A 52,972-nucleotide genomic window follows, 5' to 3' on the forward strand; every position below is an offset into this window, starting at 1 on the left:
GGCTCGGGCGGCGGCAGCCAGACCATGCTGCTCACCGCCCTCGATGACCGCATCAAGGTGAGCGTGCCCGTCGTCATGCTCTCGACCTACCACAGCGGGGGCTGCCCCTGCGAAAGCGGCATGCCGGTGCACCTCTGCGGGGGCGGCACCAACAACGCCGAGCTGGCCGCCATGGCTGCCCCGCGCCCCCTGCTGGCCGTCACCGACGGTGGCGACTGGACCGCCCAGACGCCCGAAGTAGCCATGCCTTACCTCAAAACCGTCTATGGCTACTATGGCAAGCCGGACCTCGTGCAGAATGCCCACTTCCCCAAGGAAGGCCACGACTACGGCGCTTCCAAGCGCCAAGCCATGTACGCGTTCATGGCCAAACATCTGGGCCTGAACCTGCGCATGGCCGAGGACTCCGCGGGCCAGCTGGACGAGTCGAAAGTGACCGTTGAAAAGCAGGAGCAGCAGCTGGTGTTCGGCCCAAAAGGGGAGGGGTTGCCGGCTGGTGCCCTGCACAGCTTCGAAGCCCTGCAGGCGCTGTTTAATCAGACTGCTTCGCAAGGGCAAGCGAAGCAATAGAGCCCAAGGTCTTAGAAACAATTGCAAGAGCAAAAGGCGGTCATGCTGAGCTTGTCGAAGCATCTCTACCGCTGACATCAAATACCAAACTCAACGAAGCGGTAGAGATGCTTCGACCAGCAGACGCCAGATCAAGCATGACGCGCATAGTCCGCAATAGTCTCTTCTTTATCCTTGGGGCGCTGGCTTTGCCCGCCCGCGCCGCCGACATCTGGGTGGCGCCCACCGGCTCCGACCGCAACCCCGGCACTGCCGACAAGCCGCTGGCCACGCTGACCACGGCCCTGCGCCAGGCCCGCGACCTGCGCCGCCTGCACGATGCCTCGGTGCAAAACGGCGTCCACATCTGGGTAAAAGGCGGGGAATATCGGCTGACCGAACCCTGGCTGTTCCGCCCCGAAGATGCCGGCACCGCCGTGAGCCCGACCATCATCGAAGCTGCGCCGGGGGAGCAGCCGGTGCTCAGCGGCGGCGTGTCGGTAACGGGTTGGAAAAAGGCCGCTGCCACGGTACCAGGTCTGCCGAAAGCTGCCCAGGGACAGGTGTGGGTGGCCGATGCACCGCTGCTGGCCGGTCGTAGTTTTGATTTCCGGCAGCTGTGGGTGAACGGCCGCAAAGCCATTCGCGCCCGCACCGCTACCGACGACAACCTGCCCCGCCTGCTGCGCTGGGACACGGACAAGCGCGAAGCGTGGATTCCGGCCGCGGCCCTGAGCGGCGTGACGCGGGCCGGGCAGCTGGAAATGGTGCTGCACCAGATGTGGGCCGTGAACGTGCTGCGCGTCAAATCGGTGACGGTGCGGGGCACGGAGGCGCGGGTGACCTTCCAGGAGCCCGAAAGCCGGGTGCAGTTTGAGCACCCCTGGCCCCGGCCCATCATCAACGGCAAAAACGGCAGCTCGGCCTTTTACCTCGCCAATGCCCCGGAGCTGCTCGACGAGCCCGGCGAGTGGTACTACGACCAGCAGCGCCGGCAGGTGCTCTACTGGCCGCGCCCCGGCGAAACCATGAGCACGGCCCAGGTAACGGTGCCCGCCCTGGAAACCCTGGTGCAGGTGGCCGGCTCCCTCGACGCGCCGGTGAGCCACCTGCAGTTCAAGGGCCTGACCTTCGCTTACACCACCTGGCTGCGGCCCTCCGAGCAGGGCCACGTGCCCCTGCAGGCCGGCATGTATCTGCTCGACGGCTACTCCCTGGCTAAGCCGGGTACGCCCGACAAAGCCGGCCTCGAAAACCAGGCCTGGATTGGCCGCCCGCCCGGCGCCGTGCAGCTCAGCGGGGCCGACCACACCCGCTTCGAGCGCTGCCGCTTCGAGCACCTGGGTGCCTCCGGGCTCGACTACCTGCAGGGTACCCACGACGACGCCATTGTCGGCTGCGTGTTCCGTGACGTGGCCATCAACGGCCTGCAGCTGGGCAAGTTTTCCGACCCCGGCATCGAAACCCACCTGCCCTACAACCCCAAGGACGAGCGGGAAATCTGCACGGGCGAGCTGGTGGAAAATAACCTCTTCACCGACTGCGGCAACGAGGACTGGGGCGCCTGCGGCATCACCGCCGGCTACGTGCGCCAGACCACCATCCGCCACAACGAAATCAGCCGGGTGCCCTACACCGGCATCAGCCTGGGCTGGGGCTGGACCAAAACCGCCAACGTCATGCGCGACAACCGCGTGACCCAGAACTACATTCACCACTACGCCCAGCACACCTACGACGTGGCCGGCGTGTACACCCTCTCGGCCCAGCCCGGCACCGTTGTGAGCGAAAACCGCGTCGATGAAATTGGCCGCGCCGCCTACGTGCACGACCCCGACCACTGGTTTTACCTCTACCTCGACGAAGGCTCCTCGGGCATCACGGTGCAGGACAACTGGTGCCCAGCCGAGAAGTTCCTGGCCAATGCCAACGGCCCGAACAACGTCTGGAAAAACAACGGCCCAATGGTGTCGGACGCCATCAAGCACGCCGCCGGGCTGGAGGCTGCTTTCCGCGACCTGCGCGGCGCGGCGCCGAAAGCGGAGCAGAAAACGGGCAAGACTCAATAGCCAAAAAAGAGCAAAAAGAACGTCATGCCCCATCTGGCGTCCGCTTGCCGAAGCATCTCTACCGCTTGGGCTGAACGACTCAGAAGTCTCGCATGCGAAATGAAAGAATACACGCTACATCCCTCAATCAGCCAGCTGACTGCAACGAAGCGGTAGAGATGCTTCGACAAGCTCAGTATGACGGCTGATTTGCAGTCATCAACTCCCCTGATGCCCCACGCTACCCTGAAACGCTTTACTGCTGCCGCCGCAACCGCGCTGGCGCTGTTTGCCACTGAAACCGCCCAGGCCCAGCAGGCCGCCAAGGCCACCTGGATCTGGTACCCCGGCGACTACGAAATCTGGCTCAGCAACCAGATGCAGAACCGCCGCACCGAGCGCGGCTCCTTCTTCCCGCCTTTCTGGCGCCTCGACAGCCACTACCCGCTCATCGACTTCCACCAGGACTTCGACCTGAAAGAAGCCGAGGACGTGGAGCTGCGCGCCGAGGGCCAGTACAACGTCAAGCTCGACGGCAAGCTCATCACTGGCTACCCCACGCGCCTGACGGTGCCGGCCGGCAAGCACCGGCTCAACATCAAGGTGTACAACCAGCAGCACGTGCCGGCGGTGTTTGTGCAGGGCAAAACCATCGGGACCGATGGCAAGTGGCTGGTGACCTACGAGGACAAGGAGTGGATTGACGCCTCGGGCAAGGTCTCGGACCAGTCGGGTACCAGCTGGCTGACGGCCGGTAGCTGGAATTTCGATGAGGCGCAGAAGCTGCCCTCGGCTTTCAAGCTCAAGACCGAGCCGCGCCGGGCCGCCAAGGTCACGCGCAACGCCGATGGCAGTATGCTGGTGGATTTTGGGCGCGAAACGTTCGGCTACGTGCGCCTGCACGGCCTGCAAGGGCAGGGGCCGACGACCTTGTACTTCGGTGAATCGAAGGAGGAGGCGCTGAGCGTGGAGGGCTGCGAGACGCTGGAGCGGATGGAGGTGAACCAGCCGCAAAAGGCCGACAAGCTCACGACGCTCACCAAGGCCTTCCGCTACGTGAACATCCGGCCGGAAAAGGGCGTGACCCTGGATTCGGTGTCGATGCTCTACGAGTACGCGCCGCTGACGGAGCGGGGCCGCTTCCGGTGCTCGGATGAGCAGCTGAACAAGATCTGGGACGTGGCCGCCTACACCATGCAGCTGACGAGCCGGGAGTTTTTCATCGACGGCATCAAGCGGGACCGGTGGGTGTGGTCGGGCGACGCCTACCAGAGCTACCTGATGAACTACTACCTGTACTTCGACACGCCAACGGTGAACCGCACCACCTTCGCCCTGCGCGGCAAGGACCCGGTGACCAGCCACGTGAACACCATCATGGACTACACCTTCTACTGGTTTATCGGCATCTACGACGCCTACCAGTACTCGGGCGACAAAACCGTGGTGCAGCAGCTCTACCCGCGCATGCAAAGCCTGATGGACTACTGCCTGAGCCGCCGCAACCAGGACGGCTACATGGAAGGCCTGGCCGGCGACTGGGTATTCATCGACTGGGCCGACGGGCTGAGCAAGAAGGGCGAAGTCAGCTTCGAGCAGCTGCTTTTGTGCCGCAGTCTGGAAAGCATGGCCCTGTGCGCCAATCTGGTGAACGACCAGGCCGGCGCCCGGAAGTACCAGCAGCTGGCGGCTGATCTGAAAGCCAAAATCTTCGCCACCTACTGGAACCCCGCGAAGGGCGCCCTGGTGCACAGCCGCGTGAACGGCCAGCCCACCGATAACGTGACGCGCTACGCCAACATGTTCAGCATCTTCTTCGGCTACCTCTCCCCGGCGCAGCAGCAGCAGGTGAAGCAGTCGGTGCTGCTGAACCCGCAGGTGCCCAAAATCACCACGCCCTACATGCGCTTCTACGAGCTGGAAGCCCTCTGCGCCCTGGGCGAACAGCCCTACGTGCTCAAGGAAATGAAGAGCTACTGGGGCGGCATGCTCAACGAAGGTGCTACCGCCTTCTGGGAAGAATACGACCCCACCAAGAAAGGCACCGAACACCTCTCGATGTACGGCCGGCCCTTCGGCAAAAGCCTCTGCCACGCCTGGGGCGCCAGCCCGATTTACCTGCTGGGCAAGTACTACCTCGGCGTCAAGCCTCTCTCGGCCGGCTACGCCACCTACGAAGTGGTGCCCACCCTCGGCGGCCTGCAGTGGATGGAGGGCTCGGTGCCCACGCCCCAGGGCGACATTGCCGTACGCGCCACTCCCAAGGAGCTGAAAGTGAAAGGCACCACCGGCACCGGTACCCTGCGCTTCAAAAGCAAATCGAAACCGAAGTGCAAAGGCGCCAACATCGAGGCCAAAGGCAACGGCAACTACGAGCTGCAACTGCAGCCCGGCCGCGAGTACGTGGTGACTTACCAAGCCGTGTAACGCCTCACCCCCGGCGTCCTCCTCGAAGAGGGCGAGCCGGCCGATTCTGTTTCCGCTTCTTCCGCGGGCTAAAAGCATCCGAGTCATGAAGAACGTTTTGCTGTTGTGGCTGCTGCCCCTGCTAGCCCCCGCCCAGGCCCGCGGCCCCATGTCCATCGTGGAGCTGACCGACTACGACAACCGTCTGCAACCGGCCAAGCTGCAGGCCCTCGGCCAACGCTACGCCGACGTGGATTTGCGCCGCTGGCAGGACGCCAACCACCTGACGCACTTGGTAGCGTACGCCCCCAAAGCCCGCGTCCAGGAGCTGCTGCCGGCGCTGAAGCAGGCCTACCCGACAGCCCGCATAAAAGAATACGCCGCGCCTTTCTACCGCTTCGAGCGCAGCCGCTGCGCCGATAAGACGACGGCTAAGCAGTGGGACAACATCATCCTCACCGCCAGCCTGGTGGCCGACACGGCGAAGCAACACGAGTACCTGCGCTACCACGCCACGCAGTTTCAAGAGTGGCCCGAGGTGTCCAACGGCTTCTGCAACGCCAGCTTTCAGCAGTTGCTGGTGTTTCGCCGGGGCCGGGAGCTGATGCTGGTCATCAGCATTCCGAAGGGCCAGAGCCTGGACGCCCTGAATCCCAAAACCACCGAAAACAACCCGCGCGTGGACGAGTGGAACCAGCGCATGCGCCAGTACCAGGAGGGCCGCAACGGCGCCAAGCCCGGCGAAGTCTGGGTATTCCTGCAGCCCCTGCCGCCGCTGCCGCCGCTGCCGGCCAAGCCGAAACAGCCAGTTAAGAAAGGCTAACTCTCACTGACAACTACCAACTGACAACGCACAATCAATGTTGAAAATAGCCATTCTGGGCCTGGGCGAGGGGAGAAGCACCATGTCGGCCGCCCTGCAAAGCGAGAAGCTGGAGCTGCGCGCCATCTGCGACCGAAACGAAGAGCTGTGCCGCCACCGCGTGGCCGAGTTTCAGTTCCAGGGCCGCGTGACGCCGAACTACCAGGACCTGCTCGACGACCCGGAAATCGACATCATTGCCATCTACACCCCCGACCACCTGCACGCCCAGCACGTGGGCCAGGCCCTGCGGGCCGGCAAGCACGTGGTCTGCACCAAGCCCTTCATCGACGACCTCAGCCAGGCCAAGGAGCTGCTGGCGCTGGTGGAAGAAACAGGCAAAAAGGTGTTCGTGGGCCAAAGCTCCCGCTTTTTCGAGCCCATGAAGCGCCAGCGGGCCGACTACGAAGCCGGCCTCATCGGCGAGCTGATAACGGTGGAAAGCTACTACCACGCCGACCACCGCTGGTTCTTGGCCAAGGGCTGGTCCCTGCAGGAGTCGTTCAAATGGCTCTACGGCGGCCTCAGCCACCCCGTCGACTTTATCCGCTGGTATTTGCCCAACATCGAGGAAGTTATGGGCTACGGTATGCTCAGCTCGAATGGCAAGGAAGGCGGCCTCAAGCACCAGGACACCATGCACTTCATCTTCCGCGCCACCGACGGCCGCGTGGCCCGCGTGAGCGGCTGCTACACCGGCCCGGTGCAGCCCGTCACCCGCGACTCGGAAATGAGCTGCGTGCTGCGCGGCACCGAGGGCGCCAGCCAGGGCGACTACATGGACCTGCGCTACGCCATTACCGACCGCACCGGCGAGGAACGTATCGTGACCTGGGAGCATAAGCTCAAGCACTACTTCCGCTTCGAGGGCAAAAGCCACCACGCCGGCGAGTACCAGAACTACCTCGAATACTTCGCCGACTCCATCACCGAAAACTTCACCGCCTACCCCGACGTGCGCGAAGGCATCGGCACCATCGCCCTGCTGCAGGCCATGGACCGCTCCCTGCAAACCGGCCGCCCCGTGAAGGTGCAGGAGCTGCTCGACGAGCACGGACTAGCGCTGTAATCCTGCTTGAACTGCCAAACCCGTCATGTCGAGCTTGTCGAGGCATCTCGCGCGCTGACGTTGAACGGTCAAATCAGAACGTCATGCTGAGCCAGAGCGAAGCATCTCTACCGCTTCGTTGAACCATTGCGAACGAAGCGGTAGAGATGCTTCGACTGCGCTCAGCATGACATTACTATCCGGCGGGATGTTTCGAACCCCGCTTGATGCGCGACAGGACGCGCTGATAATCCGCTCAACTTCCCTCCCCGAACTAACTCCACCCGCCCCGCATGGGAAACAATCTACTCGGCCACCTCAGCCTCTGGGACTACGCCATCGTGGCGGCTTACGTCGTCATCCTCGTGGGCATCGGCTACCGGGCCAGCGCCTCGAAAAAGGAGCAGACCGAGGATTCACAGTTTCTGGCCAGCAAGTCGCTGGGTTGGGCCAGCATCGGCTTTAATATGTGGGGCACCAACGTGGGGCCGTCCATGCTGCTGGCCTTTGCCTCCATCGGCTACAGCACCGGCATCGTGGCGGTGAACTTCGAGTGGTACGCCTTCGTGTTCCTGTTTTTGCTGGCCACGGTGTTTGCCCCGCGCTACCTCGCGGCCCGCGTCAGCACCATGCCGGGCTTCATGGGCCAGCAGTACGGCGGCTCGACGCAGAACATCCTGGCCTGGTACGCGCTGATCAAAATTCTGATTTCCTGGCTGTCGTTGGGCCTCTTCTCCGGCGGCGTGCTGGTGCGCCAGATTCTGGGCATTCCGATGTGGCAGTCGGTGATTGTGCTGGTGCTCTTCGCGGGCTTTTTCACCTTTGCCGGCGGCCTCAAGGCCATTGCCAAGGTCAACGTGTTTCAGATGCTGCTGCTCATCGGCGTCTCGCTCACGCTCACCGTTATCGGCGTCCTAAAAGTCGGCGGCCTCACCCAGCTCTGGCACAGCGTGCCGGGCCACTACTGGAACCTCGTCCAGCCCGCCTCTGACCCCAAATACCCCTGGTACGCCATCCTGCTGGGCTACCCCGTCTCGGCCGTGGCTTTTTTCTGCACCGACCAGGCCATGGTGCAGTCGGTGCTGGGCGCCCGCAGCCTGGAGCAGGGCCAGCTGGGCGTGAACTTCATCGGCTGGCTCAAGATTCTCTCGCTGCCGCTGTTCATCCTCACCGGCGTGCTCTGCTACGTGCTCTTCCCGCACCTGGCCGACCCCAATCAGGCCTACATGACCATGGTCACCAGCCTGTTTCCGGCTGGGATGAAGGGCCTCGTCATCGTGGTACTCATTGCAGTGCTGGTGGGCACCATCAGCTCCTCCCTCAACGCGTTGAGCACCGTCTTCGCCATGGACGTGTACGCCCGCAACATCAACCCCCAGGCCTCCGAAAAGGACGTCGTGCGCATCGGCCGCCTCACCGTGCTGGTGGGCTGCGCCTTCGCCGTGCTCATGGCCCTGGCCATCGACGCGGTGAAGGGCCTGAACCTGTTCGACGTGTTCCAGGCCGTGCTCGGCTTCATCGCCCCGCCGCTGTCGGCCGTGTTCCTGCTGACGGTGTTCTGGCCGCGCACCACCCGCCGGGCCGTCAACGCCATTCTGTCGGCCGGTTCCGCGTTTAGCCTGGGCGTGGGCGTGCTCTACCTCTGGGTGCTGCCACCCAGCCAGTACGCGTTCTGGCCGCACTACCTGGTCCTTTCATTTCTGCTGTTTGTCGTACTGCTGCTGGCCGCCGTCGTCATTTCCTTGCTCGACGGCACCCACCAGCCCCGCGTGCCCTTCGACCGCAGCGCCCTGCCGGCCACCTCGCGCCGCGTGCAGCTGCTGTGGGCCGCGCTGGCCGTGGTGATGGTGGGGCTGTACGTGGTGTTCAACGGGCATTAGAACCCCCTATCGACGCTAGAAAATCGGCTGTCATCCTGAGCACAGCGAAGGACCTTATCACGTCTGAGCGAATTGTTATAACGACAATCGTTCACGCGTGATAAGGTCCTTCGCTGCGCTCAGGATGACAGTCCAAAACATTATCCTCAAAACTTTTTTTGCTCAATTGGGTTTTAGTACCAATCGGTATATTTGCTACCGATTCCGCCAGTCACCATGTCCAAAGCCGAGCGCACCCGCCAGTTCATCATCGAGCAAACGGCCCCCATCTTCAACAAGCAGGGGTACGCGGGCACGTCGCTGAACGACTTGACTGCTGCCACCGGGCTGACCAAGGGCGCCATTTACGGCAACTTCGAGAACAAGGAGGAAGTGGCCCTGGCCGCCTTCGACTACAACCTGGGGCTGGTGCAGGACGGGCTGCGGGCCGGCCTGCACGGCGGGGCCACGGTGCGCGAGCAGTTGCTGGCCATGCCCCGCTTCTACCGGGACGTCTACCCGCTCATGTGCGAGAAAGGCGGGTGCCCCATCCTGAACGCGGCCATCGAAACCGACGACGCGCCGCCCACCGCCCTGCGCCAGCGCGTGCAGGCTAGCCTGGCCCGCTGGCACCGCCACGTGGTGCGCCTGATCGAGCAGGGCCAGCAAACCGGGGAAATCCGCCCCGCGGCCGAGCCGGGCCGCTACGCCACCTTGTTTATCACCCTCACCGAGGGCGGCATCATGGTGGCCAAAGCCACCGGCGACCCGGCGGCCCTCTACACCAGCCTGGCCCACATCGAGCAGCTGATTGAAACCGAGCTGGTAAACGGCTGAGCTTTTTTTTGTCAGAAAATATACCAATTGGTATAAAATGCAAACAACCTCTTTTCTCCCATGCCTGAGCTAAAACGCGTGGTTATCACCGGCGTCGGGGCCCTGACGCCCATCGGCAACACGGCCGAGGCCTTCGGCCGGGCCCTGCGCGTCGGCGCCAGCGGGGCCGGCCCCATCACCCGCTTCGACGCAGCCAAGTTCAAGACCCGCTTTGCCTGCGAAATCAAGGGCTTCGAGCCGCTGGACTTCTTCGAGCGCAGCGAGGTGCGCAAGTACGACCCGTTCACGCAGTACGCCCTGGTGGCCGCCGACGAGGCCATCCGCCACGCCGGGCTGGATTTCGAGGGGCTGAACCGCCACCGCATCGGCGTCATCTGGGGCTCGGGCGTGGGCGGACTGGGCACCTTGCAGGAGCAGCTGTTGGAGTTTGCCCAGGGCGACGGCACGCCGCGCTTCAACCCATTTTTGGGCACCAAGATGCTGGTGAACATTGCCGCCGGGCTGATTTCCATCCGCTACGGGCTGCGCGGGCTGAACTTCGCCACCGTTTCGGCCTGCGCCACCTCCACCACGGCCCTGATCGAAGCCTTCAACTACCTGCGCTGGGGCCAGGCCGACGTGCTGATTGCGGGCGGCTCCGAAGCGGCCATCAACGCGGTGGGCGTGGGCAGCTACAACGCCCTGCGCGCCCTCTCCACCCGCAACGAGGACCCCGCCACCGCCTCCCGGCCCTTCGACGCGGCGCGCGACGGGTTCGTGGTGGGTGAGGGGGCCGGGGCCTTGGTGCTGGAAGAATACGAGCACGCCCGGCGGCGCGGGGCCACCATTCTGGCCGAAGTGGTGGGCGGAGGCATGGCCGCCGATGCCTACCACCTCACCGGCACCCACCCCGAGGGCGAAGGCGCCACGCTCAGCATGCAGGCGGCCCTGGCCGACGCCGGGTTGCACGCCGCCCAAATCGACTACCTGAACGCCCACGCCACCTCCACCGGCTTGGGCGACGCCTCCGAGCTGCGGGCCATTGCGCGGGTGTTCGGGCCGGCCCCGCACCTGCACATCAGCGCTACCAAGAGCATGACCGGCCATTTGCTGGGCGCGGCCGGGGCAGTGGAGGCCATTGCCTGCGTGCAGGCCGTGCAGCACGACGTGGTGCCGCCCACCATCAACACCCGGCAGGTCGACCCGGAATTTGCCCACCTGCAGCTCACCTTGGGCCAGGCCGCTTACCGGCCGGTGGAATACGCCATGAGCAATTCCTTCGGCTTCGGCGGGCACACGGCTACGCTCATCGTGCGCAAGCACGAGGGGCAGTAACGACTTCAGCGCCGGCCGCGGCCGGGCATTTTCTTTCTTTTCTCCACAACAACCTCGTCATGAAAACCACAAATCACACGGCGCTGATTACCGGCGGCGGCTCGGGTATCGGGCTGGCCCTGGCTCAGCTGCTGAGCGAAAACGGCAACCGGGTTATCATCACCGGCCGCAACGAGCAGCGGCTGCAGCAGGCCGCCGCCCAGGTGCCCGGCGCCACGGCCCTGGCCTGCGACGTGACCGACGCGGCCGCCGTGGCCGGGCTGGTGCAGCGCATCGAGGCCGATTTTGGCGGGCTGAGCCTGCTCATCAACAACGCCGGGCAGGCCTCGGCCTACGAGCTGCGGCCCGGCGCCGACGCCTTCCGCAAGGCCGAAGCCGAAATCCAGACCAACTACCTGGCCCCCATTCGCCTGACCGAAGCCCTGCTGCCGGTGTTGCAACGGCAGCCGGAGGCGGCGGTAGTCAACGTGTCGAGCATCGGGGCGTTTGTCCCGGCGGCGGCCATTCCTACGTACTCGGCCAGCAAGGCGGCGGTGCACGCCTACACCCAGGCCCTGCGCCACACCCTGCGCCAGCACGCGCCGTCGGTACGAGTGTTTGAGCTGATGCCGCCGCTGGTGGACACCGCGTTTTCGGCCGAAATCGGCGGGGCCCACGGCATTCCGCCCCGGCAGGTGGCCGAAGAATTCCTGGCGGCGCTGGCCCGGGACGTATACGAAATCCACGTGGGGCAAACGGCCGGCTTCTACCAGCTGTTCCGCGCCGACCCGGCGCAGGCCTTTGCCGTGATGAACAGCACCTTGCGGGCCGCGGAGGCGCAGTAAGCGGCCGAGCACCAAGCGAGCTTGTAAACAGCGGGGCGGAAAGCCGCCGGAGCGCCTGTCCAGGGTTCCGACGGCTTTCCGCCCCGTTGTTGGCTGGCGCAGGCTACTTCAGGAGCACTTCCACGTCGGCCCGCCGCGACTCCGGCGTCACCGTCAGCTCCGTGACCTTGCCATTCTTCACGGTGCATTCAACGGTGGTCTGGTAGGGAGCGTGGAGCTTGAAGTGCACGTCCCAGGCCTTGGGCCAGGCGGGCAGCAGGTAGATTTTCCCGCCGTCGGTCTGCAGCAGCATTTCCTGCAGGCCAATCATGCCGGCGCCGCCCCAGTTGTGGTCAGGGGCCCAGTCGTAGCCGGGGCCCCAGAAGGCGGGGAAGCGGCGGCCCGAGTCCTGGAGCTTCTGCACCGTGAGAGCGGCGGCTTCGTCGGTGAGGCCGAGGCGGGCGGCGAAGATGTTGTGCTGCTTCCAGCCGATGTGGGAGCGGAATTTCTGCACGTCCGGGTCGTAGCGGTAGGTGTTCTGGGCCGTTTCCAGATCAGGTCGGCCGATGCCGTACAGGCCCCAAGGAAACACCGGGTAAAGCTGCGGGCTTTCCACGTTGTTGACCCGCTCCCAGCTGCGGGCCGGGGCCAGCAGCCGGTGCCCGTCGACGTCGCGGAAGCTGATGCCGGGGATGCGGCCGAGTATGGCCGTCCACGTCTTGCGCTGCTCCTCCGAGCCGACCTGCGGCGGCAACGCCAGCAGGCGCGTGAGCACCGTGCGCAGGCCGCTGACGGTGGCGGTGGAGTTGTAGGCCATCTTGTAGGTTTCGGCGCCCGAGCCGGGGTAGAGCACCAGGTGCCCTTCGCCGTCGAGGGCCTTGGCGCCGCGCTGCCGGGCCAGCTGCTGGTAGTGCTGGTCGAAGAAGGTGAGGCAGCTTTCGATGAAGGGCAGGTAGGGCCGCACGTCCTGGGCGGCGTACTGCTCCGCGTCGAGCATCATCAGGCAGAACTCCAGCACGGTGTCCCACTCGTATTCCAGCCAGGCGTTGTACTCTAGGCCCTTATCGAAGCCGGCGGGCCGCTTCCAGCCGTACTCGGCGGGGTTGGGCAGGCCGAAGTTTTCGAGCTGTTCGGTAAAGCAGGCGCCGGGGTGCTGCCAGTACGTCTGGCTGCGCAGCTCGGCGTTTTTGAGGTTGCGCAGGTAGAAGTCGAACTGCGGCCGGAGCAGGGCCGCGTCGCCGCTTTTGAGCAGGGGCCAGTACACCAGGCGCTGGTTCTGGGCCGTGTGGGTGCCGCCGCCCCAGTTGCGGAAGTCGGGCGTGAACTTCAGCGTGGAGTCGGTCAGGGCCGGGTCGTAGGTAAACAGGCCGCCGTTGAACTTGGTGGGCCACTGGCCCAGGGCGTTGCAGCCGAGCAGGTAGCGCATCAGCTGGTAGTTGCGGCCGGCCTGCCACTGGGGCGTGTTGGCGGCTGCCTGGCCCGGCTGCACGTGGATGAAGCTACGCTGCCAGAACGCCCGCCACCAGGCCAGCGTCTGCTGCCGGGCGGCTTTGGGGGTTTGGCGGGCGGCGCGTTGGGTTTGCTGCAGCTCCTGCTGCCACTGCCGGAGGCTGGGCGCGTAGCTGCTGTGCAGCGTCAACGTGAGCGAATGAGAGCGGGCGGCGCTGCGGCTTTTCAGGGTGTGGGCGCGGTAGGGCGTGCGTTGGTACTGCCCGTCGGCAGTGCTGGCCGGCTCCATGTTCTCGCCCGTCAGCGCGCCGCCGAAGACCAGGTTTTGCAGCGGGTTGTACAGTTGAGGCTTCACGGCCTCTAGGCCCTGCTGGCGTACGGCCACGTCGAACACCGTCTCGGGTCGGTTCTGGTGAAAGAACTCGACCGTGTGCCCGCTGAAACGGATGCTGTCGTGGCGGGTGCGCACCTCGCCCTGCGGGGCCCACTTGTAGGAGTTCTGGTTGTTTTCCTTGCCCTTCAGCACGCGGTCCTGGTGGCGCCAGCTTTCGTAGCGGGCTTCGGCCGTGAGCTTTTGGTTGCTGCTGACTTCCACGTGCACCACCGGCCGGAATACCTCGACCCAGATGTGTACCTGGGCTTGCAGCGCGCCTTTCGCGGCGGTCAGCGTCACGTCGCCCTGTTGCAGGTTCAGCGTCTGCTGAAAGCTGCCACCGGCCTCGAACGGATTCGGCGTGAGGCGCAGGCGCACGCGGCCGAGCTTGAGCAGGGAGTTGTTTTCGTCGAAGGTGCCGCTGCGGGCGGCGTAGAAGAGCACGTCGCCCTGTTCGCTCCACACGTTCAGGCCCACGTCGCCGCCGCCGCAGGGCATGGATTCGGCGCTGTTGCGGCTGGGGCTGGTCCAGGTGATGTTGTTGCTGGGCAACTCAGGACTTTGGGCCGCTACTCGGAAGCTAACTAGCAGGAGCAGGGCCGCGCAGACGGTGCGCCTCAGCCCCCGGCCCCGTCTCCGAAAAAGGAGAGGGGGAGCCAGACGAAAGAGCACCGTTTTATAGGCTCGTTGAACGCACCCGCTCTCTTCCGGGGATGGGGCTGGGAAGTGCAGCGCCCCGCTCATTGCGCCCAGTCGTCGGTGCGGAACGAGGACACGGGCAGGCCTTCGGTGCTGAACAGCGTCGCGCGGGTAAAGTCCTGGAAGGCGTAGCGCACGGCCACCGGCTGCTTCACCTGCTCGGCCGAGACCTTGATAACGCTGCCGTCGATGCTGGCTTTGGCCGGGTACCACTTCTGGTCGGCGCCGGCCACTTCGAAGCCCGTCAGCGCCTCGCCGAAGCTCGTCATGCCGTTGGGCGCATCCTTGAAGCGCACCAGGGCCGAGCCGTCTTTTACTTCCAGGGATTCATAGGCCGGGCTCACCGCCCCGAAACCCTTGCGGCCGTAGGTTTTCTGCAGGGCCAGCAGGGCCAGGCGCTGCCCGCCGGGCTCCTTGCGCATGGGGTGGATGCTGGCTTCCTCGCCCACGTCGAGCAGCACGGCCATGGCCGCGTTCGGAATCTGGCTTTCGACCTTGCGCTGGGCGTCGCGGATAAAGGCCGAGTTGTACTTGCCGCCCTTGTTGTAGGGCGGCAGCTGGGCGTAGTTGTAGGGCGCAATCTGGGCGTAGTAGAACGGAAATTCGCCCAGGTTCCACTCCGCGCGCCACTGCTTCACCAGCGCCTGCAGCCGGGCCGGGTACTCGTCCGGGTGCTCGTAGTTCGACTCGCCCTGGTACCACAGGGCCCCGCGGATGCCGTAGCCGGCTACCGGGTGCAGCATGCCGTTGTAGAGCGTGGTGGGCGTGCGGTTCACCACCTTGATGGAGTCGGTAGTGGGCGGGATGGTCACGCCCGCAAACTGCCGCAGGGTTTCCTCGCTCATCCACGCCTCAATGGTGGAACCGCCGTAGCTGCAATTAATCAGGCCCACCGGCACGTGCAGCTGTTCCTGCAAGAGCCGCCCGAAAAAGTAAGCCGTCGCGCTGAAATTGGCCACCGCCTCGGGCTCGGCTACCTTCCAGGCGAAGGGCTTGCTGTTGTCCTTGGGCGCCGTGCGCGAATTGCGCGGCACGTTGTAGAGGCGGATGTTCGGGTTGCTGGAGTGCAGAATGGCCTCGTTCGAACCCAGAATCGGCTGGCCCTTGAAGCCCTTCAGCGGCATTTCCATGTTGGATTGTCCCCCGCACAGCCATACCTCGCCCACCAGCACGTTCTGCAGGGTCACGGGCTTGTCGTCGCCGCTGAAGGCCAGGGTATAGGGCCCGCCGGCGGCCGGGGTCTTCACCTGCAGCTTCCAGCGGCCTTTGTCGTCGGCCTGGGCCTGGTACTTCTGCTTGGCCCAGGACGGGGTGACGGTGATTTTGCTGCCCGGCTTGGCCCAGCCCCAGACGGCGCAGTCGGCCTGCTGCTGGAAAACCATGTTGTCGGTGAAGATGGAGGGCAGGCGCAGCTCGGCCCGCAGCAGCAGCGGGGCCAGCAGCAGGGCGGCGGAAAGCAGGAGGGGCTTGGTGTTCATGCCAAATGGATGGCGGGGAATGGGTGCAAATGGGAGCTGTCCTCCTTCGCTGCGCGGACACTAGATGAAGGATGACAGACGAAAAGAAGGCATTACCGGCTCACCGGAATCCACACCTCCATGTCGGCGTGGCCGCGGTTGCCCCAGGCGTAGTAGGGCACCAAGGTCAGCGGTACGGCGGTGGGCTTGCGCGCGGATACCGGGCGGTACAGCTGCGTGCCCGACCACTGCGGCTCGGCGGCCAGCAGGCCCTGCCCGGTCAGGCTCATCACCCGGCTGCCCGCTATGGTCATCGGTTGGGGCGTGAGCTGGGCACCGGCCGGGATGGTGAGGGCCGACAGCGGCTGACCGGCCGGAAAATCTTTGGTTTCGAGGCAGTACACAATGGGTCCGCGCTTCACGGCCACTTGGTTGCGGGTTTCCTCCACCAGCGGATTGGCTTCCACCAGCTGCGCCGGCATGGGCAAGCTCAGCTCCACTTGGTCGCCGCTTTTCCAGCTGCGGTTGATTTCGGCGTAAGTACCCGGTGTCAGCGTACCCGCTTGGGCTTTGCCATTGACCAGCACCTTGGCGCCGTCGGCCCAGGCCGGCACGCGCAAAAACAGCGAAAACGCCGCTTTCGGGGCCTGCTCCACGGTGAGCTGCACGGCACCGTCCCAGGGGTAGTTGGTGGTTTGCTTGAGCTTGAGCGCCGCACCGCTGCGCAGCTTGGTGGTCAGGTCGTTGGCGCCGTACAGGTTCAGCCACAGCCCGCGGTCCGACACGCTGTAGGCGTAGTTGCCGACTTCCGCCACCGTGCGCACCACGTTGGGCGGGCAGCAGTTGGAGAGGCTGATGTAGTCGACGCGGTCCTTCGACCAGCGCTGGTGGAAGGGCAGCGCGTCGGAAGTTGCCAGCGGGTTGGTGTAGAGAAACTTCGTGCCGTCGAGGCTGATGCCCGAAAGCACGCTGTTGTAGAGGGCGGTTTCCAGTACGTCGGCATACTTCGCGTCGCCGGTGAGCTGCAGCATGCGCCAGTTCCAGAGCACGTTGCCGATGTTGGCGCAGGTTTCGCCGTGGGCCGTGTGGTTGGGCAGCTGGTAGTCGCGGCCGTAAGCCTGGTGGATTTTCTGCACCGTGTCGGGCTTGTAGGCCGTGCCGTCGGGCGAGACGCCGTCGTACAGCGCCCCGCAGGCACCGGTCACGTACATTTTGCGCGAAGTCACGTCGTCCCACATCTTGTTCAGGGTCGTGAGCAGCGTCGCGTCGCCGGTTTCGGCGTACACGTCGGCTACCCCGGCGAAGAGGTAGTTGGCGCGCACGGCGTGGCCGCCGGCCTTCTGCATCTGCCGGAACGGGAGGCGGTCCTGGTTGTCGTCGGTGCCGATGTCGCCGGCCAGCCCGCGGATGTTAATCAGGTTCTGGGCCAGCTCCAGGTAGCGCGGATCTTTCGTCGTGCGGTACATTTCCACCACGCCCATGTAGTGCGAGGGGCAGATGGCGTTGCGCGCCAGCTCGGGCGAGGAACGTTTGTAGAAGTTGTAGAGGTAGTCGGTGGCCTTTTTCGCGAGGTCCAGCATGGAGGTCTTGCCGGTGGCCCGGTAGTGCACGCAGGCAGCCGTCATCAGGTGGCCCAGGTTGTAGCTCTCGAAGTTCAGCCGGTCCTGAAACGCGGTGCTCTTGCCGGTATTCATCGCCGCAATGGTGGCCTGGGTGTTCAGGTAGCCGTCGGGCCGCTGGCACTTGGCAATGACCCGGATGGCCTCGTCCATCATCTGGTCTAGCTTTGGGTCCTTGGTCACCGCGTAGGTGGCCGCTACCGACTCGAACAGCTTGTAAAAGTCGCCGTCGTGGAAGGGCGGGCCCATGTGTGCGCCCTTCTCCAAGCCGGCCGCAATTTCAAAGTTGCGGAAGCTATGGTTGCGCACCGGGTCGTGGTACAGGGCCCACATCGTCGGAATCATAGCCTCGCGGCAGACCTGAAACCGCTCCCCCCAGAAGCCCTGGGGCTGCCACTGCACGCTGCTGAGGTCCACGCCGCTGAGCTTGGCGTGCTTGCTGGCGGTGGTGTTGACGAGGCCTTTGTCCTGGGCCGCGGCCGGGCGGCCGGCTACGCACAGGCCAGCGAGCAGGGCAGCGGCGAGGAATGTATGGGCAGGGAAATTCATGGAGTCGAAAGCGGTAAGAAGCTGTCATTCCGAGCGAATACGAGAAGCCAAAGGAAGGCGGTAGCCCGTCTCGCGCGCTGATGGCAGGTACTGTTTTGGTAGTTGGGTTACTCTCGAGCGTCAGTCCGCGAGATGTCTCGGCAAGCTCGACATGACGTTCTATTTTGCGGTTTTGGCGTTCGGTTCAAGAGCCGTGCTGATGACCACCGGCCCGAGCAGGCCGGCGGGCAGCAGCGGCTTGGTAGCGGCCGGCGCGGGCGCCGTGGTCAGCGAGGTGCGGCGCTGCTCGGCCGGCAGGTTCGCGTCCCCGATCAAGCGGTTGGCCCAGGTGTTGGTCACGCGCAGGCGCAACTGGTTGTTGCCCTTGCGCACGGCCTCGGTGATGTCGACGCGGTAGGGCGCGGTCCAGGCTACACCGCAGGGTTGGCCGTTCAGCTCCACTTCGGCCAAGTTGTTTACCTGGCCTAGTTCCAAGTACACGCGCTGACCGGGCTGCTTTTTCGCCTTCCAGCGAAAGGTCTGGCGGTAGTCGGCCGTGCCGGAGTAGTAGCGGATGGCCGCGTCGGGGTGCTGGCTCCAGTCGGTGAGCTGCGCAAACGCCACGGGCTGGGCCGGGCCGCCCGCGCTAGCATCGAACTGCACCTGCCAAGGGCCGCTGAGCGGCTGAGCGAGCGTGGGCGTCAGCCAGTTGGGGCCGTTGTGAACCGCGGTTTCCGTAGTCGGCCCGCGGAAGACGACGAACATCGACCCGCTTGGTGCCAAGCGCAACGGCAGGCGGGTGCGGCCGTTTTCAATTTGCCAGTCCTGCGCCGGCCGGATTTCGCCGGTTACCGCGTCCCACAGCTCCGGCTGCCGCCCGGCCACGCGCAACGACAACTCAATGGTTTGCACCGAATCGAGCTGGTTGGAAATGAAATAGAGGTCGAACTGCTCGGCGGTGCGGTGCGTCCAGGCCAGGCCGCGGGCACGCTGGCCGCTGGCGTAGCGGGCCGTCACGTCGCGCATCAGGCCCAGCGGCTCGAAGGAATCGATGGTGTAGGGGCCGCGCAGGACGCGACCGGGCGCCTCACGGGACCCCTCCGAAAGAGCAGAGGGAGAGCCGGACGAGGCAGAAGCCTGGGCAGTGGCCTTATTGGTTAGCAGGCTCGCCGTCAGCTGCTGCACCTGCTGGTCGGCCTGGGGGAAGTTGCGCAGCTCGGGGGAGCGGCTGGGTTGCCGGTCGAGCAGCACCGTGGCGCCGGCCTGCACCAGCTCCTGCAGCTTCCGGGCCACGGCGGGCGTCATGGAAGTGCTGTCGGGCCAGAGGGGAGTGACGCCGGGCACCACCAGCAGGCCGTAGCTGGCCCCGCCCGGCAGCTCGATGCGGCCGTCGTGCACCCGGGCCAGGCGCAGCAGCGCGTCGGGGTTGAAGGAGTCGTAGGCGTAGCCGTGCAGCGGGTCCACCAGCATGTCGGCGGTGAAGCTGCCCGCCGTGGCCGATACTTTTTCGGGCATTTCGCGCATGGGCACGCCCACGTTGGACAAGCGCTTTTTCTCGCTCTCGACCTTGGGCGGACCGAAGATGCCGGGCAAGGTGGCGGTCAGGCGCTCGGGCAGCACGGCGCGGCGCGGGGTTTCCTCGCCGATGAACACCGCCACGTCGACGACCGGACGGCCGAGCTGCAGCAGCGCCTGGCAGCGCCGGGCGTAGTCGACCCAGGCGCGGCCGGGGCGCCACCAGGTCTGGTCGCGCTGGAAGTAGAGGCCCACGCCGTTGAGCGTCATGCCGGGCTTGCGGTCCAGCCAGGGGTTGTGGGCGAAGACGTGGTACACCAGCCGATTGACGCCCAGGGCGTAGTTGCGGTCCTGCACCGATTTCAGCATGGCCGGGTGCTCGTCCCAGGCCATTTTTAGCTCGGTGAACGACTCGGCCTGCACCACCTGCTTGCCGTAGAGGTGCGCCCCCGACACGGCGTCGAGCATGTCGTTGGGCTTGTCGTGGGTGGGGCTGCGCAGCCAGAACTCGCCCATCGGCGCGTCCACGTGCTGGTAGTGCAGCAGCCCGTCGCTGACCATGGTGGGGGCAATGGCTTCGGCCGAAAAGCTGACGCCCTTGGCCTTGGCGGCGGCCGCCAGCGTCACGTAAAACTTGTCGCCCACCAGCTCGGCAATGGTCTGGCGCACGTCGAAGAGCACGCGCTCCGATACCTCGGCGCTCTGCAGCGGTACGCCGGCCAGCACCGGCAGGTAGGGCAGTAAGTCGTAGCCCCGGCGCTGCTTGAATTCCGTGGCGAAATTGCTCGACCAGTTCTGCGAGCCGCACTCCCAGCTGTCGACGTGCAAGGTCTTGAGCACGCGGCCGGCCAATTCGGGTCCGCCCTGGCGCAAGGCCTCGCCAAACCAGCTGTCGAACTGCAGCTGTACGGCCGCGGGGTTGAACTTGTCGCACTCCAACCCCAGCGCGCCGCCGCCGGTGTAGTTGGTATAGCCGGTGGCGGTGTGACCCACGCGCAGGATGGTCCACCGGCCCGCCGGCGGGGTCCAGTGCAGGCGGCCGTCGGCGCCGAGCTTAGCGGTGAGATTGAGCACCTTGCCCAGCGGCACGCACAGCGAATCGGGCAGCTGCTGGGCGGTGCTGCGCGGGCTCACGCGCCAGACTTCCCCGTTTTTGCCCTCGTACTGGTTGATGCGCGCCTCCGCCGACAGCCGGATTTCCGAGACTTTCAGCGAAGGTTTCCACTTAGCCGCGTCCAGGTCCTCGCCGCCGGGCTCGGAGCCCGCGGGGTCGTAGCGGAAGCGGAAAAAGCGGGCCGTGGTAGTCGGCAGGGCGTGGGTGACGGCGCTGCTGTCCTGCCAGCCGCTGCGCGGCGGCGTCAGGCGCGTGAGGGGGCGGAAGGTCTGCCCGTCGTTGCTGACTTCTACGATCAGGCGGTTGGCCTGGTAGTTATAGCCGTTGGAACGGATGCGCAGGGAGCGGGCGGTGAAGGGCTTGTCGAAAGCGTACTGAATCCAGCCCGGCTCGGTGAGCTTGAAGCCCTGCTTGTTGCCGGCTGCGGCCAGCAGCTCGGGCTTGCCGTCGGCCGCGCTGCTGGTCACGGTCGGCTTGGTGGTGTAGGTCGAAACCCCGCCGCCGGTGGGCGTGGGGTAGGCGTACACGGCAATGTCGCGGTAGTAGCCCTTCACGGCTGCCGGCTGGGGCAGCTGGATGGTTTGCTGGCGGCCGCCGCTCAGGCGGGTTTCGCTGGATACCACCTTCTGCATGGCCAGCTCGGGCGTAATCCAGGGCCCGCCGGCCAGCGCGAATCCGTCGCTCACGTGCATGGCCAGCTGCAGGCCCAGGCGGTCGGCTTCCGTCATGGCGTGGCGCACCATCTGCCACCAGCGCGGCGAGAGTTGCTCGGCCGGCGGGGTGACGAGCGGTTTTTCACCCGCGCCGCGAATGGGCATCAGGTAAGCCCCGCCAATGCCGGCCTGCTGCATGGCTTCCAGGTCGGCCGTCAGGCCCTCGGGCGTGACGGCCGCGTTCATCCAGTACCAAAACACCCAGGGCTTGGCCGCCTCGGGCGGGTTCTGGAAAGCGGCCTGCAGCTGCGCCGCCGAAGTCGGCGCCGACTGTGCCCAGGCCGAACCGGCCGGCAGCCAGCTCAGGGCGGGCAGCGCCAGCGTCAGCAGGGCCAGGGGAAGGGTGCGCCGGTTGAGCATGAGGGAGGAATTTGGGCAAGAGGTAAGCTAGAACGTCATGCTGAGCGCAGCCGAAGCATCTCTGCCGCTTCGTTGGGCTCGATTCAGGTCGTTCGGCTAGGTGATTCTACTAGCTGACCAAGCGGTGGAACTGCTTGGCTACGCCGACCTTCGGTTCGACAAGCTCAGCATGGCGTTCTGGATTCAGGGCAATCAAACCAGCTTGCGGTTGATGCGGTAGCCGTACTGGCCGAAGAGCAGAATCACCAGGAAGCAGCCCAGCGGGATGAGGTAGCCGATCTGGATATTGTCGCCGCGCAGGTCGATGAGCGTGCCCATGAGGTAGGGCATGATGGCCCCGCCCACGATGGACATGACCAGCCAGGAGGAGCCGGGCTTGGTGTCGTCGCCGAGGCCGGCAATGCCCAGGGCGAAGATGGTGGGGAACATGATGCTCATGAAGAAGCCCAAGGCGCCCAGCGCGTAGATGACGTAGGCCCCGTCGCCGAACACGGCCACCGCGCACAAGGCCACGGCAATGACGGCGTAGAGCGAGAGCAGCCGCTGCGAGGGCACCACCTTCAGCAGGGCCGTGCCGATGAAGCGCCCGGCCATGAACAGCAGCCCGTACATGCCCAGGTAGTAGCCGGCCGTAATTTCGTCCACGCCCGCGCCCTGCTTGGCCATGCGGATAAAGAAGCTCGTTACGCAGACCTGCGCCCCCACGTAGAAAAACTGCGCCACTACGGCCCAGCTCAGGTGCCGGTGCTTCAGCACCGCGAAGAAGCCCCCGCCCTGCGAAGGCTCGGCTTCGGCGGCTTTCACCTCGGGCAGCTTGCTGAAAAAGAACAGCGCCGCCACGGCCACCAGCACGCCGCCCAGCACCAGGTAGGGCAGCTTCACGGCGGCCGCTTCGTGGGTGAGGTAGGCCACGCGCTCCGCCGCGGGCATGGCCGCCAGTTGGGCCTCGGTAAACTCCTTGCCCGACAAGATCATGTTGGCGCCGATAACCGGGGCCACGAAGGCGGCCAGTCCGTTGAACGAGGCCGCCAGGTTCAGGCGGCTGGTGCTGCCTTCGGGCGGGCCGAGCACGGCGGCGTAGGGGTTGGCGGCCGTTTCCAGCGTGGTCAGCCCGCAGCCGATGATGAACAGTGCGGTCAGGAACATGCCGTAGGAGCGCGAATCGGCGGCGGGCACGAACAAGAAGGCCCCGCCCGCAAAGGCCAAGAGGCCCAGGATAATGGTGCGCTTGTAGCCCAGGCGCTGCAGCAGCATGCCCGCCGGAATGGCCATCAGGAAGTAGGCCAGAAACACGGCCGTGTCCACCAGTGTCGACTGCCGGTTGTTGAGCTGGCAGGCTTTCTTCAGGTGCGGAATCAGAATGGAATCCAGGTTGTGCGCCATGCCCCAGAGAAAGAACACGCCCACCACCAGGATGAAGGGCAGCACGTAGGAGCGGGAGCCGGCGGGGCCGGTGGCTACCGGCGGCGGGGTGGGAGCAGGGGCAAGGGCCATGGGGCGGAGCGGGTTAGGTGGGGTTGGGGCGGGGTTGGGTTCGTGGGGCCTGCAGTAGACTGTCGTTATCGTCGCCGGCCGTCATGTCGAGCTTGTCGAGACATCTCGCTGGATAGTAATCTGCTCGTTGAACAGAGCTTCCTACCTGGCATCAGCACGCGAGATGTCTCGACAAGCTCGACATGACGCGCAAAGATGTGCTTAGGCTGGCCGCAGCTTCACCACCAGCAGATGGTCGCAGGCCAGCACCACTTCGTTGTGCTCGTTGAAGATTTCCACGTGCTCGGTCACCTGCCCGTAGCCGGGCTTTTTGCCCGCGGTTTTCTCCGAAATCGTGACTTCCGAGCGGATGGTATTGCCGATGAACACCGGCTTGATGAAGCGCAGCCGGTCGTAGCCCTTGGAAAAGGCTTCCGGGTTGATTTCCGAAGCCGTCAGCCCGATGCCGATGCTGAACACCATGGTGCCGTGGGCAATGCGCTGGCCAAAGGGCTGGGTTTTGCACCACTCCGCGTCGAGGTGGTGGGGAAAAAAGTCGCCGGTGTGCCCGGCGTGGACCACGAAGTCGGTTTCGGTGAGCGTGCGGCCCAGCGTCACGCGCTTGTCGCCGAGGGTGTAGTCTTCGAAAAAGGTGGATTTGAAGTACATAGGAAGTTTGAGCCTGGCCCCGGCCACCTTTTCCGAGGTGCAGCGAAGCCAAACAGCCGAAGCGAGTTCAGTCGCTCGTCGTCATCGGCTGCCGACCTGTTCGTCGCTGCTCAGTGGGGTTTGGGGCGGTATTGAGTGGGTAAGATGCGGTAGCAAAGCCGGGCAAGTGTCCTGCTCTCTACCGCTTTTCGACCGAAGTGGCGGAAGTAGCTGCGCTTGGCGCGCCTGCCTTCCCGTCACTCGATGCGTACGCCGCTTCCACCACGGCCATAGTCTTGATGACGTCCTCCACGCTGGTGGGCAGCACGTTGGTTTCGCCGTTTTTGAACTGCATCAGGCTGCCCATGGTGCCCATGAAAGCGTCCGGGAACCAGGAGCCTTCCAGCGCCACCGTGTGCCAGGTGGGGGCTTCGCCCTCGCGCACGAGGCAGTACTCGAACTTGTCGGGCACGCCGTGGGGGTAGTCCATGAGCAGGCCCATGCGGGCCTTGATGGCGCCCTTGGTGCCTTCCCACTTGATAAAGCTTTCCTGGTTGTGCGGCCCGAAGGAGTGGTCGTGGTTGGTGTTGATGACCGCGTGCATCGTGTCGCCGTAGTCGAACAGGATGGTGGAGCGCGACGAGGACAGCGCCTTGGCCGGGTGCCGCAGCGTCTTGGCCATCACGCGGCTGGGCTCCCCGAGAAAGGAGCGGACGAGGTCGATGTAGTGGATGCTGTGGTACTGGATTTCCAGGCGCGGGTGCACCATCACGTGCGGAAACAGCTCCCAGGGCGTCTGCAGGGTCACGCGCACTTCCAGATCGTACAGCTCGCCGATCAGGCCCTGGGCGAGCATGTGGCGGGCGGCGGCCACGTAGGGCGCGAAGCGCAGCTGGCAGTTGATGGCGGCCACCAGGTGCTTGCGGCGGCAGACGTCCAGGATTTGCTGACTTTGCCAGAAATAGTCGCCCATGGGCTTCTGAATCAGCACCGCCGCGCCGTCGGGCAGCTGCTCCAGCGTCGCCACGAACTGCTCGGGCATAATGGTCACGTCGTACACCGCGTCGGCGGGGGCGTGCGCCACGGCCGACGCCACCGAGTCGTACACATTGGGAATACCCCACTCGGCGGCCAGCTTTTCGGCCCGGGCGCGGGTGCGGTTGGTGATGCCCACCACCTCGAACCCGGCCTTGCGGTAGGCCGGCAGGTGCGCGTCGCCCACGATGCCGCCGGCGCCGACGATGACGATGGGCAGCGGCCGGGCGGGCCGCACCGGCTGGTAGGGAATCGGGGTGCCGTCGATGCTAAACATGATCCGGAGCGTGTTCTAAAGCGTTGATTTTGGCTTGGCCGGCCGCCAGCAGCTCGGCTACCGGCAGGTCGGTGTTGAGGGCCTGCAGCACTACTTCGTCGATGACCGCGGCCAGCTGGGCCCAGTTGGCCTTCTGCGGCAGCGTTTCGGCCTTTTCGTGTAGCTCCGCGAGCTTGTGGTAATAGGGCACTTGGGCGTTAATGTCCGCGTCGTGCCAGGTGCTGAGCCGACAGCCGATGCCGCCTTCCAGGGTCAGACGCTTGTCGTTTTCCGCGCTGACGGCGAAGCGGATAAAGTCGTAGGCTACGTCCTGATGCCGGCTGCCGGCGGCTATGGCGTAGAGCCAGTACACGTTCAGCGAAGCGGAGCTGCCCACGGTGTTTTCGCCGCGGGGCACGGCGGTAATGTCGACTTTGCCGCGCACCGGGCAGGCTGCGTCTACCTCGCACACGGCCGCAAAACCAAACCAGTTGATCATCAGCGCCGCCTCGCCGCGGGCAAAGGCCTGGCCCGCCTGCACCGACTCGTAGAGCATGGACTGCGGGTGAATGGCCGCTTGGTCGCGCAGCAGCTGGCGGTAGTAGCTCAGCCCCGCCCGCGCCGCTTCCGAGTCGATTTGCAAGCGCCCTTGACCGTCGTGCAGCTGCCCGCCGCGGGTCCAGAGGTGCAGGCAGAAGTCGAAGACGGTGTTGTGCCCGTCGGGGTAGCCGGCAGCCACGAAGCCGTAGAGGTTTTGCTCGGGGCGGTGGAAAAAGCGGGCCACCTGCTGCAGCTCTTCCCAAGTGGTGGGCGGGCGCAGAGCGCGGCCGTGCTGCTGGGCAAATGCCGCCTGCTCCAGCGGGCTGTCGAACAGGTCTTTGCGGTAAATCAGGCACTCCGGGCCGTCGTGAAAGGGCAGGCCCAGCGTCGTGTCGCCGTACGCTTGCATGCCCAGCAACGAGGGGCTCCAGCCCTGCGGAAAATCGGCCGGCGGGTTTTGATCAATCAGCGGCGTGAGGTCGAGCAAGGCGCCGGCGGCCTGGGCTTCGGGCAGCCAGTCGGTGTTGATGTGGGCCACGTCCCAAGCGCCGGTTTCGAGCCCCTTGTCCGTCAGCAGGCTCTGGTGCAGCGGGTGCAGGTCCATGGCCACGAACTCGGCCGGCAACTGGCAGCCGGAATGGGCGCAGTAGGCGGCCCACAGCTTCTGCATGTGGGCTTCGAAGGGCGCGAACTTGCGCACCGCCACGCGGAAGGGTTGTTGCTCAGGCATCTTGACGGACGTTGCTAACCATGAATTCCTGCTGCAGGCGGGCGTTGTCCTGGCCGAGCTGGGGCGAGCCGACGGCCGAGGTCAGCAGCTCCCCGTCGAGGCGGATGGGGCAGCGGGTGGTCTGGTACTGGTAGCCGTCGGTCATGTGCACGGTCTGCGCCATGTCGAGGCCGCGGAAACCCTCGTGGGCCAGCAGCTGGTCCCAGCGCAGCACGTTGGCGCACCAGATATCGGCGGGCTCCAGCACGGCCAGCCAGGCTTCGGTGGGGGCGGTGCGCAGGTGCGCGGCCAGCGTGGCTTTGATGTCGTCGCGCTGGTCGAAGGCTTGTTTCGGGTCGGGATACGCCAGCAGGGCCGAGCAGCCGAGCAGCTCGCCCAGCTTCGGAATCGAGCCCATGGCCAGGGCCAGGTAGCCGTTCTGGGTCTGGTAGATGCCGTAGGGCGCGCCGAGGTAGGCGTGGGCGCTGTTGTGGCGGGTGCGCTGGGGCAGCTGTCCGCCGTCGTTGAAGAAGGTGGTTAGCGTCTCGAACTGGAAGTCGATGGCTGATTCGAGCATGCTCACCTGCACCAAGCCCCCTTCGCCGCGCAGGCTGCGCCGCACCAGGCAGGCCAGCAGGCCCTGGGCCAGGTGCGCCCCGGCCAGCATATCCACGATGGAGAGGCCCATGGGCACCGGGCCGCTGTCCGCGTTGCCGCTCAGCCAGGTCAGGCCCGAAACGGACTGCAAGAGCAAATCCTGCCCCGGCTTGTCGCGCCAGGGGCCATCCGGGCCGTAGCCGGAAATTTCGCCGTAGACGACGCTGGGGTTCTGGGCCCGTACGCTCGCGTAGTCGAAACCCAGGCGCTCCATCACGCCGGGGCGGTAGTTGTGCATCACCACGTCGGCGCGGCGCACCAGCTCCCAGACCTGGGCGCGGTCGGCTTCGCGTTTGAGGTCGGCGGCGAAGCTTTCCTTGTTGCGGTTGATGGCGTGAAACACCGACGACTCCCCGTTCATGATGACGTTGGAGGTGTACAGGTGCCGGCAGATGTCGCCGGTTTCGGGCCGCTCTATCTTGATTACCCGCGCCCCAAAATCGGCCAGACGCAGGGCGGCCGAGGGGCCGGACAGAAACTGGCTGAAATCAACCACTAAGTAGTCTTCGAGCGGCTTCATAAAGTACTGGTGATTTTCAAGATGTTATGTCGAGCGAAGTCGAGGCATCTCGCGTGCTTCGTTCTTGAGTGGCGCCTCACCCCCCGGCCTCGCTCCGAAAAAGGAGAGGGGGAGCCTGACGACTTGGATGTGGGCGAATGGTTCGACGTGCTTCGCTTGATTAGTTGCTTGCGGTGCTGGGTTGGAGACTGAATTCCTGGTCGATGGCGGCCGTGTGCTGGCCGGGGCGCGGGGCAGCTTGGGGCGAGTACAGCTTCTGGCCGTCGATGCGGATGGGGCAGCGGGTGGTGGCGAGCTGCTGGCCGTCGGGCAGCGTTACGCGCTGCTGCATGCCCAGGGCCTGGAAGCCGGGGCTGCTGGTGGCCTGCTGGTAGTTGAGCACCTCGGCGCACCAGATGCCCAGCGGCTCGAGCGTGGTCAGCCATTCCTTGGTCGGCTTCTCGCGCAGGGCGGCGGTGAGCTTTTCGGCAATATTGTCGCGGTGCGCGAACCAGGAGGACGGCTCCGGGTAGGCTTCCAGAATGCCGCAGCCGAGCGTTTCGTCGAGCTGGGGCAGGTTGCCCATGGCCAGGGCCAGGTAGCCGTCCTGGGTGGGGTAGATGCCGTAGGGCGCGCTCAGGTAGGGGTGGGCGGTGCCGCGCACAGCCCCGCGCTGGGGCAGCTGCCCGCCGTCGTTGAAGTGGGTGGTCAGCAGCTCAAACTGCATGTCCAGCACCGATTCCAGCAGGCTGGCTTCCACCAGCACGCTTTGGCCGGTTTTGCCGCGCTTCAGCAGCCCGGCCAGCAGCCCCTGGGCGAAGTGCGAGCCGCAGATGATGTCGGCCACGGCAATGCCGAAGGGCGTGGGGCCGTCCGCGGCGGTGCCGCTTAGCCAGGCCAGGCCCGACATGGACTGCACCAACAGATCCTGTCCCGGCTTGGTGGCCCACGGGCCCGTCGGGCCGTAGCCCGTCACCACGCCGTAGACGATGCGCGGATTCAGGGCACGCACCGCGTCGTAATCCAGCCCGATTTTCTCCATGATGCCCGGCCGGAAGTTGTGGGTCATCACGTCGGCCCGGGCCAGCAGCTGCTTCACGCGGGCCAGGTCCTCGGGATTCTTGAGGTCGGCCGCGTAGGATTCCTTGTGGCGGTTAATGGTGTGAAACACCAGGCTCGAGCCGTCGACGAACAGGTTCTTGATGGCAATCTGCCGGCCCGCCTCGCCCGCGCCCGGCCGCTCGATTTTGATGACGCGCGCGCCGAGGTCGGCCAGGCGCAGCCCCGCCGAGGGCGCGGCCAGAAACTGGCTGAACTCGATGACCAGCAGACCTTCCAGGGGAAGTGACATGGGGAATGAATAGGCTGTTTTCTAGGGCGTCATGTCTGGACTTCGCTCGACATGACGTTCTGCTTTTTTTTTGTTCAGGCGAAGCGGTAGAGATGCTTCGCCTGCGCTCAGCATGACGTTCTTATTTGCTCGTTCGACTAGCGTTGCGCAGCGGCTTCAGCTGCTGGTGCATCAGTGGCCTGCATCTGCCGCGACGCGCGGTAGAGATGGTTCAGCTCTTGGAGCAGGGCCCGCTCGTCGCCGCCGTGCTGGAGGTACTGGCGCACCGGTTCGCCGGCGTGGTCCTGGAAGAACATGTGGCCGTGGTAGCGCGGGCGCAGGAAGGCGCGCTGCAGCGTGGGCAGGGTGGCGCGGAAGTAGTCGTGGCTCTGCTGGTTGGTGTGCGCGTCCTGCCAGGCGGCGAGGTGGCCGGGCTGCCCGCCGTTGTCGAAGTACAGGGTCTGCTGGCAAACGGGCGAGGCGACGAACTCGGCATACTTCGCCGCCACTTCCACGTGCTGGCACTGGGCGGAAATAGCCAGACCGGTGCCGCCGAGGGTGCTGCGCATAGGCATGCCGCCGGGCTGCAAGGCCACCAAGTCGTGGAAGTGCAGCAGCTGGCGGGCGTAGCCGCGACGGGCATAGTTCGAGTAGCCGTAGGCGAAGGGGCAGTAGGCCACGTCATCGGCTTGCGTCATGGCCTCGTACACTTGGATGGGGTTGCGCTGGAAGCAGGCCGGGTCGACCTTGCTGGCCAGCTCGCGGAACATCTGCAGGGCCTGCACGCCCACGGCTTCGCTCACCACTTCGTCCTCGCGCTGGCAGGGGTCTTCGCCTAGCGAGCAGCAAAACATGTAGAAGCTCATCAGCGTGTCGATGGGAATCAGCGCGAAGGCGACCAGGCCGCGGTCGGCCAGCCGGAGCAGCTCGTCAAACGTCTGCGGCACCGCGAGGCCGTGCCGGGCCAGCAGGTCGGGGCGGCTGGCGGCTACGGGCGTGGCCGCGTCGATGGGCAGGGCCCACTGGTGCCCGCTGAAGCCGTAGCTTTCGTAAGAGTGGCCCACGGTATTCTGGGCTTGGTCGGCCAGGAAGGCGGCGGGCAGGTGCTCGTCGAGCGGCAGAATGGAGCCGGTGCGGGCAGCAAAGCCAGCCCAGGGGTGGTCGATGACGAGCAGGTCGAACCGCTCGGCCAGCTGCTGAATGGACTCGTCGGCAAACTGCTGCAGGCTGCGCTTTTCCCAGGTGATGCTCACGTGCGGGTGCAGCTCCGAAAAGCGCTGCGCGGTGGCGGCCATGGGCACAAAGCCGCGGCTGTGGTTCCAGGTAATGCCTTTCAGGTGAATGTGTTCGGCGGACATGGTGGAGCGGGGCGCCTCACCCCCCGGCCCCCTCTCCGAAAAGGAGAGGGGGAGCTAGACGCAGGGTTCAGCGGCTTTGATGAAATGAACTTTAGAAACTCAGCGCAAGGAGCCGGTTGCGCCGGCGGGCGGCGTGGTGGTCTGACGAGCCGTTGGGGTGGGGAATTGGATGCGGCGGGCCAGATCGGCGGGCTTTTTCTTGCCGTCCACCGGCAGCAGGTAGAAGCTGTAGCGGTAGGGCTTGGCGGGCAGCTGGTACTGCGGCAGGGGGGCGGCCTGGTCGTCCCAGCTGGTGTTGCCGCCCACGCCCATCTGGGCCAGGTCGAGATTGAGCGTGATGAAGCCGGCGTCCTTGAGCTTGTTGGTGTGCCGGGCCGTCTGGATGTTCTGCTCGGTGAAGGGCAGGGCGGTCATGCTCAGCAGCGAATCAGCCACCACCAGCAGCCCGCGGCCCTGCTTGTCGGCCAGCTGCAGCCAGCGAATGTCGGTGCGGGTGCCGAATTCCTGGGGCACCACGTAGGAGTCGGCGGCCGTGGGCAGCGGGTGGCTGTAGATGCCCGCATCGATGCCGTAGCGGCGGTCGACGTAGTTTTCCCAGGGGCCGCGGCCGTAGTAGCTGAGCTGGTCGTAGCTGCGCTTGATGCCGCCCTGCAACCCCACGCGGGGAATGTTGGGCAGGCCAGCGGCGGGCGTCAGGGTGTAGTCGACTTTGAGCACCCCGTCGCCGTTCACGGTGTAGGTCACGCGCACGTTGGTGGTGGCGTCGATGAGCGAGTAGGTGCTGGTGAGGCTGGCCAGGCCGGCGGTGGATTGGTCCACGGTCAGGCTTTCGAGCTTGGGCTGGGCCTCAAACCAGGGCTTGAGCTTCTTGGGGGCCTTCCAGCCGCGCCGGTCGTTGTCGGTGAGCGGGCGGGTGAAGTGGGGCAGCAGGGGGGCGGCCAGCTGCTCCGTGCCGTTTTGCTGGTAGCAGGTCAGCGCGCCCGTGGTCTTGTCGATGCTCACCGCGAAGCCTTCGCCGCTGATAACATAGCTCTTGGCCTCGTCGCGCACGGCTACGGCGGGGAAGCTTTTGGCCGGCTTTGCAGGTTGAGCCAGGCCGGTCAGGGCCAGCTGGTTGGCGGCTACTTCGTGGCCTTTCGGCGCCCACGGCGTAGCCTCGGGCAGCTTGAACGAAACGGTGGCCAGGTACTCGGCGCCGGCTTTGAGCTTGGGCAGGTAGGGCTGCAGGCTGATGACGGTGTCGCGCTGGGCGGCCAGGCGCAGGCGCGGCAGCGGCTTGGTGGCTACCACGCGGCCATTCTCGCGCAGGGTCAGCGTCAGCAGGTAGTCAGCGGCCGACTTGCTGGCGTGGCGGTTCTGCACCTTTACCAGTGCCTTGCCGGCGTCGGCCAGCGTCGTTTCCAGGGGCTGGTTCACGCGCTTGCACTCGTAAAGGGCGGCTTTCGGATTGCCCTCCGAATCGGCAATGCCCTTGATGGTGAAGTCGTCGTAGTACTTCTCCTGAAAGTCGCCGCCGTAGGCGTAGTAGGCCGTGCCCGTGGAGTCGCGCTTGAGCAGGCCTTGGTCGCGGTACTCCCAGATGCAGCCGCCGATGATGCGCTTGGTGCTGCGCCAGGCGTCCCAAAACTCCTTGATGTTGCCGGTGGCGTTGCCCATGCTGTGGGCGTACTCGCAGAAGAAAATGGGCCGGTTGTCGCCGTTTTGCTGGTTCGCCAGCAGCTCGGCGGTGAAAATGCCCGGGTACATGCGGCTGACCATGTCCACGTAGGCCTGGTCGCGCGGCACTTGGATGCGGTAGGCGTGGTTTTTGGGGTAGCCCGGGTCCGAAGGGCTGATGTAGCCGTCGAGGTGCGGGTCGCCCTGGGCGGGCTCGTAGTGCAGCGGGCGGGTGATGTCGAAGTCGTGCAGCCAAGCGGCCATGGCGGCGTGGTTGGGCCCGCGGCCGGATTCGTTGCCCAGGCTCCAGAACACCACCGAGGGGTGGTTTTTGTCGCGCAACGCCATGCGCATGCTGCGCTCCTGGTAGGCGGCGGTCCAGGCCGGGTCGTTGCTGAGCTTGGCCCCGAGGCCGTGAGTTTCCAGGTTGGCCTCGTCCATCACCAGGATGCCGTACTCGTCGCAGAGGTCGTAGAAGTACGGGTCGTTGGGGTAGTGCGAGGTGCGGATGCAGTTGAAATTGAACTGCTTGAGCGTCATTACGTCCTTGCGGATGTCTTCGCGCGACACGGCCATGCCCTTGGTCGGGTGGTGGTCGTGGCGGTTGACGCCGTAGAGGTAAGTGAGCTTGCCGTTGATCAGCAGCTTGCCCGTCGTCTTATCGAACTCCACGGCCCGGAAGCCCACCTTGCAGCTCTTGCTTTCCAGCACCGCGCCCGATTTATCGGTCAGCGTCAGCACCAAGGTGTAGAGGTTGGGCGTTTCGTCGCTCCACTTCAGCGGGTTGGAAATCTTGGCTTCGAGCAGCCCAAACTTGGCGTTGTCGAGGCGCGGGTAGGGCTCGTTGATGATGCTTTCGGCCGTGCGCTGCAGGGGCTGCGACAGCACCGGCTTGCCGGCTTTGTCGAATAGCTGGGCCTTGACTTCGTAGCCTTTGAGGTCGTTGTCGCCGGTGAAGTTTTCCAGGCGCGGGCGGATGCTCAGCACCGCGTCCTGGTACTGCTTGTCGAGCTTGGCCTGCCAGTGAAAGTCCGCGAGGCGCATCTTGGGTTCGGCCAGCAGCAGCACTTCGCGGTAGATGCCCGAGAGGCGCCAGTGGTCCTGGTCTTCGAGGTAGCTGCCATCCGACCAGCGCATGACCTGCACCGACACGGTGTTTTCGCCGGCCTGCAGGTAGGGCGTCACGTTGAACTCCGAGGGCAGGCAGCTGTCTTCGCCGTAGCCCAGAAACCTGCCGTTCACCCACACCTTAAACGCCGAGCTGACCCCGCCGAAGTGCAGGGTTACGTTCATGTTTTTCCAGTCGGCCGGCACCGAAAAGCTGCGCTGGTAGCTTCCCACGCCGTTGTAGTCCTGGGGCACGAAGGGCGGGTCGACCGGGCGGAAGGGGTACTTGGCCGATTTGTAGATGGGCAAATCGTAGCCGTTCATCTCCCAGTTCGCGGGAACGGCCAGCTGCTTCCAGCCCTGCACACGGCTGCGCTGAAAGTCCTTGGGCGCGTCAGCCGGCTTCTGCGCGAAGCTGAAGTCCCAATTACCGTTCAGCGACATCAGGCGGCCGGATTTCTCGCGGTTGCCTTCCAGCGCGGCGGCTTCCGAGGCGAAGGAATAGGCCGTAGCCCGCGCCCGGTCGCGGTTCAGCTCGGTAATCTGCGGAACCTGCCAGCCGTCGGCCTCCGGGCCGGCGTACACCTGCGGCGGGTGCGACACGCCGGGGAAAAAGTACACGCTGGCTTCCTGGGCCTGGGCGGTGAGCGAGCATAGACCCAGCAGGGCCAGCCATACGGGGCGCCTCACCCCCCGGCCCCCTCTCCGAAAATGGAGAGGGGGAGCCAGACGATTCGGCTGGGCTTGACTAGGGAAGTGGCTTTGTTGACTCATGCTGCTGGTACTTAGTTGCCCGCGGCCACCGTGGCGGCCGGGCTTTTGGTGGTCGAAGCGGAACTGACGGCGCCGCTTTTCAGGGTGATGCTGGCCGGCTGCAGGCCCTCGGCGGTGGCTTTGAGCGTGATGGTGCCGGCCTGCTCGGCGGTCTGCACGATGGTTAGGCACTGCCCGTTGTAGGCCTTGCGCTCCGTGGCCTTGAACGGCTCCAGACTGGCCTGATAGCCGTTGTCGACGCCCGCCATGCTTGCGGGGCCGCTGAGGTCGAACTTCACTTGATTGGCCGCGTCGGGCACCAGGTTGCCCTGGGCGTCGAGCACGCGCACGGTCACGAAGGAGAGGTCCAGGCCGTCGGCGCGCAGGGCGCTGCGGTCGGCCGTCAGCTCGATTTTGGCGGCGGGGCCCGCGGTTCGGATGGTGCGCGTCAGCACGGTTTTGCCGACTTTGCGCGAAACGGCCTGCAGAATGCCGGGGGCGTAAGGCACGCGCCACATCACGTGTAGCTGGTCGGCACCCTTCTTCTTCGTGCCCAGGGACTTGCCGTTGAGCAGCAGCTCTACTTCGTCGGCCTGGCTGAAATAGGCCCATACGTCCACCGTCTGGCCGGGGCGCCAGTTCCAGTGCGGCAGCAGGTGCAGCACGGGCTTATCGGTCCACTCGCTTTGGTAGAGGTAGTAGGCATCCTTGGGGAAGCCGGCCAGATCGATCAGCCCGAAGTAGGAGCTGCGGGCCGGCCAGGGGTAGGGCAGCGGCTCGCCCAGGTAGTCGAAGCCCGACCACACGAAGGTGCCGGCTATGAACGGGCTGCGCTTGACGGCCAGCCAGGCCGGTTCGTGCGTCGAGCCCCAGTAGGGCCGGGCGTTGTCGTACGACGAGGCGGTGAAGTCCGCGTTGCCGGTCGTGAGCTTGGTTTTGCCGTCCAGGGGCCACACGCGCACGCTGTCGGAGGGCAAGTCGTAGTGGCCGCGGGTTTCGAAGGCGGCGGCAATTTCGGTGGCCAGGAAGGGCTTGCCGGGGAAGCTCTGGGGCAGCTTGGGGTAGCCTTCGTGCTTGTAGTTGAAGCTCAGAAGATCGAGCACCCCGGCCTGGCTGATAAAGTTCTTTTCCGGCTCCTGCTCGGTCAGCGCCGACGTCACCGGCCGCGTCGAATCCAGCTGCTTCACGGTGGCCACCAGCTCCTTGGTCAGGCGCACGCCGGTGCTGTCGAACTGCTCCCGGATTTCGTTGCCGATGCTCCAGACGATGATGCTGGGGTGGTTCCGGTCGCGCCGCACCATGTCCTGCAGGTCGCGCCGGTGCCAGGCTTTAAAGTCGAGGTGGTAGTCCTTGCCGTTCTTTTTCTTCTGCCACTGGTCAAAGGCCTCGTCCATGACGAGCAGGCCCATCCGGTCGCAGAGGTCCAACAGTTCCGGCGCGGGCGGGTTGTGCGACATGCGAATGGCGTTGCAGCCCATCCGTTGCAGGATTTCCAGTTGCCGCTCCGCAGCCCGCACGTTGAAAGCCGCGCCCAGCGCGCCCAGGTCGTGGTGCTGGTTCACGCCCAGAATCTTCAGGGGCTGCCCGTTCAGCGAAAAGCCCGTCTGCGCGTCGAAGGCGAAAGTGCGCACCCCCAGCGGCGTTTCGACCTCGTCCACCGCCGTTTTGCCCTGCCAGAGGCGGGTCTGCACGCGGTACAGGTAGGGCCGCTGTACCGACCACAGCTGGGGCTTCGCAAGACTCAGCGTCTGCGTCAGTACCGTGGTCGAGTCGGTCAACTTAACGTTATCGGTAGCCTGCTTCGCCACCGTTTTGCCTTGGGCATCGAGCACCAGCGTTTCCACGCGCACGGGCTTAGTGCCCTTGCCGCCCGAGTTGCGGATGGTGGTTTGCAACTTCACCGTAGCCGCTTCTGGGCCGACCTGGGGCGTGGTCACGAAGGTGCCCCAATGGTCCACGGCCACGGCCGAGGTCGTCACCAGCCGCACGTTGCGGTAAATGCCCGAGCCGGTGTACCAGCGCGAGTTGGGCTGGGCCGAGTTGTCGACGCGCACGGCCAGCACGTTGGCTTGGCCGGTGGGCCGCAGGTGCTGGGTCAGCTCGTAGCGGAAGGAAATGTAGCCGTTGGGCCGCTTGCCGAGCAGCTTTCCGTTCAGCCACACTTCGCTTTGCTGGTACACCCCGTCAAACTCGACGTACACGCGCTGCTTCTTGTCGGCTTTGGTGCTGAACGTCTTGCGGTACCAGCCAATGCCAGTGGGCAGGCCCCCGCCCTCCGGCTTGGCCGGGTTTTTCTCGTCGAAGCGGCCCTCGATGCTCCAGTCGTGGGGCAGGGTCAATTGCCGCCAGCCCGCGTCGTTGAAAGCGGCATCCTTGGCCTGGGCCTCGTCGCCGAGAAAGAATTTCCAGCCCTTGTTGAAGTTCTCCACCCCGCGCACCGGCGGCTGGGCCGCGGCCGCCGGGCGGGCGGCACTGAGCAACAGGAGCAACAGAAAGGGGAGGAGCTGGCGCATGGTGACAAAGGCAGGTAATTGCTTCGGAAGGGAAAAGTTGTCCGTCATCCTGAGCAAAGCGAAGGACCTTACCACGCTTGCGCGACAATCGTTGTAGCGAATCGTGCTTACCTGATAAGGTCCTTCGCTTTGCTCAGGATGACAGACGTAAATCATCAGCGCGATGCTAGTTCGTGGACGCCTTGGCCTCTTTTTTCTTTTTCTCCGGCGGCGCAATGAACGATACCTGACTCTTGCCCAAATCCTTGGAGGTGGCCACGGCAATGCCGCGCTGGTCGGGCTTGTTCACGGCGCAATAGAAGTGGTAGACCACGCCCTTGTGCTTCACCACGAAGGACTTGTGGGCAAACAGCTCGTCGTAGGGCTCGGAGGGTTCCACCAGGTTCTGCCCGCTCCAGTCGGTCCAGTTCACTAAGTCGTAGGAGCAGGCAAAGCGGTTCACGGCGCCCTTGATGCCGGGGTAGAAGGCGCCGAAGTAGAACATCACCCACAGGTCCTTGTCGATGCCGTCGAGCTTCTGCAGGTAGGCGTCGCCGGTGATGCCCTTGTGGTGGTTGAGCACCGGGTTGCGCAGGTAGCGCGACCAGTGCACCATGTCGTCCGACACGGCCATGCCGATGCGCTCCGCCCCGCGCTTGGCGTCCAGGGAGTCGCCGTTGGCGTTGTAGTACATCACGAAGGGGTGGCCCGTGAGCTTGCTCTTATCCCAGATGACGGAGCTTTTGTAGATGGTGTGGTTTTCCCACCAGCGCACGTCCTTATCGTCGGGCCGGAGCACCGGCCGGGGCAGGCGCTGCCAGGGGTGCACCGTGCTCGGGTCTTTGTCGGTGGAGGCCATGCCGATGGAGAGCAGGCCCTTCTCGTAGCCGCGCGACTTGCCGCCGAAGTACGACATCCAGTACTTGCCCTGGTATTGCTGCCACTCGTAGGAGCCGCCCCACTTGTAGTCCTGCAAGGCCACGTAGCCGGCCTTCTGGTTGGTGTCCCAGTCGGTGGTGTCGGTGAAGGCCATGAGCTTGCCCTTCGTCTCCCACTTGAGCAGGTCCTTGCTCTGCGCCAGCCAGGTTTCGTAGCCGCGGCCGTCGTAGATGATGTAGGTCATGTACCACTTGCCGCCCTTGCGGAATACGCTGGGGCAGTCCATCTTCTTCTGGTTGTCGTCGGTGACGAGCACCAGGCCGTACTTGTAGGGCGTCTTCACCTCCTCGTACACTTTCTGCATCACCTGGGCCGAAACCTCCCGGGGCTTAGCCGATTGGGCGTAGGCTGCCGTCTGGGCAAGCAAACCGGTGAGTAGCAGGCTGGCGAGTTTCAGTTTCATGCGAATTTGAGGAGTAAGAGCAATAAGGGGCGTCATGCTTTAATCTTGCGTACGCTTGTCGAACCGAAGGAAGGCGGAGCCAAGCATCTCTACCGAAGTCGTTGCACAAGCCCCGGACGAAGCGGTAGAGCGGCTTCGGCTGGGCTCAGCAGGACGTTCTATTCTAGCGGCTGGGCCACGAAGCGGTACGTGCCCGAGCCCACCGCAATGCGCGCCCGGCCGCCTTCCACGCCCAGCAGCTTCAACTCCGGGTGCTGGCCCAGCGCCTGGCCCGATTCGGTGATGGCGGCGGCCGAAGCCGCGGGCAGGTACACCGTGGCGGTGGCGCCCACCGGGATGGTGGCCGTCAGCTCGAAGCCGGTGGCCGTCTTCTGCCACTCGCTGCCGATCAGGCCGTAGGGCGACAGGTGGGTGGCCCGGGCCGCCGTCACGTCGCCCACCGGCTCGGGGCGGATGTCAATTTGATCAAACGCCACCGAGCCCGCGGCCGGGCGGATGCCGGCCAGGGCGCCGTACAGCCATTCTTGCAGGTGGCCCAGCATCAGGTGGTTGTTTGACACCGTCGGCAGGGCGGCCCAGCTTTCGGTGAGGGCGGTGGCGCCCTGGGCCAGCTGGTAGCCGTAGCCGGGCACATCCGTGCGGCTGTTCATGGCGAAGATGACGTCGGAGCGGCCCGCGTCTTCCAGCACCCGCAGCACGTAGCGGTAGCCGATGTCGCCGGCCGTCAGGGCGTTGTGGCGGCTTTGGATGTCGCGCACCAGGTTCTCGATAACCGCGGCTTTGTGCTCCGGCGCTACCAGGCCCATGTACACGGCCACGGCGTTGGCGGCCTGGCTGCCGGTGGCGTACTGCTTGGTGGCGGGGTTGAAGAACTTCGCGTTGAAAGCGGCGCGCACCTCCGCGGCTAGCCGCTCGTACTGCCCCGCGTCCTCGGACTTGCCGAGCAGGCGGGCCACGGCGCCGAGCGTGGTCAGGTCGTAGTAGTAGATGGCCGTGCCGGTCACGCCCATGGGCGTGAGTTGCGACACGCCGGGGGGCTTGGGACCGAGGTCGTACCAGTCGCCGAGGCCCTGGGTGAGGATGTGGCCGTTGGCTTTCGTGGCCAGGTAGGCCGCGTAGCGTTGCATCATGGGGTAGCTCTGCGCGAGCTGCTGCCGGTCGCCGTACCACTGGTACACGTACCAGGGCAGCAGAATGGCGCTGCTGCCCCACTCGGGGGAGTCGCGAAACATGTCGCCGCCCCACTCAAACTTCACGAACTCGGGCGCAATTTCCGGCACCAACCCGCTTGCCAACTGCGACACCTGCAAATCCTGGATGACCTTGCGGCTGAGGGCGGCAATGTCGTAGCGGTAGCGGATGGAGCTGCCCATCAGGTGGTTCTGCTCCTGCCAGCCTAACTTTTCGCGGTGCGGGCAGTCGGTAAACACGCTGGCCATGTTGCTGCGCACCGACCAGTCGATGAGCGTGTTGGTCTTGTTCAGCAGCTCATTGGAGCAGCTGAACGCGCCCACTTCGGGGGCCGCGTTGCGGGTGTGCAGCATGGTCAGGGCCAGCACCACCGGGCGGTTTTTCGGGTTGGTCTCGCCCGCGGGCACGCCGCCTTCCAGCTGGGCGTAGCGGAAGCCGTAGTAGCTGAAGCGCGGCCGCCAGGTTTCCACGCCCGCGCCGCGCAGCACGTAGGTGAAGTAGTAAGGCCCGCCGCTGTTTTTCTGCGTCACCAGCCCGCCCGCACCGAGCAACTCGGCCGGCGCGAGGCGCACCGTGTCGCCGGCGCGGCCCTGCACCTGCAGCTCCACGATGCCCGAGGCGTTCTGCCCGAAGTCGTACACGAACTTGCCCGGCTGGGGCTGGCTGATGTGCTGCGGCTTGAACTGCTCGTGCACCTTCAGCGGCTCGGCCTGCTGGGCGTCGAGCTGCGCGGGGCCGTCGACCAGCACCACCGGTTTCCAGGCGTTGGTGGCCCGGAAGCGCGGCGCGTCCCAGCCCGGCTGCTCCCGGCGCGCGTCGTAGTCCTCGCCGCCGTAGATGCTGCTGAAGGTTACCGGGCCGGGGGCGGTCTGCCAGCTGGCGTCGCTGACTACGTTTTCTTGGGCGCCGTCCTGGTAGTCGAGTACCAAGCGGCACAGCAGCTTGGGCAGCCCGAAGGCGGCTTTGAGCTTGCGGAAGCGGCCCTTCACCGGCGGCACGTAGTAGAAGCCGTTGCCGAGCATGACGCCCACCGCATTGGCGCCTGTGCGCAGCTGCTCGGTCACGTCGAAGGTGACGTACTGCGCGTGCTGGTCGTATTTGGTCCAGGCCGGGTCGAGGAAATGGTCCCCGACTTTCTGCCCGTTCAGGCGCAGCTCAAACTGCCCCAGGCCGCAGACGTAGGCCGTGGCCCGCCGCAGCTTCTTCTTGACGGTAAAATCCTTGCGCAGCAGCGGCAGCACGTTGCCGCCCAGGTAGGTGTCCTTCTTGCCGTCGACGGGCAGCACGTTCACGTGCTCGGCCGGCAACTGGTCGTAGGCAATCCACCGGGCCCCGCGCCAGTCGGCGGCCGTGAGCAGGCCCATCTGCCAGCGGGCGGCGGGGCTCCAGGCCGAGGCCTGCTGCCGGTCGTCCCACACCATCACCTTCCAGTAGTAGGTTTTGGTGGCTTGCAGCGCCGGGCCGGCGTAGGGCACTTGAATGGAGGCGGCCGAAGCGGTTTTCTGCGAGTCCCACACGTTGCCCTGGTTGCGCGCCAGCAGCTTTTCGTCGTCGGCCACCAGCACGCGGTAGGCGCTCTGCCGGGCGTTGCGGTGGTCGGCCTGCAGCTCCCAGCTCAGGTTGGGGGCGGATTGCTGCACGCCCAGCGGACTGCTGCGGTAGCCGCAGCGCAGCTGACTCACCGTCGGGGCCCCGGCCACCGCCACCAGCCCGCTCAGCAGCAGCCCGGCCGATACGGCCGCGGGGCGCAGTAAGGAAGCAACCAGGGACGGGCGGGGCATGGGCAGCGGGTGGATGGGCGGCACGGCAGGACGTAGACTCCGGGGCGGCCCGCCGGCGGCGCGGCGACAACCCACTTGGAGCCTTTACAAAAGTAACCGCCCCCGCCCCGCGCCTTTGCCGGCGTTTGGCAAGTTGTTGTACGATGTTAGCACGCCTCGGCGCGGGCCGGCGGCACCGCACGGAGTCGGGATTACCGGCGGCTACAGCCGACGTAGCCCCTCGGAAAAAGCCCCGCCGAACCCTGCCGCCGGTGCCCGCTGCGTCATTCCGCCGCTAAACCGCCCACCGGCGGATGGCAGCTTCCTACAAAAAAGCAGCCGCGCCACCCGGTACGGGCAGCGCGGCCGGAGCCGGGGTTGCGTTCAGCAACTGCCGCGTTACGGCGGCCCGGGCTACAAGCTTAGTTTAGCTCCACCATGGCCTTGATGACGCCCGTGGCCGGGTCGAGCCAGCCGGCAAACTGCTGTTGCACCTGCCCGAAATCCACGCGGTGCGTGATGTAGGTGGTAGGCTGCACCAGCCCGGCCTTCATCGAGCGGATGACGTGCTCAAAATCCTCGCGGGTGGCGTTGCGGCTGCTCATCAGCGTGGCTTCGCGCTTGTGAAACTCGGGGTGCGAAAAGCTGATGTCGCCCTTCTGCAGGCCCACCAGCACGAAGCGGCCGCCGTGGGCCAGGTAGGGAAACGCCCCGTTGATGGCCCGCTGGCTGCCCGTCGCGTCGATGACCACGGTGGGCATGTCGCCGCCGGTAATGGCGCGCAGCTGCGCCAGCACGTCGTCGGTGCCGGCGTTGATGGTGTGCTCCACGCCCAGCCGCTCCCGGCAGAAATCCAGGCGCTGCTGGTTCAGGTCGAGGGCAATGACGCGGCCGCCGGCAATGCGGGCAAACTCCATCACGCCCAGCCCGATGGGCCCGGCGCCCACCACCAGCACAAACTCGCCCGGGCGCACCCCGGCCCGGCGCACCCCGTGCGCCCCGATGGCCAGCGGCTCCACCAGCGCCAGCTCGTCGTAGCTCAGGCCCTGCCCGGGCACCAGCGCCGAGGTGGGCACGGCCAGCAGCTCCGTCATGCCCCCGTCGACGTGCACGCCGCACACGTTGATGCTGGTGCAGCAGTTGGGCAGATCGGCGCGGCAGGCCACGCAGCGGCCGCAGCTGAAGTACGGAATGAACGTGACGGCCTCGCCGGCGCGGAAGCCGGGCGCCCCGTCGGCGTCGAGCAGCTCGCCGGCCAGCTCGTGGCCCAGCACCCGCGGGTAGCTGAAAAACGGCTGGGTGCCTTCGTAGGCGTGCAGGTCGGTGCCGCAGATGCCGATGCGGCGGATGCGCAGCAGGGCGTGGCCGGGCGGCACGGCGGGGGCGGGGCGCTGCTCGTAGGCCAGCTGGCCGGGTTGGCGGCAAACCAAAGTGTTCATCATGGGTAGTCGGTAGAGGATGGGGGAGGGCCCGGCGGCGTGCAGTAGCGTGCTACAAAACTGCGGCTCAGGCCTCGGGCAGCTCTCCTGAGCCCACCCGGCCTGAGCCGCGTTGTTGTGCAAATTTTTGGTTCCGGCCAGTTGGTAGCCGAGCCGAGGCCCGGCTACCAACTGGCCGGATTACCGATTACTGCAGCGGATCGAAGGAGCCGCCCCAGCCGCCGTTGTTCTGCACAATCAGCGGGTTGTTGGTGATGGCCGCTTGCGGAATGGGCATGAAGTAGTAGTTCGACGACCAGTTGAGGAAGTTGCTGTCCAGGTTCTTCGTGTCGATGGTGAAGTAGTTGGTGTAAACCTGGTCGAGGTCGAGGTTGTCGCGGGTCGTGGCAAAATTCGAGGGCGCGGTGGCGTTCAGCTTGATGGTCACGCCCTGGCGCTTCTTGTTGTTAATCACGGTCTCAAACTTCTTCCAGCGGCGCAGGTCCCAGAACCGCTTGCCCTCGTAGGCCAGCTCGATCTGCCGCTCGTAGAGGATGGCGTCGAACATCTGGGCGCGGTTCATGCCCGTTTGCAGGCCGTAGTTGCCGTCGGCGTTTTCGATGCCGGCGCGCTGGCGGATGGCCTTGAGCTGGTCCATGGCCTCGGAGAGGCGGTTGACGCCGGCGGCGGCTTCGGCCAGGTTCAGCAGCACTTCGGCGTAGCGGATTTCAATCCAGTCGGTGCCCACGTACTGGGCGTCGCCGGCGGCCACGGAGGTGTTGATGGCCTTGCGCAGGTAGAAGCCGGTCGAGCTGGCGCGGGTTTCCACGCTGGTGGTGCCGGCCGTGTTGTAGTACGTCCAGATCTTGTAGCTCGAGTTGCCGTTGAGCGGCCAGCTGGCGCCGTTGTAGGCAATGGTTTTGGCGAAGCGCGGGTCGCGGTTCTTGTAGAACAGCTGGCGGTTGTAGGTGTAGCGGCCGGTTTCGGTGATTTTTTTGCCGTCCAGCATGGGGTAGGCCTGCACCAGGTCCCAGGTGGGCTGGTTCGAGCCGCCGCCGGTGCCGGTGTACGAGGGCCGGGTGGCGTTGTCGTAGCCGTTGTTTTTCTTGGTCTGGTCGCCGGTCGAGTTGTTGAAGCCGGTCACCATCACGGCCTCGGGGTTGTTCACTTCCGAGAACCACAGTTGGTCGTAGGAGGCGTGCAGGCCGAAGCCGGCGGTGGTCAGGGCGTTTTTGGCCGCGATGCTCGCGTCGTAGGCGGCCTGCCACTTGCTCTGGTCGTCGGAGGGGTTAAACTGCGGGCTGGCGGCGTAGAGCAGGGTGCGGGCTTTCATGGCCAGGGCCGCGCCGCGGGTGATGCGGCCCCAGTCGGCCGAAGTAGCCCACTTGCCGGGCAGGAACATGGCGGCCGAGTCCAGGTCGCTCACGATCTGGCGGAAGGTTTCGGTGGTGGTGTTGCGGGGCAGGAAAGCCGCCTCGCGGGCTTCGGCGCCCACCGCGTTCTGGGGCTTGAGCACCAGCGGCACCCCGCCGTAGAGGCGCACCAGATCGAAGTAGCGCCAAGCGCGGAAGAAGTACGCCTGGGCCAGCAGGCGGTTCTTCGATTTCGGCGCGATGCTGCCGTTGCGCACCGCCACCAAGTACATGTTGATGGTGCGGATCTTGCCGTAGTTGTTGGAGGCGTTCAGGGCCGTGCCGAAGTCGCCTACGTCGTTGGCGGTCAGCGAGCCGTCGGTCTGGAAGAATTTGCTGTTTCCGGCGGCCTCCTCCGAGAGGATGCTGGGGTTGGTGGCGCCCATCGTGCCGTTGCCCGCCGTGCTCTGCCCAAACCAGGTCGGCAGGTTCTGGTCGTAGATGTAGTCGACGTTGAGCTTGGCCAGGGTCGAGTCGTTGTAGATCAGCTTCTCGTCGATGGAGCCCAGGTTGGTTTTATCCAGCGCGTCGTCGCAGCTGGTGAGGGTGCCGAACAAGGCCAAACCGGCCGCCAGCGCAGGGTAAAAGGTGCGTTTCATGGGAATGGCAGGGGTTACAGGCCGAGGTTTAGGCCCAGCGACATGGAGCGCAGGGTGGGGTAGGTCGAGTAATCACCCGAGTAGACCTTGTAGTCGTAGGGGTTGTAGAAGTTCAGCGGGTTGATGGCCACGAAGTACACGCGCAGGCTGCTGATGCCGGCTTTGTTGACCAGCGCCGTCGGGAAGGAGTACGACACGTTGGCGTTGCGCATACCGGCCGAGAACGAGCTGCGGAACCAGAAGTCCGAGGCCACGTTGTAGGTGTCCTTGTAGAGCGGGTTCGGGTACTGGGCGTTCGGGGTGGCTTCCGTCCAGTGGTCGGCCCAGAAGGCCGGGCGGTTGGCCGTCAGCGTGGCCTGCGAGCGGGCCGTCGACTCCACCATGTCCTGCCCGCCGAAGGAGGCGCCCATCGTCGCCGACACGCTCAGCCCCTTCCACGTAATCGAGGGGTTGAAGCCCACGGAGTAGTGGTTGCTGGCCTTTTTGGTCAGGTACTGCATGTCGTTGTCGTCGATGATGCCGTCGGGGCCGGCAAATTCGCCGGTGGCCGTGTTCAGCGGGCCGCGCACATCTTCGTAGTTCAGCATGCCCGGCTTGGGCGCCAGGCCGTAGATCTTGTAGCCCGGGTGGTCGGCCATCCAAGCCGTCACTTCTTCCTGCGAGCGGAACATGCCGATGTTGTGCAGGCCCAGGACGCCCCGGTCGCTGGATTTGCCGGTCGGGTCGAGGTAGGTGCCGAGCTTGGCTCTTTCCACGTCCACCAGGATGTTCTTGTTGTCGTTCCAGGCGAAGAAGGTGCTCAGCTTGTAGCTCAGGTCCGAGCCCACGCGGCCGCCGTAACCCACCGAGAGTTCGTAGCCGAAGGTGTTGACGCGGGCGTAGTTTTCCGAGGGCACCGACGCGCCGATCAGCAGCGGCACCGAGCTGCTGAGCGCCGTCAGCATGTTGTAGTGCTTGTTGCGGTAGCCGTCAGCCGTGACGGTGAGGCGGTTTTCCAGGAAGGCCATGTCCAGGCCCAGGTTGTACTTGTTCACGTCGTCCCACTGCACGAAGGGGTTGGCCATCGTGTTGTTGGGGGTGATGACCAAGCCGCGGTCGGTATTGCCGCCGAACACGGCTGCCTTGCCCGTCTGCAGCGCGTAGCTGGTCTGCCACTGGTAGGCCTTGGTGGCGTCGCCGCCCATGTGGGCCGCCGACGCGCGGATTTTGAAGAGGTTGACGAAGTTGATGTTGTCGCGGAAGAAGCCTTCCTCCGACATCACCCAGCCCACCGACAGCGAGGGGAACGTGCCCCAGCGGTACTTCGGCGCAAAGTTCGTGGACCCGTCGCGGCGCACGGCAAACTCCAGCAAGTACTTGTTGGCGAAGCCGTAGTTGATGCGGCCGGCCATCGACACCAGCCCGTTTTCCGTCTGCGTTTCCGAGGTCGTCTGCGTGCCCGTGGCGTAGCGCATGTCGTCCAGGCCGCCCACGATGGCGCCCTCCGCCATGGCCGCTACCGCGTCGGCGTGCACTTCCGACTGCTCGTAGAAGGCAATGGCCGATACGTGGTGCTTGCCGAAGTCGCGGTCGAAGGTCAGGTAGCCGTTCAGCTGGTAGCTGTCGTAGTAGCCGGGGTTGAGGCGCACCCGGTCCCCGTTGTTGAGCGTCACCATCTTCACGATGTCGCCCCCGTAGATGTGCTTGTTCTGGCCCAGCATCGAGAACTGGTACACGTTGTACTTCGTCCCGTACTGCTTGCCGAAGGTGTTGTCCATCGTCTTGCCGAACAGGCCGCGCACCTTCAGGCCCTTCACCCAGGGCAGCTCGTAGTCCACATTGGCCGTCAGGTTCAGGCCGGTGCCGCGCGTGGCGGTGTAGTTGTTCGAGTTCTGGACTTCGAAGAAGTGGAAGGCGTCGACGGTGTTGACGTTGCTCGCGTTGGAGAGCAGCACCGGCAGGCCGTTGACGTAAGGCTGGTTGAACTGCGGCGTGTACAGCAAGGAACGCATGTCGTTTTCGGCGTTTTCCCCCCCTTGCTTGAGGTAGTACATGCGCTTGTTCGACAAGTCGCCGCTGATGGCCACGGCCACTTTCAGGCCCTTGGTCACGTTCATGTCGGCGCTGGCGCGGAAGGTCCACTTGTCCGACTTGATGTTGCGGAAGTTCGCGTCCTGGCCGGTGTAGGTCACGCCGGCGAAGAAGGTGGCGCGGTCCGTGCCCCCGCTCACGTTCAGCGCGTGGCGCATCACCAGCGAGGGTTTCCAGGCCTCTTTGAGCCAGTTGTAGTTGTTGCCCGCGAAGTAGTCCAGCTCATCGGGCGTGTAGATGAGCGGGTCGTTGGGCAGTTTGCCGTTGGTGTAGTTCAGGTCGTTCAGGTAGGTGGCCTGCTGCAGACCCGTCATCATCGAGGGCAGGCGCACGGCGTCGGTCACGCCCAGCGAGGTGCTGTAGCTGAATTTCGGCACGCCGGCTTTGCCGCGCTTGGTCGTCACCACCACCACGCCTTGGCTGGAGCGGGCGCCGTAAATGGCCGCGGCCGCGTCTTTCAGGACGGAAATGGCCTCCACTTCCGAGGCGTCGAGCAGGTTGAAGTCCTCCTCGGTGCGCACCACGTTGTCGATAACGAAGAGCGGGCGCAGCGTGCCGCCGTCCTTGGAGAGCAGCTGGGGGTTGCGGATGGTAATGGCGCCCGGTTCGCCGGGGCGGCTGGTGCCACCCGATACCGACACGCCCGGCAGCTGGCCCTGAATGGCCGTCGAGAGCGAGCCGACGGGCAAATCCTGCACCTTCTGCATGTCCACCGGGGCCACGGCGCCGGTCAGGCTGATCTTGCTCTGCGTGCCGTAGCCCACCACCACCACTTCGTTCAGCGAGGACGTCTCGTCCTGCAGCGTCACGTCGATGGTGCTGCGGCCGCCCACCGCAATTTCCTGCTTGGTGAAGCCCACCGAGCTGATAACCAGCGTTTCGTTGCCGGTGGGCAGGTTGATGCGAAACACGCCTTGCGCGTCGGTCGAGGTGCCGGTCGTCGTGCCTTTCAGCACCACGCTCGCCCCGGGAATGGGGCTGCCCTTGGCGTCGCGCACCGTGCCGGTCACGTTCACGTTGATCTGCGCATCGGTCGTGGATGCGGGCGGGGTGGTGGGCGTGCCCGTGGCGGCCGCGGCCACCTGGGCCCCGGCCAGCAGACCGCTCAGCAGGGCGCCGGCCAGGCGCGGGGCGCCACCGGGCGCGGGAAGCGTGGGTAAAAGGTTCTTCATATCTAGGTTGGTGTGTGGGAAAGCAGTGGGAGTGTCGGGGGAGGAGGTGGGGAGCTTACTGGCCCTGGGCGTCGGCGGCTGCGCGCTGGCGCCGGGCTTCCCAGTCCTTACCGGCCTGCTTCATATCGATGCCGGCGGCGGATAGGTAGTTGTTGATTTTGCCTTTGTACTTGCCAAACCAGGCGTGCTTTTGCTCCGAGGTGCCGGCGTCCATGGCCTTTTCGCGGGCCTCGGTCAGCCACGTCAGGATCTGGGCTTTCTGCGCCTCCGTCAGGGTGGGCAGCATGTCGTTGTAGGCCCGCACGGTGATGGGCAGCACGCCGTAGGTCAGCCCGTCCTTCACCTGGTCGATCTGCGCCGGCGAGAGGTGGCGCCCCAGCTGGGCGAGGAACTTGGGGTGCTGCTTGTCCAGGGCCGCGGTGGTTTCGGCCTCGATTTTCTCGGTTTCGGCCTTCTTGGTGGCCTCGTCCGGGTTCTGGGCTTTCAGGGCGGCCAGGCGGGTTTTGCGCGCTTCGTGAATGTCGTTCAGGGCCCGGTACTGCGCCACAATGGCGTCGCGCACCTTGCTGGTTTTGCCCGGCTTCAGCCCGTCGAGCTTGGCCACAATTTTGTCGGCGCGCTCGGTAATGGTGCGGGTGTAGGCGGCTTCCTTGGATTCGGTTTGCGCCGGGGCCGGGGCCTGCGCCAGGGCAGCAGAGCCGGTGGTCAGCAGAGCGGCAACGAGCAAACTTCTGAGCAAGAGATTCATGAGCGGGTGGTAACTACTAGAGTGGGACCAAATTACTAGTAGTTCAGACCGGCGGAATACAGCTTTTAACCAACTTATTGTACAATGTTGTCATGCCTCCGGACGCCGGGCCGTTTTGCGGGTAATATCCGTCAACCAAGGCCCGTGGCGGCCCCTCCCGCCTTCGTAGCGTAAGTTTACTCCGGCCGCCCATTAGGGAACAGCTGATTGGTCTTAATAGGGCTTATTACTGGCTGAATAGCAGATTTTTATAGCTAAAACGTAAAGCCGTACTGGCGGCGCCGCGGCCGAACCAGCCACCGGCGCGACCCGCAACCGGTAAGCCCTTACTCACCGACAACATGCTAGAGTGGGCGCAGGGTAGGGCGAGCCAGCCGGCTTGCGCTTATTCTATATTATATAGGCTGAAAGATGGACTTCAGGTACGCCGTGTTGGCCCCAAAATTCTTCTTCACGTTGCGCGGGTCGTTGGCGTCGCGCGAGCGTTCAATCACCAGCCAGCCCTGCCAGCCCATGTCGGCCAGGGTCTGCTTGACCTTGTTCATGTCCAGCCGCGGGTTGTTTTGCAGCCACACGCCGTCGTCGTCGGTGCAGTGAATCTGGCAGATGCGCTTGCGGCCCAGGGTGCGCAGCTCCTGGTGCAGGTCGCGGCCGTTCTTGAGCGGGTTGGAGAAGTTGAAGTAGATCCGCACGTGCTTCGAGCCGATGTCGCGGAGCAGCTGCACCTCGCCGGCCGCGTCCAGCGCCGTCTCGATGCCGATGACTACGCCCGCTTTCTGGGCCATCTTGCCCACCACCTTCAGGCGCTCCACAATGGCAGGGCGCAGCTCGGGGTTCTTCACCAGGTCGCCCTGGTTGCCCAGGGGCAGAAACCCCACCTTCACGCCCATCAGCTTCATCGTGTCGATGCAGTCCTGCACCATGCGCTCATACGTGGGGCGCGTGGCGAAGGACTGGGCGTAGAAGCCCGTCATGGCCAGGGAGCAGATTTCCAGGTTCAGCTCCTTGGCTTTGTCGAGAAACTGCTGGCGGATTTCGGGCTTGCTGAGCTGGCTGTCGAAGGTGTCGCGGTTGCCCAGCCCGCCCATGTCCACCTCCACGCCGTCGGCGCCAATGTCCTTGGTGAGCTGCAAGGCGCCGAGCTTCTGTCGCTTCAGAATCATCAGATCCACCACGGCAATCTTGTAGGTAAGCTTGCGGGGCTTGCCGAAGGCGGTCAGCGGGCGGGGCAGCAGCAAGGCACCGGCCGCCAGCAGGCTGGTGGCGAGAAAGTCGCGGCGGGAGAGGGGGGCAGATGGCATGGCAGGGGCGCGAAGCGCGGCTTCGCGTAGGGTGGAACGGAAAGCAGGGCCGAAAGCGGCGCGCAGGGCGGGGCCGGCTAGCGGCGGAACGATACCCCGGCGGCCGTTTCGGGCGCGGGTTTGTCGGTGCGGAAGGGGCGGGCCGGCAGGCCCCGGTCGGAAAACAGGTTGGGCTGCGCCGCTTCGTGCCAAGCGAAGCGCACCGCCGCCGGCCGGGCCACGCCGGGCGCCGTCACCAGCACCCGCCGGCCTTTGATGCGGGCCTGCGCCGGCACAAACACGCCGTCGGCGCCGGCCACGGTGAAGCCGGTCAGCGGCTGCCCGTCCCGGCTGACGAGGTGGCCTTGCAAGGGCTGAAAGCTAATTTCGGCGGTCGGGCCCTTCACGTGCAGGCTGCGAAACACCGGTCCGTGGGCGGCCACCGCGCGCCGGCCGTAGGTGTCGTGCAGGGCTAGGTACGCCAGGCGCCGGCCGATCTGCCATTTGTAGGGCGGGTGAATGTCGTCGAGCTTGGTCACCAGGTCGGTGGCGACAATCAAGTCCGTGCGCGGCACCTGCGCCAGCACCGCCTCCTGGGCTTCCCAGAACAGCGGCAGCGTTTCGGGCGTCAGCGGCTGCTTGGGCTCCTTCGATTCGGAGTACTTGAACGGAGCCAGCTGCACGTAGTAAAACGGCAGCGCGGCATCCTGCCAAGCCGCGCGCCAGCTTTCGATGAGCGTGCGCATTTTGTGGGTGTAGGAGCTGGTTTCGGCCAGAAAGCAGTTCGACTCGCCCTGGTACCAGCAGAAGCCGCGCAGGGCAAAGGGCACCAGCGGCCGGATCATGGGCTCGTAGAACTTGCCCGGGTCGCCGCCCACGGGCTGCTGGTAGTAGGAGTCGGCCCGGAAAGCAGCCTCGCTGATCCAGGGCTCGATGCGGCTGCCGGGCACGGCCGAGCTGATGACGCCCACCGGCACGCCCAGCTGCCGCTGCAGCTCCTGCGCGAAGAAATAGGCCGGCGCCGAAAACGCGCGCAGCGCCGAATCCTGCGCGATGCTCCAGCCCCGGTGCAGGGAGTCGGGCTTGGCCAGCTCCTTGCGGTTGACCAGGAAAATGCGGATTTGCGGGTTGTGGGCGCGCTCCAGCTCGGTCAGCGGGTTGGGCTCGGGCTGGGGCGGCACGGTCACCTTGCTGTTCTTGCGCATGGTGTATTCCATGTTCGACTGCCCCGAGCACAGCCAGACCTCGCCCACCAGCACCTCGCGCAGGCGGATTTCATTGGTGCCGCGCACGGTTAGCTCGGCGCCAACGCCGCTGGCTTTGAGCGGGGCCAGAGTAATTCGCCAGCTGCCGTCGGCCGCCGCGGTGGTGCGCTGCTGCTGCCCGCCAAACTGTACCGTCACCGCCTCGCCGGGCGCGGCCGTACCCCAAATCGGCACCGGCTTCTCGCGCTGCAGCACCATGCCGTGGCCCAATACCCGCGGCAGCTGCACCCGCGCCTGGGCGGCGGGGGCCGTTAGGGCGAGCAGGGAAAGCAGGGCGAACGGGCGCAGGAGCATGGAATGGAGGGAATGCAGGAAAGAGGTCAAAAAAGAACGTCATGCTGAGCGCAGTCGAAGCATCTCGCGTGCTGACTCCGGATAGCAACGCAATGATTGGTGTTACTATCCGGCGAGATTCCTCGACTTCGCCCGGAATGACGTTCTGGTGGGCGTGTTCCGATTGAAGCCGCGCCGCTGCTTACGAGGGGCGCACGTTCTTCACGGCCACCAAGCTGTTGAGGTACTCCTCGATGTTGGTGTAGCCATCCTTGCCGCGCACCTGGCTGGCGTCCGAGGCGTCGTTGGGGTTGAGCTTGTTTTTCTTCTCGTACTGGTCGGGCATGCCGTCCTTGTCCGAGTCCTGGTAGGGCGTGCCGGCGTAGGTGGGGTAGCCCCCCACCTGGCTTACGTCGGTGATGATGCCCTGCTTGTAGGAGTCGATGGGCAGGCGGCGGTGCTTGAACTGCGTGTCGGGCAGCTTCACGTTGGGCAGGGCGTTGATTTTGCCGGTGCGCACCTGCTCAATCACGCGGGTGTCGACGGCGTCGCGCTTGGGCAGGGTGGCCCCGGCGTTTTCCAGCACGTAGTCGTAGGCCTTCTGGGCGGGCATGATGGTAATTTGCGGCATGGGCAGCGGGGCATTCACCTTCATGTCGGGCATGTACTTGCCGGCGTTGGCCAGCTCCTCCACCTGCACGCCGCCGTCCCAGTTGTCCTTGGTCACCTTGTCGTTGCCCTCCATGATGTTACCGCTGACGTAGGCGCGGCCGTACACCTGGTACTTGAGCTTGCTGCGGCCCGATTCGGGCTTCAGGATGCGGTGGCCCACTGGCGAATCCTTCGGCGTCAGCGGCCCCGGCTTGTAGTAGTTGTTGATGATGTTGTACATGGCACGGTAGTCGCCGCCGTCGGTCGAGCGGTGCACCCAGTTGAACATCACGTTGTTGGCGAAGTTGAACACCCCATTCCAGCCAATCGACGGGTTGCGGCCCGCGTTGTCGGCCCACAGATTGCGCATGAAGGTGCAGTTTTCCCCGCCCAGCGTGCTGCCGAAGGCGTGGTTCCAGGTGTCCAGCGCCTCCGAGAAGATGCTGTTCTGAATGGTGATGTTCACCGTGCCCAGCTTCTGCTCGGCAATGCCGGTGCTGTCGTTGTACATGTGGCGGTACATCGACATGTTCTCGTCCAGGCCCCAGGAGGCCGACACGTGGTCAATCATGATGTTGCCGATGGGGTTGCCCCCGATGGCGTCGTCGCGGCGGCCCACGTTGGTTTCGCCGCGGCGGAAGCGCATGTAGCGGATAATCACGTCGTGGGTGTTGATCCACACCGACTCGCCGGCCACGCACACCCCGTCGCCCGGGGCCGACTGGCCGGCAATGGTGATGTAAGGCGCCCGAATCATCAGCGGCGACTTCAGCCGGATGATGCCGGCCACGTTGAACACCACGGTGCGGGCCCCGCCTTGCTCGCAGGCCTCGCGCAAGGTGCCCGGGCCGCTGTCTTCCAAGCTGGTCACCACGATGACGCGGCCGCCGCGGCCGCCGAAGGAGTACGCGCCGCCGCCCTCGGCGCCGGGGAAGGCCGGAATGGGGGCCTGGGGCAGGTCAATCGGGCGGGCCGCCCACGGAATGTAGGGCTTGCCCTCGCGCTGCTCCTTCTGAATGATGGGGTAGGCCTTGGCCCAGGCAAGATCGGACTGGCGGCGGGCCTCCTTCATCAGCTCGTCGCTGGCCTTCTGAATGTCGGGCGGGATGGACGGATACTGCGCCAGGGCAACCGGCGCGGCGGCCAACATCAGGCCTAAACAAGCGAGGAACGAAACGGGCGTTTTCATGGGCGGGAATAGCTGAATTGCTCGGGGCTAAAGGTCGGCAGGGCGCGGGCCGGCACCGTGTACCATTTTTTCGACCCTCTGTAGCATCTTAGCATGGCCGCCTTATAAGCATGGCGGCAAACCGGGTCAAGATTGTAGAATCGGACTGCCGCGGGCCGGCAATGCCCCGGCGCCGCGCTACAGCCAGCGCAGCTGCTGCGCCCCGAAGCCGGCCTGCTCCAGGCAGTCGGCGAGGCGGCGGCGGGCTTCGGCCGAGCGGCAGGCGGCGGCGCGCACCAACAGCTGGGTGCCCGGCCCCGCGGCCAGCTCTTCGTGCCAGGCGGCCAGGTGCCCCACCAGCGTGGGCAGCTCGGCCGGCGCTAGGCGCGGCGCTAGGCAAGCGAGTTGCGCGCCGCCGTTGAGGGCGAAAAGTGAGTACCCAGCCACCTCGCGCTGCTCCACGCGGGTGCCCGGCGGCAAGCCCAGGTGCAGCAGCAGCGCGGGCAGCGTCGCGGCGGCCGGGGTGGCCGGCTGCGCCGCGGCGGCCGGGGCCGCCG

General features: G+C 65.4%; 32 protein-coding genes (1 of these 32 running past the window's edge). 9 read left to right on the forward strand and 23 right to left on the reverse strand.

Annotation, left to right across the window (positions count from 1 at the left end; translation table 11 throughout):
* The 9 genes from LJ737_RS24360 to LJ737_RS24400 form a co-directional block, all read left to right on the forward strand.
* On the forward strand, nt 1–570 hold the final stretch of the coding sequence (locus LJ737_RS24360; RefSeq protein WP_227769379.1) for an alpha/beta hydrolase family protein. 843 nt of this gene lie to the left of the window's left edge; 570 of the gene's 1,413 nt are visible here — the last part of the coding sequence; its start codon lies off the left edge, out of view; its stop codon occupies nt 568–570.
* 137 nt (nt 571–707) lie between these two features.
* Complete coding sequence (locus LJ737_RS24365; RefSeq protein WP_227769380.1) at nt 708–2,618, forward strand: right-handed parallel beta-helix repeat-containing protein; 1,911 nt, start codon at nt 708–710, stop codon at nt 2,616–2,618.
* Nucleotides 2,619–2,828: 210 nt separating this feature from the next.
* A complete protein-coding gene (locus tag LJ737_RS24370; protein WP_227769381.1) occupies nt 2,829–5,024 on the forward strand; it encodes an alpha-L-rhamnosidase-related protein in 2,196 nt (731 codons plus the stop codon).
* Nucleotides 5,025–5,109: 85 nt separating this feature from the next.
* A complete protein-coding gene (locus tag LJ737_RS24375; protein ID WP_227769382.1) occupies nt 5,110–5,826 on the forward strand; it encodes an L-rhamnose mutarotase in 717 nt (238 codons plus the stop codon).
* A 37-nt stretch (nt 5,827–5,863) separates the two neighbouring features.
* Nucleotides 5,864–6,934 carry a Gfo/Idh/MocA family protein gene (locus tag LJ737_RS24380; RefSeq protein WP_227769383.1) on the forward strand — a complete coding sequence of 357 codons (1,071 nt, stop codon included), beginning with the start codon at nt 5,864–5,866 and terminating at the stop codon, nt 6,932–6,934.
* A gap of 272 nt (nt 6,935–7,206) precedes the next feature.
* A complete protein-coding gene (locus LJ737_RS24385) occupies nt 7,207–8,793 on the forward strand; it encodes an SLC5 family protein (RefSeq protein ID WP_227769384.1) in 1,587 nt (528 codons plus the stop codon).
* A gap of 216 nt (nt 8,794–9,009) precedes the next feature.
* The gene (locus tag LJ737_RS24390; RefSeq protein ID WP_227769385.1) at nt 9,010–9,609 is read left to right on the forward strand and encodes a TetR/AcrR family transcriptional regulator; all 600 of its coding nucleotides are present in this window, start codon (nt 9,010–9,012) and stop codon (nt 9,607–9,609) included.
* 60 nt (nt 9,610–9,669) lie between these two features.
* Nucleotides 9,670–10,923, forward strand: a complete 1,254-nt coding sequence (gene fabF, locus LJ737_RS24395) for a beta-ketoacyl-ACP synthase II (RefSeq protein WP_227769386.1) — start codon at nt 9,670–9,672, stop codon at nt 10,921–10,923.
* 59 nt (nt 10,924–10,982) lie between these two features.
* Nucleotides 10,983–11,747, forward strand: a complete 765-nt coding sequence (locus tag LJ737_RS24400) for an SDR family oxidoreductase (RefSeq protein ID WP_227769387.1) — start codon at nt 10,983–10,985, stop codon at nt 11,745–11,747.
* A 103-nt stretch (nt 11,748–11,850) separates the two neighbouring features.
* Here LJ737_RS24400 and LJ737_RS24405 read toward each other — a convergent pair whose 3' ends face one another.
* From LJ737_RS24405 to LJ737_RS24515, 23 genes are all read right to left on the reverse strand, one after another.
* Nucleotides 11,851–14,100, reverse strand: coding sequence for a DUF5703 domain-containing protein (locus LJ737_RS24405; protein WP_227769388.1), 2,250 nt, complete (start codon nt 14,098–14,100; stop codon nt 11,851–11,853).
* 188 nt (nt 14,101–14,288) lie between these two features.
* Nucleotides 14,289–15,725, reverse strand: a complete 1,437-nt coding sequence (locus LJ737_RS24410) for a sialate O-acetylesterase (RefSeq protein WP_227769389.1) — start codon at nt 15,723–15,725, stop codon at nt 14,289–14,291.
* A 92-nt stretch (nt 15,726–15,817) separates the two neighbouring features.
* Nucleotides 15,818–17,872, reverse strand: coding sequence for an aceric acid hydrolase (locus tag LJ737_RS24415; protein ID WP_227769390.1), 2,055 nt, complete (start codon nt 17,870–17,872; stop codon nt 15,818–15,820).
* Nucleotides 17,873–18,031: 159 nt separating this feature from the next.
* A complete protein-coding gene (locus tag LJ737_RS24420) occupies nt 18,032–21,553 on the reverse strand; it encodes a glycosyl hydrolase (RefSeq protein ID WP_227769391.1) in 3,522 nt (1,173 codons plus the stop codon).
* A gap of 192 nt (nt 21,554–21,745) precedes the next feature.
* Complete coding sequence (fucP, locus tag LJ737_RS24425; RefSeq protein WP_227769392.1) at nt 21,746–23,047, reverse strand: L-fucose:H+ symporter permease; 1,302 nt, start codon at nt 23,045–23,047, stop codon at nt 21,746–21,748.
* A 201-nt stretch (nt 23,048–23,248) separates the two neighbouring features.
* Nucleotides 23,249–23,695, reverse strand: coding sequence for a MaoC family dehydratase (locus tag LJ737_RS24430; protein ID WP_227769393.1), 447 nt, complete (start codon nt 23,693–23,695; stop codon nt 23,249–23,251).
* Nucleotides 23,696–23,873: 178 nt separating this feature from the next.
* Nucleotides 23,874–24,986: a Gfo/Idh/MocA family protein gene (locus LJ737_RS24435; RefSeq protein ID WP_227769394.1), complete on the reverse strand. Its 1,113-nt coding sequence runs from the start codon at nt 24,984–24,986 to the stop codon at nt 23,874–23,876.
* A complete protein-coding gene (locus LJ737_RS24440; protein WP_227769395.1) occupies nt 24,979–26,235 on the reverse strand; it encodes an extracellular solute-binding protein in 1,257 nt (418 codons plus the stop codon). The genes LJ737_RS24435 and LJ737_RS24440 overlap by 8 nt, the downstream gene beginning before the upstream one ends.
* Complete coding sequence (locus tag LJ737_RS24445) at nt 26,228–27,391, reverse strand: CaiB/BaiF CoA transferase family protein (RefSeq protein ID WP_227769396.1); 1,164 nt, start codon at nt 27,389–27,391, stop codon at nt 26,228–26,230. The genes LJ737_RS24440 and LJ737_RS24445 overlap by 8 nt, the downstream gene beginning before the upstream one ends.
* 160 nt (nt 27,392–27,551) lie before the next feature.
* A complete protein-coding gene (locus LJ737_RS24450; protein ID WP_227769397.1) occupies nt 27,552–28,721 on the reverse strand; it encodes a CaiB/BaiF CoA transferase family protein in 1,170 nt (389 codons plus the stop codon).
* A 137-nt stretch (nt 28,722–28,858) separates the two neighbouring features.
* On the reverse strand, nt 28,859–30,058 hold the full coding sequence (locus tag LJ737_RS24455) for an ABC transporter substrate-binding protein (protein WP_227769398.1): 1,200 nt from the start codon (nt 30,056–30,058) through the stop codon (nt 28,859–28,861).
* 99 nt (nt 30,059–30,157) lie between these two features.
* The gene (locus tag LJ737_RS24460; RefSeq protein ID WP_227769399.1) at nt 30,158–33,511 is read right to left on the reverse strand and encodes a glycoside hydrolase family 2 TIM barrel-domain containing protein; all 3,354 of its coding nucleotides are present in this window, start codon (nt 33,509–33,511) and stop codon (nt 30,158–30,160) included.
* A gap of 95 nt (nt 33,512–33,606) precedes the next feature.
* Nucleotides 33,607–36,087 carry a beta-galactosidase GalB gene (galB, locus tag LJ737_RS24465; protein WP_227769400.1) on the reverse strand — a complete coding sequence of 827 codons (2,481 nt, stop codon included), beginning with the start codon at nt 36,085–36,087 and terminating at the stop codon, nt 33,607–33,609.
* Between the two features lie 166 nt (nt 36,088–36,253).
* Nucleotides 36,254–37,408, reverse strand: a complete 1,155-nt coding sequence (locus tag LJ737_RS24470) for a glycosylase (RefSeq protein WP_227769401.1) — start codon at nt 37,406–37,408, stop codon at nt 36,254–36,256.
* Between the two features lie 158 nt (nt 37,409–37,566).
* The gene (locus LJ737_RS24475) at nt 37,567–40,380 is read right to left on the reverse strand and encodes a family 78 glycoside hydrolase catalytic domain (protein ID WP_227769402.1); all 2,814 of its coding nucleotides are present in this window, start codon (nt 40,378–40,380) and stop codon (nt 37,567–37,569) included.
* 401 nt (nt 40,381–40,781) lie between these two features.
* Nucleotides 40,782–41,798 (reverse strand): zinc-binding alcohol dehydrogenase family protein, encoded by a 1,017-nt coding sequence (locus LJ737_RS24480; RefSeq protein ID WP_227769410.1) that lies wholly within the window; start codon nt 41,796–41,798, stop codon nt 40,782–40,784.
* Nucleotides 41,799–41,985: 187 nt separating this feature from the next.
* Entirely contained in the window at nt 41,986–43,788 is a 1,803-nt protein-coding gene (locus tag LJ737_RS24485) for a RagB/SusD family nutrient uptake outer membrane protein (protein WP_227769403.1), read from the reverse strand.
* Between the two features lie 14 nt (nt 43,789–43,802).
* Nucleotides 43,803–47,030 (reverse strand): SusC/RagA family TonB-linked outer membrane protein, encoded by a 3,228-nt coding sequence (locus LJ737_RS24490; RefSeq protein ID WP_227769404.1) that lies wholly within the window; start codon nt 47,028–47,030, stop codon nt 43,803–43,805.
* A 55-nt stretch (nt 47,031–47,085) separates the two neighbouring features.
* On the reverse strand, nt 47,086–47,778 hold the full coding sequence (locus LJ737_RS24495) for a DUF3826 domain-containing protein (RefSeq protein ID WP_227769405.1): 693 nt from the start codon (nt 47,776–47,778) through the stop codon (nt 47,086–47,088).
* Nucleotides 47,779–48,173: 395 nt separating this feature from the next.
* Nucleotides 48,174–49,079, reverse strand: coding sequence for a sugar phosphate isomerase/epimerase family protein (locus tag LJ737_RS24500; protein WP_227769406.1), 906 nt, complete (start codon nt 49,077–49,079; stop codon nt 48,174–48,176).
* Between the two features lie 77 nt (nt 49,080–49,156).
* Nucleotides 49,157–50,617, reverse strand: a complete 1,461-nt coding sequence (locus LJ737_RS24505) for a sialate O-acetylesterase (protein WP_227769407.1) — start codon at nt 50,615–50,617, stop codon at nt 49,157–49,159.
* Nucleotides 50,618–50,798: 181 nt separating this feature from the next.
* On the reverse strand, nt 50,799–52,436 hold the full coding sequence (locus tag LJ737_RS24510) for a pectate lyase family protein (RefSeq protein WP_227769408.1): 1,638 nt from the start codon (nt 52,434–52,436) through the stop codon (nt 50,799–50,801).
* Nucleotides 52,437–52,613: 177 nt separating this feature from the next.
* A partial coding sequence (locus tag LJ737_RS24515) for a hypothetical protein (RefSeq protein WP_227769409.1) occupies nt 52,614–52,972 on the reverse strand: 359 nt, incomplete at its 5' end.

It is taken from the genome of Hymenobacter sp. 15J16-1T3B (assembly GCF_020711235.1).
In the GTDB taxonomy this organism is placed as follows: Bacteria; Bacteroidota; Bacteroidia; order Cytophagales; family Hymenobacteraceae; genus Solirubrum.

Coding starts and splice junctions, on each gene's coding strand:
- LJ737_RS24450 (WP_227769397.1), bottom strand. CDS start 28,721: ATGTCACTTCCCCTGGAAGGTCTGCTGGTCATCGAGTTCAGCCAGTTT.
- LJ737_RS24410 (WP_227769389.1), bottom strand. CDS start 15,725: ATGAACACCAAGCCCCTCCTGCTTTCCGCCGCCCTGCTGCTGGCCCCG.
- LJ737_RS24375 (WP_227769382.1), top strand. CDS start 5,110: ATGAAGAACGTTTTGCTGTTGTGGCTGCTGCCCCTGCTAGCCCCCGCC.
- LJ737_RS24510 (WP_227769408.1), bottom strand. CDS start 52,436: ATGAAAACGCCCGTTTCGTTCCTCGCTTGTTTAGGCCTGATGTTGGCC.
- fabF (WP_227769386.1), top strand. CDS start 9,670: ATGCCTGAGCTAAAACGCGTGGTTATCACCGGCGTCGGGGCCCTGACG.
- LJ737_RS24380 (WP_227769383.1), top strand. CDS start 5,864: ATGTTGAAAATAGCCATTCTGGGCCTGGGCGAGGGGAGAAGCACCATG.
- LJ737_RS24420 (WP_227769391.1), bottom strand. CDS start 21,553: ATGCTCAACCGGCGCACCCTTCCCCTGGCCCTGCTGACGCTGGCGCTG.
- LJ737_RS24440 (WP_227769395.1), bottom strand. CDS start 26,235: ATGCCTGAGCAACAACCCTTCCGCGTGGCGGTGCGCAAGTTCGCGCCC.
- LJ737_RS24400 (WP_227769387.1), top strand. CDS start 10,983: ATGAAAACCACAAATCACACGGCGCTGATTACCGGCGGCGGCTCGGGT.
- LJ737_RS24445 (WP_227769396.1), bottom strand. CDS start 27,391: ATGAAGCCGCTCGAAGACTACTTAGTGGTTGATTTCAGCCAGTTTCTG.
- LJ737_RS24370 (WP_227769381.1), top strand. CDS start 2,829: ATGCCCCACGCTACCCTGAAACGCTTTACTGCTGCCGCCGCAACCGCG.
- LJ737_RS24500 (WP_227769406.1), bottom strand. CDS start 49,079: ATGCCATCTGCCCCCCTCTCCCGCCGCGACTTTCTCGCCACCAGCCTG.
- fucP (WP_227769392.1), bottom strand. CDS start 23,047: ATGGCCCTTGCCCCTGCTCCCACCCCGCCGCCGGTAGCCACCGGCCCC.
- LJ737_RS24390 (WP_227769385.1), top strand. CDS start 9,010: ATGTCCAAAGCCGAGCGCACCCGCCAGTTCATCATCGAGCAAACGGCC.
- LJ737_RS24415 (WP_227769390.1), bottom strand. CDS start 17,872: ATGAATTTCCCTGCCCATACATTCCTCGCCGCTGCCCTGCTCGCTGGC.
- LJ737_RS24475 (WP_227769402.1), bottom strand. CDS start 40,380: ATGCCCCGCCCGTCCCTGGTTGCTTCCTTACTGCGCCCCGCGGCCGTA.
- LJ737_RS24385 (WP_227769384.1), top strand. CDS start 7,207: ATGGGAAACAATCTACTCGGCCACCTCAGCCTCTGGGACTACGCCATC.
- LJ737_RS24470 (WP_227769401.1), bottom strand. CDS start 37,408: ATGAAACTGAAACTCGCCAGCCTGCTACTCACCGGTTTGCTTGCCCAG.
- LJ737_RS24455 (WP_227769398.1), bottom strand. CDS start 30,058: ATGTCCGCCGAACACATTCACCTGAAAGGCATTACCTGGAACCACAGC.
- LJ737_RS24495 (WP_227769405.1), bottom strand. CDS start 47,778: ATGAATCTCTTGCTCAGAAGTTTGCTCGTTGCCGCTCTGCTGACCACC.
- LJ737_RS24505 (WP_227769407.1), bottom strand. CDS start 50,617: ATGCTCCTGCGCCCGTTCGCCCTGCTTTCCCTGCTCGCCCTAACGGCC.
- LJ737_RS24480 (WP_227769410.1), bottom strand. CDS start 41,798: ATGAACACTTTGGTTTGCCGCCAACCCGGCCAGCTGGCCTACGAGCAG.
- LJ737_RS24435 (WP_227769394.1), bottom strand. CDS start 24,986: ATGTTTAGCATCGACGGCACCCCGATTCCCTACCAGCCGGTGCGGCCC.
- LJ737_RS24490 (WP_227769404.1), bottom strand. CDS start 47,030: ATGAAGAACCTTTTACCCACGCTTCCCGCGCCCGGTGGCGCCCCGCGC.
- LJ737_RS24430 (WP_227769393.1), bottom strand. CDS start 23,695: ATGTACTTCAAATCCACCTTTTTCGAAGACTACACCCTCGGCGACAAG.
- LJ737_RS24485 (WP_227769403.1), bottom strand. CDS start 43,788: ATGAAACGCACCTTTTACCCTGCGCTGGCGGCCGGTTTGGCCTTGTTC.
- galB (WP_227769400.1), bottom strand. CDS start 36,087: ATGCGCCAGCTCCTCCCCTTTCTGTTGCTCCTGTTGCTCAGTGCCGCC.
- LJ737_RS24365 (WP_227769380.1), top strand. CDS start 708: ATGACGCGCATAGTCCGCAATAGTCTCTTCTTTATCCTTGGGGCGCTG.